Origin of the sequence: Paraburkholderia caffeinilytica (assembly GCF_003368325.1) — a bacterium.
Classification (GTDB): domain Bacteria; phylum Pseudomonadota; class Gammaproteobacteria; order Burkholderiales; family Burkholderiaceae; genus Paraburkholderia; species Paraburkholderia caffeinilytica.
Genome location: NZ_CP031467.1, coordinates 4,479,707 through 4,531,000 on the forward strand (window position 1 = coordinate 4,479,707; position 51,294 = coordinate 4,531,000).

Here is a 51,294-nt window from a genome sequence, read left to right on the forward strand (position 1 = left end):
ACTACGTGCAGTACCGGGCATGCCGCCAGCTCGCCGGTGCCTATGAGGAATCGGCGGCGTCGTACGCGCAGACGGAAAAAACCACGCTTGCGGCGGCCGCGGCGGGCATGACGCCGTCCTCCGACGGCTACCTCGCCCAGGCGAACACGGCCAGCGCCCACGCATCGGCGATCCAGCAGCACGTCGTCTGCGAAGAACTCATCAAGTCGCTCGTGGAACTCACGGGCGCGAGCGAGCCGGCACTGCGCGCGATCGTCGATCGGCCGCAAGCGCCCGGCTTGCCCCAGCCGGCAGCATTCAGCGTGCAGTCCGCGCCTGCCGACCTCGTTCGTCAGCGCCCCGATCTGGCTTCGTCCGAACGCGCGCTGGCCGCAGCCTATGCCTCCATCGGAAAGGCCCGTGCCGAGCGTTTTCCGAGCCTGTCGCTGTCCGGCTCGATCGGGCTCTCGGCCACCAACGTGACGTCGCCGATGTCGACGTGGTCGTTCGGGCCGAGCCTGTCGATCCCGCTGTTCGACGCGGGCAAGCGCAAGGCCGCCGTCGATTCGGCGCAGGCCAGCTACGACGAGCAGCTGGCCGCTTATCGCAGCTCGGTGCGCACCGCCGTCAAGGAAGTCGAGGTGGCGCTTGCCGACCTCGACGGCGCCGCACGGCGCAGCGACGACGCGCGGCGCGCCGTCGAGCAATACCGCCGCTACGAAAGCGCCATGGAAACCAACTGGCGTGCCGGCTTCGACACGCTGCTGACGCGCGAGCAGGCGCGCCGCTCGCTGACGAGCGCCGAGATCACCGACATCGAACTGCAGCGTGACCGTGTGCGCAGCTGGATCTCGCTCTACAAGGCCCTGGGCGGCGGCTGGCAGGGCAACGACGCCGTGATGCCGGTTGCCCGCGCCACAACCACCCTGCCCGCCATCTCCACCACGCGCGCCGCCGCTATCTCGCAAGGAACCGTACAGTGAAGCTGAGTCGCTCCAAGGCCGCATTGGCAGCCTTCACCATCATCGCCACCGCAGCCGCCGCCTGGCGGTTCACGCCCGATTTCCGGGCCCATGCCGAGACTCAGGCGGCGCCCGCCGCACTGACCGTCAGCGTGGTCGAGCCGCAGTACCGGAAATGGCCCGATACCCTCCAGGCCAACGGCAGCACGGCTGCCTGGCAGGAAGCCGTCATCGGCGCCGAGACCGGCAGCCTGCGCATCACCGGGCTCTTCGCCGACGTCGGCAGCGAGGTCAAGCGCGGCCAGTTACTCGCGCAGCTCGCCGATGCCACGGCAGCCGCAGACCTGCGCAAGCAGGAAGCCGCCGTCGCTCAGGCGAGCGCCAACCTCGAACAGGCCGAGGCCGACTTGAAACGGTCGAAGCAGGCGGCCGACAGCGGCGCCTTGTCCGCGCAAAAGCTCGACGAATACCGCATCACGGCGACCGTCGATCGCGCCGCGCTGGCTTCCGCCCAGGCCGAGCTGGAGAACAGGCGCATCGCCCTGTCGCAGACGCGCATCGTCGCGGTCGACGACGGCATCGTGTCGTCGCGCTCAGCATTGCTCGGCAACGTGGTGAGTACGGGAACCGAATTGTTCCGGCTGATCCGCCAGGGGCGAATCGAGTGGCAGGCCGAGGTCGACGCGCAGCAATTGGCGCGTATCCACGCACAGCAGTCCGCGCGTGTCACGCTGCCGAACGGCAAGGTGGTCGACGGCACCGTGCGCCTGGTGTCGCCGACACTGTCGACCAACACCGGCCGCGCCATCGTCTACGTCGCGCTGAACGGGCACGATGCCCAGCCCGGCATGTTCGCGAGCGGCGACATCGAACTGGGCAACGTCGAGGTGCTGACACTGCCCGAAGCGGCGCTCGTGCCCCGCGACGGCCGCACCGACGTCTACGTGCTCAATCGCGACGGCGCGACGGTCGAACGGCGCGTCGTGGTCGCCGGACGCCATCGCGACGGACGCTGCGAAATCCTCTCCGGGCTCACGGCCGACATGCGCGTCGTGGCGGGTGGCGGCGGCTTCCTGTCGGACGGCTCGCGCGTGAAGGTGGTGGAACAGAAGGCACTCGCCTCCCTCGCCGCAGCAAACGGCGCGGCGCAAGGAGGCAGACTATGAACGTCTCCTCGTGGTCGATCCGCAATCCCGTTCCCGCGGTGCTGTGCTTCATCCTGCTGACCGTCTTCGGCCTGCTCGGTTTTCACAGGCTTCAAGTGCAGGATTTCCCGGAAATGGACCTGCCGGCCATTACCATTTCCGCTTCGCTGGAAGGCGCGGCGCCGTCGCAGCTGGAAAACGAGGTGGCCCGCAAGATCGAGGACAAGCTGACTTCGCTGTCGCTGCTCGATCACATCTCCACGACGATCACCGACGGCGCGGTCAGCATCAGTGTCATCTTCAAGCTGGAGAAAGACCCGCAGGCCGCATTGAGCGAAGTGCGCAACGCGGTGGACAGCGCGCGCGCCGAACTGCCCGCGGAGATGGCGGCCCCGACCGTGTCTAAAGTCGACTCGGCCGGCTCCCCGCTCGTTACCTACACGGCCGCTTCCGCGTCGATGGACGAGCAGGACCTGTCCTGGTTCGTCGACAACGACCTTTCCAAGGCGCTGCTCTCGGTCAAGGGCGTCTCCAAGGTCGAGCGGATCGGCGGCATCGACCGCGAAGTGCTGATCGACCTTAACCCGGCAACGTTGGCCGGGCTCGGCCTGACGGCGGAAACGGTCTCGAACCAGCTCAAGGCCATGCAGCGCGACCGCTCCGGCGGACAGGGCGACATCGGCGGCCAGCGGCAGTCGGCGCGCACGCTGATTGGCGTGGGCGCCGTGCAGGACGTGGCGACCTTGACGATCGCCACCGGAGACGGCCGGCACGTGCGCCTCGACCAGATCGCCCGCGTCCATGACGGCGCCGCGGACCGTACGAGCTATGCCTATCTGAACGGCAAGCCCGTCGTCGGCGTGCAGATCACGCGCTCGAAGGGCAATTCGGATGTGACGGTCATGCACGATCTGAACCGCACCGTGGCCGCGTTCGCCGCCGCGCATCCGAAGGTGCAGTTGACCGAAGCGAGCAACACCGTCACGCCCATCGAAGACAACTACGAGGGCTCGATGAGCATGCTGATCGAGGGAGCGCTGCTCGCCATCGCCGTGGTCTGGTGGTTCCTGCGGGACGGCCGGGCCACGCTGGTGTCGGCGGCGGCGCTGCCGCTGTCGATCACCCCGACGTTCGGCTTCATGTACCTCGCCGGGTACACGCTGAACACCGTGACGCTGCTGGCCCTGTCGCTCGTGATCGGCATTCTCGTCGACGATGCGATCGTCGAGATCGAGAACATCGAGCGCCATCTGCGCATGGGCAAGTCCCCATTTCAAGCCGCCATGGAAGCAGCCGACGAGATCGGCCTTGCGGTGATCGCCACCACCTTCACGCTGGTGGCGGTGTTTCTGCCGACAGCGTTCATGGCGGGCATTCCAGGGCTCATCTTCCGGCAGTTCGGGGTGACCGCGTCGGTGGCCGTGCTGATCTCGCTGCTGGTCGCGCGTCTGCTCACGCCGATGATGGCCGCCTACCTGATGAAGGCGGCCAGCCACGTCGACCAGGACGGCCCGCTGATGAAGCGCTATCTGGGCTGGGTGCACGCCTGCCTCGGCAAGCGTGGCCGCACCATGGCGGCAGTCGGCCTGTTCCTGCTGGTCTCTTTTGCGGCGATCGGCGCGCTGAAGACGGGCTTCCTGCCGTCGCAGGACAAGTCGCAGACGCAGGTCAAGCTCGAACTGGCGCCGGGCAGCACGCTCGAAGCGAGCCGCGCCACGGCCCTTCACGCAAACACGCTGATCAGCCGGTTGCCCGAGGTAAGCGGCGTGTTCGCCTCGGTCGGAAGTGCGAATGACAGCAGCGGCGGTCCGGTCGGCGGCGGCAGTAGCACGTCAGATGTGCGCACTTCGTCGCTGATCGTCGACCTGGTCCCGCGCAGCAAGCGCGGCCTGAAGCAATCGGCGGTGGAAGACGAGATTCGCGCGCAGTTGCGCGACCTGCCGGGCGTGCGCGTATCGGTGAACAACGGCGGCAACGGTGAGAAGCTGCAAATCACGCTGGCCGGCAGCGATACGGCTTCACTCGAAGCTTCGGCCACCGAACTGGAAAAGCAGCTGCGCACGCTGCACGGCATCGGCAACGTGACGTCGAGCGCGGCGCTGCAACGCCCCGAAGTGCAGTTCCGGATCGACCCGGCGCGCGCCGCCGACCTCGGCGTGACGGCCCAGGCCGCGGCCGACGCCGTGCGCATCGGCACCTACGGTGACTACTCGACGTCGCTGCCCAAGCTCAATCTTCCGGATCGGCAGGTCGCCCTGCGCGTCCGTCTCAATCCGGCGTTGCGGCAGGACCTCGACGTCATCGGCCAGTTGCGTGTGGCAGGCACGCACGGCAGCGTGACGCTGGCCTCGCTGGGCACCCTTTCGATCGGCAGCGGCCCGTCGCAGATCGACCGGATGGACCGCGACCGCAACATCACGTTGTCGGTCGAGCTCAACGGACGCACGCTCGGCGAAGTCAACCAGGAAGCGCACCAGCTGCCGGCGCTGCGGAATCTGCCCGCCAGCGTGCGCGAGGTGCAGCAAGGCGAGGTGCAGCACATGGACGAGCTGTTCAACAGCTTCGGCCTCGCGATGGCGATCGGCATCTTCTGCGTGTACGCGGTGCTCGTGCTCCTGTTCCATGATTTCCTGCAGCCGGCCACGATCCTCTGTGCGCTGCCGCTGTCGATTGGCGGGGCTCTGTTTTCGCTGCTGGTCGCCCGCATGAGCTTTTCGATGCCCGCGCTGATCGGCCTGCTGATGCTGATGGGCATCGTGACCAAGAATTCGATCCTGCTCGTCGAGTATGCAGTCGTTGCCCGGCACGAACGCGGCTTGAGCCGGATGGAAGCGTTGATGGACGCCTGCCACAAGCGGGCTCGCCCGATCCTGATGACAACCATCGCCATGGGTGCCGGCATGCTGCCCAACGCCCTCGGCCTCGGCGCGGACCCGAGCTTCCGCCAGCCGATGGCGATCGTCGTGATCGGCGGCCTGCTCGCCTCCACGTTGCTGAGCCTGATCGTGATTCCGGTGATCTTCACCTACGTGGACGACCTGGAACAGTGGCTGCGCCGCCGGTTCAGGCACGCCGCAGGGGTACGGGAAACCGCCTTGGCGAAGGATACGGCCGCGTCATGAGAACCTTCCCGCACCTCGTCGTGTGCCGCGAATGCGACACGGTCTACCGGCGCCCTCGCCTTGCACCCGGCGATACGGCGCGCTGCGAAACCTGCGAAGCCACGCTGCATGGCGCGAGCCATCCGGACGTCGACGGCTGGCTGGCACTGACCGCCGCCGCGGGCATCGTCTTCGCGATCGCCAACGTCTGTCCGCTGATCCGTATCGATCTGCACGGCCTGCACAGCGAAGCGACGCTCTGGCAGTCCGTCATGGCGCTCGCGCACGGTGCGGCCTCTCCCATCGCCGTACCGGCCGCGCTCGCCGTCGTCGTTGTGCCTTTCCTGCAGATCGTGCTGCTCGCGTGGGTGCTCGCTTACTCGCGGGCAGGCCGTCAGGCGCCCGGGTTCGCCCCGGTGATGCGCCTGCTCGCCGCATTGCAGCCGTGGAGCATGGTCGAGGTGGCGTTGCTCGGCGTCCTCGTGTCGATCGTCAAGCTCTCGAGCTTTCTGAAGGTCGCTCCGGGCGTCGGCATCTGGGCGATGGCGGCTTCGATGGTGTTGATCACGCTGATCGCCCGCCGCGACGTCCAGTCGCTGTGGAACCTCACCGGGCACGGTGCACAAGCATGAATCCACGCCCCCGCAGCGCTGAACTCTGCGTGCTCGGCTGCCACGCATGCGGCCTCGTCAGCGAAGCGCCGGTAGACGGTCACGACGATGCGCGGTGCCCGCGCTGCGGCACGAGGCTGCAGCGCCGCCGGCCCGCCAGCATCGAGCGCGCCTTCGCGTTCCTGCTGGCGGGCATCATCTTCTACATCCCCGCCAACATGATGCCGGTGATGCACACCGTCATGCTGAACCGCGGCAGCGACAACACCATCCTGCAAGGCGTCGTCGCCTTTTGGAAGCACGGCTCGTATGGGATCGCCCTCGTGATCTTCATCGCCAGCGTGGCCGTGCCCTGCGCGAAGTTCCTGATTCTCGGCCTGCTGCTGATCACTGCCCGCCGGGGCAGCGGCTGGGCGCGTCGCGAACGCGCCAGGCTCCACCGCCTCGTCGAACTGGTCGGCTACTGGTCGATGCTCGACGTGCTCGTCGTGGCGATCGTCGCCGCGCTCGTCAAGTTCCAGGCGCTGGCCGTCGTCGAGCCGCGCCCCGGCATTTTCTTTTTCGGCGGCATGGTGATCCTGACCATGCTTTCGGCCATGCAATTCGATCCTCGCCTGACCTGGGACGGTAAAGACTGATGAGCGACACCCCCGAACAACAGCTTGAACCGGGCTTGCCGCCGGTGATCCGGCGCCGGCCGCGCCTCTCCGCGGTCTGGCTCGTGCCGGCGATTGCCGCGCTGATCGGGCTGTCGCTGCTGCTCCACGCGTGGTTGTCGGCGGGGCCGACGATCTCGATCGCGTTCCAGACCGCGACCGGCCTCGAAGCCGGCAAGACGCCCGTGAAGTACAAGGACGTCACCATCGGCACGGTGACCGCCGTCGCCTTGAGCGAGGACGGCTCGCACGTGGTCGCGCAAGTCGCGCTGAGCGAGAGCGCCGGGAGCGTCGCGCGTGACGATACGCGCTTCTGGGTCGTGCGTCCGCGCGTCGGTCTGGGCGGCGTATCGGGCATCGACACGCTGCTTTCGGGCGCCTACATCGGCGTGGACAAGGGCAGCTCGTCGCGTGCGGGCCGCGTCTTCACAGGGCTCGAAGCGCCGCCGACGGTCATCAACGGCATGCCCGGCAAGAGCTTCCTGATCCATGCCGACGATCTCGGCTCGCTCGACATCGGCTCGCCGGTCTACTACCGCCGCATCCAGGTCGGCCGCGTCGCGTCGTACCGGCTCGACGCCGACGGTCGCGGCATCGACCTCCAGATATTCGTCGATGCGCCCTACGACCGCTACGTCACGACCGGCACGCGTTTCTGGAACGCGAGCGGCGTCGACGTTTCTCTCGGCGCCGACGGGCTAAAGCTCAACACGCAATCGCTGGCCACGGTTATCGCGGGTGGCGTCGCGTTTGGCACGCTGCCCGGCGGCAACCTGCAAGCTGCTCCAAGCCAGACCCGCTACGAGCTGACAAGGGACGAGCAGACCGCGATGGCTCCGCCGGACGGCCCAAGCCAGCACATGCAGTTGCGCTTTACACAGTCCATGCGCGGTCTCGCGGTGGGCGCGCCGGTGGAGTTCTCCGGACTGAACATCGGCAAGGTGACGTCGCTGCATCTCGATTACGACGCGGACAACCATCGTTTCCCGTCGATCGTTGACATCGTCGTGTATCCGGGCCGACTCGGGAGCGTGCTGCAACGGCTGCCGAGGTACAGCGGCGATGCCGACGAGCAAGGCGCCCAGCTCCTTGCCGGCCTGGTCCAGCACGGCCTGCGCGCCCAGGCGCGCCTCGGGAACCTGCTCACTGGCCAGCTCTATATCTCGCTCGACTTCGTGCCCAATGCGCCGGCGGTTGCCTTCGACGTGCATGCGCATCCGCTGACGCTTCCCACCGTCAACGGCGGCTTCGACCAGATGCAGGAGCAGATCGCCAGCATCGTCGCCAAGGTCGACAAGATGCCGCTCGATTCGATCGGTCAACATCTCGACACATCGCTGGCGGGTCTGGACGCGATGCTGCGGCAGGTCAACGGACAGGTTCTTCCGGCCGCCTCGCAGACCTTGCAGCAGACGAACCAGATGCTCGCAACCGTGCAGGGTGCATTCGCAGCCGACGCGCCGTTGCAGCAAAACCTTCAGCAATCCCTGCAGGAAGTGCAGCGCACCGCCGGTTCACTGCGCACCCTCATCGACCTGCTCGGCCGTCATCCCGAAGCGCTGCTGCGTGGCTTGTCGAGCGATGCGAATCCCGTCTCGAACGCCAATACGGCAACAACTGGAAACTGATATGCATGCCCTCTTCCGCATGGGTTCGCTTGCATTTTTTCTTGGCTTGGCTGCGTGCGCTTCCACGCCGGTCCACTACTACACCATGCTTGCCCCATCGGCATACGCGACGTCGCCGCAATCCCCCGCGGACTTTCTGATCGACGTCCTGCCGGTTGGCGTTCCGTCCTACCTGGATCAGGCTCAATTGGTCGTGCGGCAAGGCACGACCGGCGTGACCGTGCTGGACGGCGAACGCTGGGCAAGTCCATTTGGTGACGAATTGCGAAATGCCCTGTCTGCCGAACTGACCCAGCGACTTGGAACACAGGACATAGGCGGTCTGCCCCGGCCTTCAGACAAGCCTCTTCTGAGGATCAAACTCCAGGTTCGCCGGTTCGACGCATGGCCCGGAGAGCGAGTTCAACTGGAAGCCGCCTGGAGTCTAAGCTTCGCGGGAGACCCCGCGGATAGCCGGTTGTCGTGCTACGGCCATTTCGATGAGCCGGCCAATGGCGGTTATGCCGGGATGGTGAAAGCGCAACAGCATGCGATTGCAGAGCTGGCCGCCAGGATCGATATCGATGCGCGCCGCTGGGCGCGTTCACACGACATGGCCTGCTATCCCGGAAGTGACGCTGGACATGAGGCGCAACGTTGAGCACCAGGGCGACTTCCGGATTTCGGAGGTCCTGGAGACATCGGATCGTCCAGTGCACTCGCTCTGGAGGTGAAGCGGAGCCACCATCGATCGAGAACTTATCTACTCAGGGTTCCTGTACGACAGGCGTGTTATTGGGCGCCATGCCGGTCGCGGCAGTGCACGACCGGTCGTTGTCGTAATGATGGGCGGGTCTGCCGTGCCGAGGTCCGGTTCAAGGTCGAATGCCTTGTCTTATCGCGCGCCACATTTTCAATTCCGCAGTCACCATTGAAACAATCAGAGGAAGCTTTCATGCCCAAATCGCTGTTGTCTATCCTGAAGCTCGCTGCCGTGGCCACGGTCGCAGCCCCACTGCTGACCGCTTGCGTGCTACCGCCACCGGCACCTCTTCCACCACCGGTGCCTCTTCCACCACCGGCACTTCTTCCGCCACCGCCGCCACCGCTCGCTCAGGCCGCCCCTGCCAGCCGGACCGCTCGTCCTGGCGCCGAGCTCAAGCCAGCATCAACTTACGTTTGATGCGAGACGGGATGCTTTGACCACTGACGGGTCATGCCGTATGGAAATCATCCTGTCCGGCAGCCCGAAGCGTCGCGGACCCACTGCGGCCGACGATCACGTGTTACCTGGGCGCAGCGCCATAGTCTGGTCGTATAGTCGGTATCCGACACCGATATCGAGCGCTGCGCGAAGTAACGCTGGTCGCTTGCTGCTGCAGGCCTCTCAAGCCAATTCCTGCCGAATTGCGCGTGAGAGCCTTTCTTCAGCGAAGTCTTTGAGGGAAAGGTGAAGCAGCACAGCTGCTACCTGGGTTATGGAGGGCCGGAAGTACAGATCGCCACACGCCAAGGTGAGTTGCTTCAGAATAATCCAGTCGGTGTCTATCTTCGGGATTTTCACCTGCGAATGGACTCCCTCGAGCGCAGGCCGACCGCCGGAAGATCGCAGCAATTCCGAGAGGAGGCGACGGAGCTGGAAAAGATCCACCTCCCTACTGTAAGCGGCTGATGCAAGATCGAGAAGACGCGCCTGCTGATCGAGGGATACCTCCGCGACTTCGCTCGTCGCTGTGATCTCAACGAGCTTATCCAAAGCAATTGAGTCGCCCCCTTCTTTCTGCTGCATTTGACTCTCCCTAGTCGATCCATTCGTATCCCTTATGCCTCTCGCTACAAGCGCAAGCGTCGACCACACGCAGGACCGTATCGTTGCGAGGATGGAGCGGATGCCCAGGCCTCTTCGGTCACCACCTCGACGCGCCGCGTCAGGACAGGCAGACTATTCTTCGACAGCCTCGAACGTCCGCTCGCCCAACTTCTGTGCAACAGCCTCAATCCCCAGGAAAGGTATGCGGTAGTGGTACTCCAGCGGCACCTGCTTTCCATCGATCAATGCGTCGGCCTGGATCTGATCTTTCCGAATGAACGCGACCGGTGGCACGAGCAGGGAAACGACGAAAATGGCGGAGCGCGCTGCAAGGCCACGTTCTGTGTAGTCCTTGATCGTCAGCGTCACCTTCGTGCCACCTGCGATCGGCACGCCTGCTTTTGCCGCTGCCGCAGCGTAGCCCTCATGGATCATCCCCGGAACGCTCGGGCGCACCCGGCAATCTCCGCAGTCGATCACGATCGAGATGTCCGGCACGCTCTTCGGTCGAGCCCCTGAGGCCCTTGAGGCCGTTGAGTCGCCGGTCGCACATCCAGTGAGGAGCAAACCGGCTGAGATCGATCCCAGTGCCGCAAGTCGAGTGAAGTTATTCATGATGTCGCTACTCGTAAGAGTCGTTGTAAGAGAGCATTGGGGCTAAGGCATTCCGTAACGTCGCCCATGTCCTGATCCGTGAAATCCGGCCGCATGGCCTGGTCGGAGCCGGCTACATCCGGCTCCGACGATTACGCGCGATTCCGTACTGTGGCCCCGCGTTGATTGCCACGCCACTCACGCGAGAGACGATCTGTGACATCAAGCCCGTATGCATCACACACCGTCACATTTCCCGCGGCATTCGACGTGCGTTAAGCCATACACTCGCTCAATCCTCAACCACGGAGCGATGTCATGGCGTTGCCTGCAGCGCGATCAGTCATCTGGTTAGCAATAGCGGTACATGCGAGCGCGTTCGCGCAGGTTCCTGTGAAACCCGGAAAGTGGGAGCTGACCAGCACCTTCAAGGGCCTGCCTTTCGGCGACTCCGCGAAGCCTGCCCGAACGGTGTGTATTTCGGCGGCCGAACTTGGCGCCGTTCCCGAAAAAACCCTGATAAGCGCAGCGCCTGAACCCGCTGGCGGCGGATCTGGAGCTCCCCCAAAGTGCGAGTACTCCAACATTCGTCGAGAAGGCGCGCAGTCGTCATGGACACTGGCCTGTGAAGGTCCCAAAATGTCCGGCGCCGGCAATGCAACGGCTACGTCAGAGGCGGTAGAACTGTCGGAGACGCTAAGACTGGAAACACCCTTTGGTTCGCGCTACGTTCAGCACATTGTGCTTGCACGTCGCCAGAGAGATTGCCCCTGAACACAGGTTCATCGCAGATGGCTCACGTGCACGTTTGCTCGCTTCAGCGCTCCCTACCCACGACGGACCGGCACCTCTCCCCATTCTTCACATCACATTCGGCGACGCCCCTTGACCTGCCACAGGTTGGCGTTGCCCGGCAGCGACTCGTGACTGCATGCGGCGTATAGGCCGGTCACCGCATCCCCTCTTCTGCGCCACCTGAGACAAGTGTGTTCTCGGACTCCCTTAATTGAGGCACACGATTCTGGTTCGCCACGTCTGCGATTCATCTATCTGGAACATGGGCTGCGCCACAGTGAGCGGAGATTGAATCTGGGGATGATGATTGACTTGATCGGACACAGTCGCCTTCCAAGCGAGTCATGTGTGACATTCGGGCCGGAAAGTGTCCGTAAACACGTATCGGAAATGTCCCACTTTTCAACTCATCGAATAGGCGAACACTGGAAGAAAATATGACCCAGTCGTTCTTCATTCGTAGAACACATCACCCTACTGAAGGTCTAGAGCGATGCTGCTGGAATGCAAACCCATGCAGGATTCTGGATAGTGAATGCAGCAGGTGGTAGTCGAACCGAAGCCGGCACCTTCATGAACATGTTTCTGAATTGACTGGTAAAGACAATGCGACGAGCAACTTATTTAATTGCAGCAATCCTAATGTTCTTCATGTCCGGTTGCGCCAGTTCACCTTTTCTTTCTGGTCTGGTTGTCGGCGCAACAATTGGTGTTGGCGGATTCGTCTGCATGTCAGTTTGCCATTGATTTTCGCTAGTGCAACTGGCGTTCCGCTGATCTCCAGGCATCGCCTCATTTAAGGCGGCAAAGGGCCGGACGCGCCTTCTGCTGCGTGCAACCAATAAGTGCCGCTAGCACGCAGACGTGCCCCCGCTCTGTTAGCAATATGAGCTTATTGCTCGTAAGGAGCAGTATTGTGTTGACTGTTTTTCTCGTAGTCGCACCCGTTGCGATTCTCTGCCTGTTCGGGATTGCCGCGAAGATAGATCCGAGAACTGGACGCTGGCGAACGCATCGCCGGTCCACGTGGAATCAAACGACGTCCGATCCCGATTGCGTAAGCGATGAAGTCCACGCTGTGCACTACGCGGCGGACCCTCAGTGCCTCTATCCGCTCACAGTGACGCCTACAGCGACTGCTAACGACCAGCCGGTTCGATCGGACGTCAAGGTTCTAGCCCGCGACGCGCCCTGTGACGCATCGCATTTTAGGACTCTGGAATCTTGAACCGTATTCGACCTGGCGGTTCGCGAGGCGACGGCCGGCATTCGCCGGCGAACGTGCACACAGCGTGGCATCAACCCATGCCGGACGGGCAGCGAACGCATTGACACCCTGAACGTTGAATATATCGCGCACTACGCTCAGTCTAAAGCCGTACAGCACCGCCATATTGAAGTTGAGGACCAGACGATTGATCGAGCGTACCAGCTAGAAATTGTGCCGTCTGCTCATGCCGGGATTTTAGTTATGGCTGGCACGAAAACATAGCCATGTCCGCGTACGGTCTGAATAAACACGGGCACGGTTGGGTCCGGTTCCAATAGCCGGCGCAGGCGGACCATCGCAGCATCCACGGCCCGCAAGGAAACGGCATCCTCGCGTAAGTGCGATACGGCCACCAGACGCTCCCGTGACAAAGGAATCCCGGCATTCGTTGTCAGCTCGGCAAGCATTGTGTATTCGATTGTATTGAGCACGCGCACCTTATTGCCGCGGGACAGACTTCGGGCTGCCACATCGAAAACGTATTCCCCAATCCGTATGAACGCACTTGAATCAAGTGGCGTTCCTGGTGTGATAGCTGTTCGCCGCAAAACGGCCCGCACGCGGGCAAGCAGTTCCCGGTGTCCGTATGGTTTGCTCAAACAGTCATCCGCGCCCATCTCCAGCCCGACCACGCGTTCGATCTCTTCACTGTTCCCTGCCAGCAGGATAATGGGAACGCGATCCCCTTCAGCCCGCAACTTGCGACAGGCGGCAAGTCCTGACATTATCGCGCCCCCCACGTCGAGCACGATCAGGTCAGGACGCACCCGATGAACACGACGAAGCATCTCTGCTGCGTCGACCATGGGCGTGACAATGAGATTTTCCCTTTCCAGGTAGCCGCAAAGCATGTCTCTCAGCGCCACATCGCTCTCCACAACGAAGAGGTGATAGGGACGCGCGTCACCCGTAAATTTAATGTCTTTCATTGGGTCATCGATACGATCGAGGTGAACAGTTCCTTTGTCACCGGGCATCGTAGATGCGCTCGCCATCCATTGCTGTCAGGCGACGTTAAGCTGGGTAAAAATCCATTAGGAGGTCGCGCCGACCATTGGTGTTAGCACCGATGTAAAAATGCCCCTGTCGCCAAGGTAAACCTGACCCACCTGGGGGACGACGGCGGCATTTGCCGCCGATGCCGACTCAGGAGCAAGCAGTGGAACAAGGTATCGGCTAGGCGTGCGACGGCGTTCGAAGTGGTGGCCGTTTGCGCACTCGAAGACATACAACTCACTGCAGCACGCGCTGACCGTAGATCCATTCGATACTTCCGTAGGGGGCAAGCTGGTTAAGCTCGACGAGCGCAGAGCTGGCTCCCACCGCACTTCCCTTGACGAACTTCCGGTACGCGCCCTGATAGAACAGCACCTCACCTCGCGCCTCCTGCTGGTCGACACCAGACATGCGGGCAAGGATTGCGGTCATTTCCAGCGACGTCCCGTCCCCTCGCCACATACGCAGCAAGGCGCCGTAGTGCCCGCTGTCATGCTCGGCGTAATACGCTGCATCGCGCTCAAGCGTGGCATTGGCCAGCGACGGATTCTGCGCTCTCGCCATGATGTACCGGTACACCACCGCCCGGTACGCGAGGAAGCTCGGGCCTTCAAGGGGGGACTGCGCATCCGCAAGCGTATCGATGGCGTCTCGCCATTGCTCCAGTTGCATGTGCGCGAATGTGGCCGTGACGAACCCCTCTGTGTAGGTGCCCAATACCACGGCTCGCTGCGCATCTGGTTGGCTCGCAGCCCGTTTTCGCGTGTTGTCGATCTCGGGCGCGAGGAGTGTCAATGCGGCCTGCGGATCGTTCAGCGCGAACAGAATGCCTGCCTTCGTCGCGATCAGATCCCGGTTGTTCTCTCCCTTCGCCGAGGCCATCGCGCGATCGATAACATCGAGCGCTTCCTTCGACCGACCGAGGGAATCCAGCGCGGCGGCCTCCCTTTTCATCGCCGACGCCCTGTCCGGGTCGGATGTTGCCGCCGCCTCCTGTTGCCGCGCATCCTGGAGTTGCCGTTCATGATCGGCTTCCAGAAAATTCTTCTTCACATTTTCGAGCGCGAGATAGTCGCGTCCCTTCGGACATGCAACAGGGCGCCCCACGGGAGCAGGGTGATCCGGGTCCGTAATATCCATCACGCTCTGCGAGCAACTGCTCGTACCCTGGAAAGCGAAGTCAACGTGATATTTTCGTCCTTGTTCTGGTGTGAACGATGTGACAATCGGTCCGCATGAACCGGAATAGCGGTTCGGCACTTCAGGCCCGGAAAGGCCTTTCACCTGGACGGGTACGCCGGGCTGTACATATTGCTCCCGCGAGGTTTCGTTACGAAGCACCGCCTTGTTAAGCTTCTCCGTCAAGTTCGCAATCCCTGGCAGCAGGACCTCCCTGCCGCTGTGGAAAACGCGGCCGACCGGCTCGAAGCCGCTGCAAGCCTGCGTCGACGTGCTTGTCCAGTACCCGACGGCCATCGGCATTCCGCTGGAGGTGAACGTCAGTTTCGCTGCATTGGGGTCGGCGGCTTTTCCCGCCTGAAGTTGCCGTGTCTCTTGCTGCCGTACGGCGGTCTGGTCTGCCGGAGGGCGCCGATGGGCGCAGCCGGTCAATGCGAGCATTGACGCGAGAGTGGTAGCGATGGTTAGTGTGGTTAGTGTTTTTTTTGACATTTGGTCTTGTTACGTTACGTTGCTTGCTGTGCCAGACCACCACCAACTCATCGCAGGAGTTGGTCATGGCCGACGTTAATCTCAAATCATGTACTGCTTACCCCGAGCGCTACGTCATCATCCGGCAGTCGTTGCTGTCCCTCTGGCGTTTCTCCCTTTTGCAACTCCGCCAGCTTCAGCTTTTCATTCTGGTGCAACTGCCGGTCGTAGAGAACACTGCCTGTGAGCGCAATTGGCGACCCTACATATCGATTATTTGCATGTCTTGCTTGTGGTGGCGTTGTACCTCATGGATATGAGAACAGTTGGCGTGTTCTTGTAGTCCCCAACGTTTTCTTGAATCTCCGCAAGCACGCCCTTTTTACAGAAAGAAGCGGGGTTAGTCGGAATCTGCTCCCAGCCGAGATCAACTAGGGTTTTGATGTCCCTATTCCGAAGCTGCTGCGACCACGAATCCGTGCGAATCAGGAGCGATAACAGCGCTCCGCCGAACTTCGCGTTCTCATTTCGATAGACGACAACCCCCCCGTTTCCGAGCATCGTCGCCATGTCGGTTTTCATCATGCTCATCCTTACACTTGCGTCAGTCGTTGATGGATTTTTTATCAAGACGTAAATGAGGATGAACAACCACAACACCACCGCCAGTGCTACTACGTAGTGCTTGGCGGGGCGGCCCAAAATTTGATTGTCTGGCATGATCCAATTATTGTGATGCGGGAAGTTTGAACACAGGCAAAGAACATGTTGGCGTTAGCTTTCTGCGCCGCCGTCGCCTGGAACATGTACCCGGGGCCGCAACTCGGACAATTCGGGTCAGCAGGCAGCAATGCATGTGCTTGACTCAGGAACTCGCTCGCAGCCTCGTTCCACTACCCCGACACGCCATTCTGCACCTGACGGAAGGCCTGCTGAGCGAGTTCCTCCTGCGCTACCGCGACTTGGGCATCACTCGGCGGATTGCCGCCATTCATCAATCGAGCAAACGTCTTGGCGTTGTCCTTGATCCACTGCTGCTCGGTCGGGTGCAACTGGCGGTTGTAAAGGTCTATGGTTTTATTGGATTGAATATATGCCAAATAAATAATCCGAATATTAATGCAACTATCGCTGTCGTAACAATCCAATAAGCCCGCTTTGCAGCAGGGCTCATCTTTTTCCAAGTTTCATCATCCGGCCCGCCTGGAGCAACCATTACTGCCCTCCGTTTCCTTTAAGAACCTGAACTGAGTGGCTAACTGGCACTACTCCAGCGGATAGCTTACCGGGGGTTGCCACTCCCAATTCAAGCGCCGTACTCCCCCCGTACGAGTGAGTAATAGCAATAAATGCGTTCATGTCTAATGGCGTAGGTATTGAGACGTAAAATTGATTCGAATTTCCGTTTAAAAATGAACTTGTTGAGGCTGCATCATTTGCACCAAATATCCAGCCGATCGTGCCGCTCGCCCCAAGTTTAAAGGTAATTGAGCGAGGATCCCCTTGGCTAACGCTGCCCGCCAAGTAAGTACTGTAATTGTAAAGGTTCACCGCAGCTGAGCCTGACACCGACAGCGCCCCCCCACTAACGGTGGCAAAATCTGGCGCAAGGCCACGATAGCTTGTGCCTAACCCCGCAGAATAGTCTCCCGTATTCCAGCCAGATGAGAAAGGACCGTACGGATCGACGCTCGGAGCCGCCGCCTGCGTCGTAGACGGCGGATTCCAGCTATAGGGCGAATTCGCTCCGCCTGTATTCTGCACGATCAGATTTTGCAGCGCCTGCGATGGCGTGGCCAGCATCGACGGGTCTTGCACCAGATAATTGCCCGAGCTGTCCGTCACAAGCTTCATGCCAGTGGTGTCGTAGACTGCGCTGGCTGGCGTGTTCGCATTCAGCGGCACCACCACACCCGTCGCCACGATTTCGCCATACTGGCTGTTGTTGGCTGCCCGCATCGCGTTTTCGACCTGAGCGGCGGTGATCGGCGAGCCATCCGGGTTCGCGATACCCTGTGCGGCCGCACTCGCAGCTATCTGCTGGGCAGCGGTCTTTTCCTGCGGGTGCAACTGCCGGTTGTACAGATCCGCACCAAAGGCCCCGTTCGCCCCGCTCATCGCTCCCGCAGACCCACCCAGCGCGCCACCTGCCACGCCCCCCGCCAGCCCGGACGCCACATTCGACAGCAGCTTCCCGCCAGCCGTATCGCCCAGTGCATTGCCAACCGCATTCCCCACGACATCGCCCGCCACCGTGCCGCCCACCGCGCCAGCCACACTGCCGCCGCCCAGCGCCGCACCCAGCCCCGCAACGACCGCATGCGATGCGATCCGCGCCGCTCCGTCGTTCCCCCACAGCGCCGCCTGCTGGTTTGCCGCGTCCAGATTTGCCTGGGCCTGCGCTTCATCCTGCGGATCATTCGCCGCATCCCGGGCAGCCCTCGCCTTTGCGGCGTTCAGGTTCGCCTGGTCCTCCAGCTTCGTCGCGATGTCCCCCACCACCTGCATCCCCACCTGCGCAGTGGCTTGCTGGATCGCCATGTCGTTGCCGACCTTCTGCGCATCGAACTTTGCTGTTTTGCGGATTAACTAATGACTTCCTTCACGTAGGTCACAAATTTGTTTCGCCCTGCTTCCTCTAAATGCAGCCGACCGCAAGCAGGGCAGCGATATGCGGTAATTCCGTTTTCCATAATCGTGTCGTAAAAAACCTCGTCACTGAGTACCTTTCCTTCGTTTAGCGCACCACCTATTTCGTCAATCGTCCTTTCTGGAACAAGCGCCCACTCGCTGTCAGTCGTGCCGCCAGACAAATTGATAACATGACCACACCTACAAGCAAATTTTGGCATTTTACCTTCCGATAACTGGACGATTGAAGCGAACAATCGCTCCATCTGAATTCTGGAAAAAGAGCGTCTGAAGATTCTGAGCGTTGGGTTTCCCCCATGTTCGAGCCGCAATCGATGCCATGTCTGCGCTGGACAAATCGGCCTGCACGAGCACACCATCGCCCTGACTGGCCTTCTTCTCGATGTTCTTGACGATGTTCGACGGATCCAGATTCTCAGGCGTATAAACATCAATCTGCCCAACGCCTTTTATTGATAGATCTGCCGTTCGGACATCACTAATCCCCTGCGAATTCGCCGTCGGTTGATGACTCACATCGTATCCGAGATTCGCCAACCCTTGTCCCGCACGAATCTCGTTTGAATCAGGCGTCGCGCCAGGTTCGACGGTGACATTACCCTTTGCGCCGTCGCTTCCACCACTCCCGCTCGACAGGATCGGAGTCCCCGGCACGACCACCGGCGGCGTCGCCCCTACTGGCGCTGGACCCATCGGCGTCATACCCATTACCGGCATGGATGGCGTCACCACCGCTGGCGTCGGCGGCGTCCCACCGCCCCCGCCGTTCGTCCGATTCAGGTCGTCCGGATTGACGTACGATCCCTGCGGGCCGTTCTGCGCAATCTTGTTCAGAAAAGCGTTACCGAAATTCGCCGCGCCACGGCCTACGCTCGCCAGATACTGCGCAACCCAGTCTTTCGCCTGGCTGGCAATGTCGGCCGCCGCATCGGCATTACTGTACTGCGGGAACAATCCGGTCGCCTGCAACTCGCCAAGTTCAGTCACATAACCCGCACCACGCTGCTGCGAGGCCAGTGCCGCTGCCTTCCTGGGATTGTTATCCGAGAGGTCTGCTGCGCACCCGACCAGCGCACAAGCCGCATCAGCTAGCCTCTGCTGTTCGTCCGGTGTCTCATCCTTTTGCAGTTCGGCCAGTTTGTCCTTCTGGGACTTGTGCATCTCCTTGTTGTACAGGTCCGCACCCAGGGCTCCGTTCGCCCCGCTCATCGCTCCCGCCGACCCGCCTAGCGCGCCACCTGCCACGCCCCCCGCCAGCCCGGACGCCACATTCGACAGCAGCTTCCCGCCAGCCGTATCACCCAGCGCATTGCCAACCGCATTCCCGACCAGGTCGCCCGCGACCGTGCCGCCCACGGCGCCCGCGACGCTGCCTCCGCCCAGCGCCGCACCCAGCCCCGCCACGACCGCATGGGACGCAATCCGCGCCGCCCCGTCGTTGCCCCACAGCGCTGCCTGCCGGTTCGCCGCGTCCAGATCCGCCTGGGCCTGCGCTTCATCCTGCGGATCATTCGCCGCATCCCGGGCAGCCCTCGCCCTGTCGGCGTTCAGGTTCGCCTGGTCCTCCAGCTTCGTCGCGATATCCCCCACCACCTGCATCCCGACCTGTTCCGCCCCCTGCTGCACGGCCATGTCGTCCTGCACCTTCTGCGCATCGAACCCGTTCGTCACCGCACCGTTTGCATTTGCCACGTCACGGCTCAGGCCCGCCGTACTGTCGTGACCGGTGCCCGCATCACCTCGCACCGTGATTGTCGCCGGACTCACCGCCGCATACGTCATCCCCGAGGCACTGCTACTCACGCCCGCCACACCAAGACCCGATGGGCCGAACTGATTCTGGTACGGGCTATCCTTCGACGGACTGAAGCTCACCCCCGCGGCCGAGCTCTCACCCGCCGATCCGCTCAGGCTCGCACCCAGAGTCAAACCCGAGGACTCGGCCGTGTTCTGCAGATTGGTATAGCCGAACGTCTGCGTCGACAGCGTGTTTTTATCCTGCGCCGCCGTACTCGCGATCACGCCACCGTCCAGTTGCGTGTGATTGCCCACCTGGATGTTGAATCCGCCGTCGCCCGCGCGGATTCCGCTTTGCACGTTCACCGACTGGAAGCGATTCCTGATGGTCTGATCGCTGGCGCTAGCGCTGCCGCTGACCGTCGAGCCATAGCAGATCGGCGGCACGCAGATGCTCATATTGAAGCCGCCGCTCACCTGCTTGCTGTCGTAGCTGTCCGTGTCCTGCACGCTCTGGATGTTCAGATCGCGGCCCACGTTCGCATCGACCGTATTACCGGCCACCTCCGCGCCGCGCAGGTTCGTATCGCGCCCGCTGGTGATCGACAGGTTGTTCGCGGCGGTAATCTGTGTGTCGCGGTTGGTGACACTGTCGCCATTCGCGTGGCCCTTCGCAGCGCTCGCGGCCAGCTCGATCGTGAAGCCGTTCTGCTGGCCTCCCAGGCCGAAACCTACACCGATGCTCCCGCTGCTGCTGCTGTTGCTGCTCGTCTGGTGCGCCAGGTCCTGCGCGCTTTGCAGGTTGATGTCGCGTGCCGCGTTGAGCACCACGTCGTTACCAGAAATCAGCGTGCCGCGGGAATTGATGTCGCCGTCGGTAGCAAGGCCGTTCGCGTCTTTCGCGCCGCTGCCGGTCGCCACCAGCGTCACGGTGCCGCCTGCGCCCAGCGTGCTTCCACCGTTGACCGTCGAGCTCTGCTGCGACTCGCTGTGGCTGCTGCCGCCGCCCACACTGACCGTTACCTTGACGAGGGCCTGACTGCTCGACCCGGCATCGGCAAGTTGTTCGGCCGTCCTGGCCACGTCGTAGACGGCCAGCGCAGCCTTGGCGCCATCGAGCGCCGCCAGCCGCGGATCGCTCGCGCGATGCGAGCCGGCCGCCTGGTTGATCGCCGCAGCGGCATTGCCTGCCGCGCCGCCCAGCGCCAGCGTCACGCCGTACTGGCTGGCGCTCTGGCTCATACTGCTCTGCTGTGCGTCCGTGCCCGGATCAAGATTCAGGTTCTGCCCGATCAGCGTCAGGTCCTTGCCTGCGGACAGGTCCGCGCCCTGTACAGTGATGTCCTGTTTCGCATCCAGCGTCACGTTGCCTTTGCCGCTCACGATCTGACTGCGGATCGTACTCTGCGTCTGTCCCGCCGTGTCCTGCACCGAATGGCTGTTCGCCACGCCCACGGTAAAGCCCGTGCCGCTGCCGTTGCTGCCCAGGCTGCCAAACTGATGGCCGCTGGACTCCTGGTGGCTCGTGTTCGTATCCGTGCCGGCCAGCACATTGATCGCACCGGCGCTCGCCACCAGATCGACGCCCTGCGTCCCGCTGATGCCTGAACCGATCACATCGATGTCGCCCGTGTGGCTCTTCACGATCACGCTGTTGCCGGTAACGACCGTCGCCGTCTGCTGCGTCGACGACGAGTTGCCGTCCTGACTGCTTCTACCGGCGTTATACGGCGACGAACTCACACCACCTGTGTTCGGACCGCCCTGAATCCAGCGCGACAGGTCGCCCAGACTCGGGCTCGCCAGTTGAAAGCTCGAACTCGAACTGCTCGACTGCGTGCTCTGCTGCATCTGGTCGGTCGAGGCCTGGAACGTGACATTGCGATTCGCGTCGAAGCTCGCCGTGCCTTTCGCAAAGATGGTCGAACCGGTCACGCTGATGTCGCCGTCGAGCGGCTGGCCGTTCGCGTCGGTCAGCGCACCGCCGGTCGCGACCAGGCTCACGTTGTTACCACCACGCAACGTACTGCCCGCATTGGACAGGCTCGACTGGGTGGTCGTGCTTGAACTGCTGCTGTGCCCGTACGACAGCGACACTGAAGGCGTATCGAGCGTACTCGCAGTAATCTCATTCGCAATGCCGGTGCCCCGCTGGTAAGCATTGCCCGACGAGCCCGCCGCCTTGAGGTTGCGCGCGGTATCGAGCGGAGTACCGGTCACGCCCACCGTGACGCCGCTCAAATGCGCCGACTGCTGATCCCGCGATTGCGCCGTATCCTGACTCGTGTCGATCGTGATGTTCTGCGCCTTGATACCGATGTTGCCGGTCTTGCCCGTCACATCATCCGCCGCCTGGTTGGCGATGATGTCGCTGCCGCCAATATGAACGTCCTTGCCCGCCGTGATCGACACGTTGCCCTGTACAGCGCCGACCGTACTGCGCGACTGGCTCTGCGTGACGGAACTCGCGTCGTACTGATCCTTCTGCTCGCTCGAGCCGACGCTGAAGCCGATTCCGCCGCTTCCCGACAATCCCGAATGCTTGACATCGTGGAGTTCGGAATCCTGATAAGTATCGGTCGCAGCAAGGATATTCACGCTGCCCTTTGCAGCGAGCGCAACAGCGTTCGTTCCGACGATGCTGCTGCCGGTCACGTTGATGTCCTTGCCGCTGATGACCGACACGCCATCGGCCGAGATTGTGCTGCCATCGGCCTGCGTCGTTGTCTGATCGACCCGATCGACCGCGCTGGTATGGCTCGCGACGCCGCTGTGGCTGCCGGTCCCGTAAGTGTTCGAGACATGCGTCTCCGTCGTGGTGCCGACATTCACGTTCCCTGACGCCATCAGCACCGCGTTGCCCTTGTCGAGCGAGACCGTGCTGCCCACCACGTTGATGTCCTTACCGGACACGATACTCAGGCTGTCGCCGCTCCTGAGCGTTGTGCCCGTCACTACGTCGTCGGATGTGTGCAGCGTCTCCGCGTAGCTGCCGTGATGGTCGCTGCCGGAACTGTTGCTGTCCACCGTCGACGTCGCGGTCGCCGCTTGCCATCACCGTCAATGCGGTCAGCACCTGACGATAGGTCCCGCCCGGTCCCCATTCATTCACGCCTTACTGAAGTCATGGCGATTTAATTCACCCATAACAAAACTCACGACGAACGCCCCCCATTGAGCAGCGGATTCGGTTCTGCGAACTCTACTCGTTCAGGTATATGTTTAGAAAAAAATCCTTCGAATACAATTTGAATTCGCTCGCGAAATTCGTAGATTTCGTCGCGTGTGAGATTCTCGATTTCAAATAAATCGTTTTCATCGAAATGCGAGCATACCGCCACCATAATGCAACTGAAGATGCGAAAAACCGGCCCACACAGCTCGTCGCAATTTTCCGTTTTATCCATGAGGGCATAGAGCGCCCATTCGAGGAGCCAATACTGATCTCGCTCCCATATTTGACGTTCATGCAATATCGCTGTAAAAGACGTCTCGTCGTATTCGGAAGACCATGTGCAATTTCTGGCGATAATCGCGCGCGAATCCATAATTTTTTCAACTCCATTAATTTCATTTAACGTTAATTTTCCGACCGGATCCCGAGCTTGTTTTATCGACATTCAAAGACCCATCCAAATTAACAACCCCCGTGAAATTTCCCTTGCTATCAAATACTTCCAAGTGATCTTTGTGAAGCCCATCCAAATAAAAAAAATCGCCCTTATTGATATTATCACCAATGTTATCGGTCGCCTTATAAACACTCTGCCCCTGAAACTGAGAGCTAGTTTTCTGGGAGGAATTCTGCACGTCAGAGCCGAACCCCGGACTGTTAAGGAACGCTTTCATGTTACCAACCGCGCCCTGATTCGGCGTGTATCCGGCCATGGTAACCACGTCAGTGACCAGTTTCCTGAGCCAGTCCGGCGTCGCCTCCGTAATTAACTGACTGACGATCTCCGGCCCCGGCAGTGGTGTCACGAGGGGTCCCGCCTTGATCGTCGAATCAAGCTCCGTCGCCGGATCTGCAATGACGCCATCGCCCTTGCTGGCCGTCTCGCCTCTGTACCCCGGCAACTTGAGGAGTCCCGCCAACCACGGCGGCGGAGGCGATGATGATGGATTTAACAGCGAAACCTGATTGTTCTCCACCTCGATCTTGCCAGCACCAGCCGCCGTCGCGGCATTCAAGCCTGACGCTCCCGCAATACCGGCGATCAGGCTCGTCACCAGATTGTCGCGTGCTTCGCGTTCCGATGCCGTCAGATTGCCTGCAGGCTCAAGCAAGCTCCCGATCACCGAGCTGCTCGCCGCACCCATCGCGCCGGCGCCGCAGCTCTGGCTGCTGGCTGCCGCGCCTGCGCAACCGACAATCGCATGGAGCGCAGCGCGCGCCGTATCGCTTCCCAGGCTGTCTGCAATCTGTTTCACCCGGTTTGCCCCAAGCTCCTGCAGATACGCCACCGTCGCGCTCTGCGCGAACTGGCCCATTCCGCCCGTTACGTTGCCACCAGCAGCTACCGTGAGAGCCGTCAGTATCTGGCGATACGATCCGCTTGGGCCCCATTCGGCCGAAAGCTGATCAGCCTGCTGCTGTGCCGCTGCGCGCTGGTCCGGCGTCAGGTTCGGATCATTGGCAGCTTTCTTCGCGGCATCCACTTCCTTCGCACGGTTGCTGACAAACGTACCTACCTGATTGATGAATTGACTGGTGATATCGAAACCAGCCTGGATCTTGTCCTTGTCGAAGATCGGCGCAATCGTATTGGTCGTACCCGTCGTATCGCGGCTGATGCTCGCAACGGCTTCCGCCACCGTCTGCCCGGTCAGCTGCTGCTGTTTCACGCCATCGGTAATGGTGATGGACCCGCCGCTGATTGCGCTGTTCGTCGTCGAGCCGGCATCACCCGACGCACCCAGCACCACCGGCGGCGTTGCCGACAAACCACCTGCGCTGGGCAATGTACTCCCTGGCACCGGATTGCCATTGTTCGCTACACCTTTCTGGTCCTTGCCGACCGTGCCGCCGTAGCCGCCGGAAACCCCAAGCGACGATGCATCATAGGCCGCATGATTTTCGATATCGGTATGCGTGAGCGTCGCGGTCGTCAGACTGTTGACGCCGTCCTGTACCGCCTTGTCGCTGCTCGCGATCACCGCGCCCTTGAGGTCCGTGTTTCCCTGCACGTTGATCTGGAAGCCACCGTCGCCCGCCTTGATGCCCGACTGCTCGCCAACGCTCGCGTAGTCGCTGTTCATCTTCTGCTGGTTGAAGTTCGCCGACACACTGGACGTTCCGTAGCAGATCGGCGGCACGCATACGCTGATCGACACGCCGCCGCTGGTCTGCTTCGAATCGTAATGGCTGACGTCCTGCAGGCTCTCAATGTTGAGATTGCCGCCGACGTTCGCAATGACTTGCTGACCGTCCGCCACAGCCCCTTTGAGGTTTGTATCTCCCCCCGATTGCAGCGTGAGCGTATTACCCGCATCAACATGTGTATTGGTCCACGTCGTGTCACTGCCGTTACCGTTACCCTTGGTGCCCGACACTCCCAACTGGAACGAAATGCCATTCTGTGACCCGACGCCAAACGTCACGCCGATGCTCGCGCTCGATCCACTGTTCGTACTCGTCTGGCTATCCGAATTCTGTGCCGCCTGAAGGTTGATGTTGCCCTCGGCGTTCAGCGTGGCGTTGTTACCGGCAGAGATGTCGCTGCCGATGACGTTGATGTTGCTGTCTGCTCCCGCACCGGCGGCAGCGATAATCACGTTGTGCCCGGCGGAGACCGTGCTGCCGGCCGCAGTGCTCGATGATGCAGTCGAATTGCTGTTACTGTGGCTTGTGCCAAGTGACACATTGATACCCACGCCGCCAACGGCCGTCGGATCGCTTGCCACCGCATCAATAGCATTCTTTGCCGCGAGCCCGGTGGTGGCCGCAGCGAGCGCCTCGAGCCGCGCGTCCCCCTTGGTCCGTTTCGCATCCTGCCGCATCTGGTTCGCAGTCTGCACTGCGGCAAGGACCGGATTGCTGATGCCGCCGGTGATCGCTGTCTGGCCGAACGATTGCTGCTCGCTCTGCGTCGAGGTATTCTGCGCCGCGTCGATCGTCACCGTCTTGCCCGCAAGCCCAAGGTCGTTCGCGGCGTGTAGTGTGCTGCCCGTCACATGCAGGTTGTCGCCGGCTGTCACAGTGAGATTACCGTTCACCGAACCTATCATGCTGCCGTTGTTCGTCAACTGGGTGGTCTGCTGCGCGTCGGTCGTTTTGCGCGCTCCAAAGCTGTAGCCTTGCAAGCCACCATCAAGCTGGTTCAGGACAGTCATTCCCGACAGGAAGCCATATTCGCTCTTCCGGTAGTCGGTCTGCGTTGACTGGGTATCCTGCGAGGTCGTGATGTTGACGTCGTGCGTCGCTTTGAGCGTAACGTCATTCGTGCCGACGATATTGCTGCCCGTGACGTTAATGTCCTTTGCGCTGACGATGTTCACGCCATCAGCTGAAATCGTGCTGCCCTGATTCAGCGTCATTGTCTGATCGATGCTGCTCGCGACTTTCGAGCCGCTCACAATTTCGCTGTGGCTGTGCGTTTCGTGCGAATTCAGCTCATGCGTTTCGCTCGCGGCGACGATATTCACGTTGCCCGCCGCCAGCAGATTCGCGTTCCCCTTGTCGAGGCTGATCGTGCTACCACTGATCGTGATGTCCTTGCCCGACACGATATTCACGGTGCCTCCACCTTCGAGCGACGTACCAGTCAGCGCCTGATCCGACGTATGCAGCGCCTCAGCATAGCTACGACCATTACCGCCGCCCGAACTGTTGCTGTTCACAGTCGATGTCGCGCCCGCCGTGCCGAGCGATACATTGCCCTTCGCGGCGATCGTGCCGCCCTGGCCGAGGTCGATCTGCGCGCCGCGCGCCGTCAGGTCGCCGCCCACACCGATATTGGAAACACCCCCCACCTTGACCGTGCTGCCGACAGTCTGGTTGATATCCGTATCCGATACGCCGTTCGCGCGCTCGACTACCTTGTGCTCGCCGGTCTGTTGCGCGCCGAGCGTCCAGTCGCCGCCGATCTGCATTCCCAGACTTCCGCCGACCGACAAGGCGCCCGCATTCTGCTGGAAGTTGCCGCCCGTCACGATCGTCGCATCGCCCGTTACATCGACCTTCGCCACTGGCCCCAGCGTCGTCGTAACCCGCGTCGCCCCCGTGTCGCTAACCTGGTTGAGCGTGTTCGCCGCAGTGTTCAGAACCAGGTTCCCACCCGCCTGCAACCCCAGGCTGCCCGCGTTCAACGTCGCCGACGTCAGGTTCACATCGCCCGTCGTCACCAGCGACATCTGCCCGCCGCTTTGCAGCGTGCCGAATGAACTGTCGATGCTCTGCGCACTGACCGAAAAGTTGTCCGTCGCGCTGATCGTGCCGCTGTTGGTCACCGTCTGCGCGTTCTGCAGATCGATGTTCGTCGCGGCGATAACCGGACCATTAGCCATGTTCTCCTGGCTCGCCTTCGCCAGATAGACCACCGGCACGAGCACCGACTGCCCGTCGACGATCTGCGACTGCATGATCACGACGTTGCCCGTCAACTGCGCCACCTGCGCGGGCGACAGGCCCGTACCAGGCGCCAGATCGAGCGACTTCGCGAGTGCGGCGCCCGACGTCATCAGGGTCTTGAATTCGTCCTGCGTGTTCGCGTAGTTCGTCAGCACCGACTTCCCGGTCATCGACAGGATCTGGTCCTGCACGAGCTTCTGCTCGTAGAACCCGTCGCCCAGCCGCATCTGGATCTTGCCGGGGTTCATGCCCATCTGCTGGAAGTAGTAGTCGCTCGACAGCCACTGCTGCTGGCTCGTGAAGGCCGGGTTCGTCTCGACCAGGTACGGCGCGTTCGGCGCGGTATCCGTGTGGAAGAGCCCGCCTTGCGGCACCGTGATGTTGTTGAGCACCTTGACCGCCGTCGCGGCCGCGATGGTCGGATTGTTGAAGTTCGCGAGGCCGCTGTTGAGAAGGCGGCCGCCCTGGAATGCCACCATCCCGGGATGCACACTGCTCCCTGCGCTGACCAATCCGCTCACCACACCCGCGCCAATGGCCCCCGCGCCGTACGAACCAATCGTCCCGCTCACCGCGCCTGCGCCAATCGCCCCCACGCCCTGCGTGCCGATCGTCCCGCTCACGGCACCGGCTCCCGAGCCCGACACCGTCTGTCCGGGCAGGAGCCCGAGCGGCGTCACCCCTGCGTTGCCCGCCGTGTTGTTGATCGTGACACCCGTACCGCTGAGCGTGCCGCCTGCCGTGAAGGAAGATTCATACGCCGGCAGCGCGTAGGTGTGAATGTCGGCCGGCGCCGCCTGGGTGTAGCCGCCGGGATTGGAGCCGACGAAAGGGGCATCGCCGAACGGCAGCATCCAGTCCCCGATACTGTGATCGTAGTTCGTGTAATGGTACTGTCCGGAATACGTGACCTGCACTTGCGGTGCGGTCTGGCCTTGCCAGCTGTTCTGGTCGATGGTGGCAGGCGACGCGATGTTGCCCGTGGCGGCCACCTGACTCCAGTAGTTCTGGAACGTCCCGACCGACGACGCGTTCAGGTTGCCGCCGGCGAGAATCTGCGCTTCCGGACTGACGGACGCGACCGTATTGGCAATCGCGACGCCCGTGTAGATCGTGTACTGATACCCGCTATTCCACTGGCCACCGTGCGGCGGCACGGTGTACACCCCGCCAGGGAAACTCGCGAGTTGCGTGCGGAGCGCGTCATTGCTCAGGTCAACCCAGCCCACGTAGGGATGATCGGAATTGCAGGCTTCCATGTGAAGGGCAATGCAACCCGACATGCTGATGCCGAGACTATCAAGCAGCGCCGGATCGACCGACGACGTGAAGCCGCCCGTGGTCATCACGCGGCGGGTGTTCGTCACCTGATTGGCGTCGATCTCCATGTCGCCGCCCGACTGGATCAGCGCAGACTGGTTGTGGATCAGATTCGCATTGGTGTAATTGCCGCCTGCGTCCTTGCCGCCGGCCAGCACCACCTTGCCGAGACCGTAGATCGCGGTCATCGCCTGCGAATTGGTCGCGCTCGTGTCGTCCCGGTTTTCGATGTCCGGCGCAAGCAGCTCGAGCGTGCCCGCGCTGTCCGTCGCACCGATCAGCGCGGTGGTGCCCAGATTCGACAGGGTTTGCGTGGCATTCAGCGACACGCTGCCGCCCACGATCGCGCCCGTGTTGGTCAGCGTGTTCGAATGGGTGGTCAGCAGGCCGCCGGCCGCGAGCGTCCCCGAGTTCTCGATGTCGCCCGCATTGATGTTGAGCCCGTTCGTGGCCGACAGTGCGCCGCTATTGCTGAACGTGCCCGGCAGCGTGAAGGTCAGGTTGTGGCCGGCATTGAAGCGATAGTTCGGTGAGGTGGTGAAGTTCCCTTGCAGATTCAACGAAAGGTCGTTGACCGCACTGTACGTGCCGCCGCCTGCGAGCGCATTGGTCGTGACCGACAGGTTCCGGGATGCATTGATCTGGCCGCTCGTGGCGGTCAGCATGCTCGTCGCAATCCCGACGTCGCCCGTCATATTGGCAACGTTGCCGATTTGCCCGCCGGTGTTGTCCAGATTGCCGGTGTTGATCTGCAGGTTCGCGCCGCTCAACTGCCCGCCCTGCGTGTTGGAAATCGACGTTGCGTTCAGCGTCACGTCGCCGTTGCCGCCGATCGAGCCCATGCCGGATGCGCCGCCGGCATTGCTATTGGTGATCTGGCTGCCGCCGTTGATCGTCGTCGCGCCGTTTCCGGTATTGGTGATCGCCCCGCCCGCGTTGTCGATCGACGACGCGGCGAGACTCAGCGTGCTGCCGGTCGCCGCGCCGCCCGCACCGATCACGCCTCCGGCATTGATCAGCGCCCCGCCGCTAGACGCGGTCAGTCCGGTGCCCGACGACAGCCGTCCGTTGGTATTGTTCAGCGTCCCCTGAACGGTCGCGGTCATGACGCCCTGCGAAGCCAGCTTGCCCCCGGTATTGTCGAGACTGCCGACCGACACCGAGGCCCGTCCATTGGTCACGATCTTGCCGCCGACGTTCGTCAGCGACCCGGCGCCATTGCCGGGGTTGATCGTTAGCGTGCCCGTGCCGGCGTGCGTGATCGTGCCGCTGTTGTTGTTCACGGACGCGGAAGCAAGCGTCAGGTCCGTGCTATTGGTCTGGATCACCCCACCGTTGGCGTTGTCGAGCGTGCCGCTCACGCCGAGGCCCATCGTGCCGGTCCCGAGCTGCGTGATCGATCCACCTTCGTTCGTCAGGTTCGTCGCGGTGACACCGAGTTGGTTCGTGTTGAACGTCGATTTCCGTACCGTTGATGAACGCTTCGCTGAAGCGCTTGCCGACGCGGAACTCGACGGTGTTTTTCTGCACCTGATTGCGATAGAACTGGTACTCCGTCTTCACGTCGAAGGTGCTGGACTTGCCGCTCGATACCAGCGTCGAGAACGCGCCCGCGATCTGCTGGTGGTAGTCGTACTGGCTGGCCGTGGTAGTAAATGTCCAGTTGCCCCAGGGGATCGAGTAATACGCGCTGCTGCCGTGCGTGCCGTATTGGCTCGTATGGCCGGTGATGTCGTGGTTGCAGCCGATGTTGAGGAGGTCGGACAGGCCGAACGGATTGTCGAGCGTCAGGCTCACGTTGCCCTGGAACTGGCCGGTCGACTTGAGCCCGCTGTCGTCGGCGCCCGCGGCCAGCGACCACGGCTTTGTGCGCTTGACCGTGATCACGACTCCCGCACAGAAAGCGGCAATTGAATTGACCTGATTTGAACTTGAATATCAGATAAGCGTGAACGGTATGGTCACGTTACCTGTGTTGACACGAAACGATACCGGGTGAACTGGCCGTTTAGAAAACGATCCGCGGATCTTGGACAGCGTCAGAAAGTTCGCAATAGAGCGAAGCATGCAGCAGAGGCGGTTGGGCAAGACGTGCCGCCTGGATCGCTCACCCCCACTCCATTCAAATCGCCCCATTTGGCCGGTGACTACCACTATCCACACAACACACCAGCACCTCCGCATCCTCTTTGCTAAGGCTCAGATAGACATGTCCCACCGAACTGTCGAAATACAGGCTGTCGCCCGGCGTCAATTTGAACGACTTGCCGTTTTCAAAGCACAATTCCAGTTTGCCGCCCAGCACGAAAACGAACTCCTCGCCTGAATGCCGGATGTACTCGGGAAAGTCCGACACGGCCCGCGCGCGAATGTGCGCGCGCATCGGCACCATGCGCTTGCCGGTCAGATTGTTGGCGAGCATGCCGTACTCGTAGTTCGGCGTGTCGTAAATCTCCTGCTTGCCGGATGCCGTAAACGACGGTTTCATCGCACCGGCAGCCGGTTTTCGGCGCCGGCCGAAAATCGCATCGAACTCCAGGTCGAGCGAGTGCGCGAGCGCCGCGAACTTGTCATAGGTCAGCGCGATATCGCCGCGCTCGGCCTTCGAGATCGTCGACACCGCAATCCCGGAGCGCTCCGACAGTTCCGTCAGCGTCAGCCCGCGCGCCTTGCGCGCCTGCCGCAAATGGCCGCCCACCAGTTTGTGGTCGAGCGCGGGCGGCGCCTCGCGCGCCGTTTGTGCCGTTTGTGCCGCTTGTGCGCCGCGCGTGCCGGGCTTGTTCGGGACCTGATCTTTCATCACCGCCTTGGCCATCTCATCGATTTCCCTAAGGAGTCTTTCTCACATACGAGAATTTATTTTTTCTCGTATATGATAACTCACGTCGATTCCACCCTTCCTGTGGGAACCCTATCGTGTCTACTCTTGCTTTCGGTAAGTCGGGTCTGACGAAAACCCACGTCATCACCGCCACGACGATCGGCACGGCGCTCGAATTCTACGACTTCACGATCTACAGCTTTTTCGCCATCCAGATCGGCCAGTTGTTCTTTCCGGGTGCCTCGCCGGTCAACCAGTTCCTGCTGTCGATCGGGGTATTCGGCGTGGGTTTCGTGGTGCGGCCGCTCGGCGGCATCGTAATCGGGGCCTACGCGGACCGCGCCGGGCGCAAGAAAGCGATGGTTCTCACGATCATGCTGATGGCGCTGAGTTGCGCGATGATCGCCTGCGCGCCGACCTATGCGACCGCTGGACTCGCCGCGCCGTTGATCGTGCTGGCCGCACGTCTGATTCAGGGTTTCGCGGCGGGTGGCGAATTCGGCCCCGGCACCACCCTGCTGGTCGAATATGCGACCGACAACACGCGCGCTTTCTTCGCCAGCTGGAACTTCGCGGCCACCGCGGCCGGTCTGGTGCTCGGGGCGCTCGTCGCCACGCTGATCAACGCCACACTGCCCAAACAGGCGGTCCTCGAATGGGGCTGGCGCATCCCCTTTCTGCTCGGCATCGTCGCCGCGCCGGCCGGCATGGTCATCCGCAAGCGGCTCGAAGAAACGCTCGCGGAGCGCAAGCCGGGCGAAGCGCCGCCGCGCGGTGCGTTGAAAGCGGCACTGACCACGCATCTGAAGCTGACCGTACTCGGCACGTTCGCCGAACTGGGCGGTTCCGTGTCCGTCTACATCACCGCGTTTTTCCTGCCGAGCCATGCGGTGCGCGCGCTGCATCTCTCGTCCACGGCCGCTGTCGCGTCGGGCATCGTGAGCTCGCTCGTGCTGTTTGCCGCGGCGCCGCTGGCGGGCATGCTCGCGGACCGCTTCAGCCGCAAGCGCGTGCTGGTCATTTCGCGCGTCGTCATGCTGCTGCTCGTCTATCCCGCGTTCGCCTTTCTCAGCGCGTATCCGTCTATGACCGCGCTGTGCATCGTCTCCGCCGTGCTCGCGGTGTTCGTCGCCGGACAGATCGTGCCTGTGCTCGTGATGATCCCGGAACTCTTTCCGAAGCATGTCCGCGCAACCGGTATTGCGCTGACCTACGTCGTGAGCGCATCCTTCTTCGGCGGCTTCTCGCCGTTTATCGCAAGCTGGCTGGTCGCGCAAACCGGCAACCCGCTCGCGCCGGCCTGGTACGTGGCCGCCGCGTGCGCCATCTCGCTGGTCCCGGTGATCTGGCTGAAAGACCGCACGGGCGAAGCGCTCGCCTGATGAATCGAGGAGGCAACGAGGCACGCATGAGTCACCCAATGAGTCACCCAACAAATCACGCAACAAGTCACAACGAGGAACTGGTTGAACGCAGCGCCGTCGAGCTGCGCCGGATGATCGGCACGAAAGAGATTTCGCCGGTCGAGCTGCTCGACGCCTGCATCGCGCGCATCGAGGCGATCAATCCCGCGGTGAACGCGGTGACCGCGACGGATTTCCCTGCTGCCCGGGAAGCCGCGAAACGCGCCGAAAAACAGGTGCTCGACGGCGAAACGCTCGGGCTGCTGCACGGCTTGCCGCTCGGTGTGAAGGATCTGGAAAATACCGCAGGTCTCCTGACGACCTATGGCTCGCCGATGTCGCGAGGCAACGTGCCCACGCGCGACGTCGTGCTGGTGGAGCGCCTGCGCGCTGCCGGCGCGATCGTCACCGCGAAGACCAACGTGCCGGAACTCGGCGCGGGCGCCAATACGCGCAATCCTGTATGGGGTGCGACCGGCAATCCGTTCAACACCACGTTGAACGCGGGCGGCTCGTCAGGCGGTTCGGCCGCCGCGCTCGCGTGCGACATGCTGCCTGTCTGCACCGGTTCCGACACCGGCGGCTCGCTGCGCATTCCCGCTTCGAAATGCGGCGTGGTGGGCTTTCGTCCGACGCCGGGCCTCGTGCCGAATTCGCGCAAGCTGGTCGGCTGGTCGCCGATTTCGGTGGTCGGGCCGCTGGGCCGCACCGTCGCCGAGGCCTGCCTGCAGCTCGCCGCGACCGCGGGCATCTCGGCGGGCGATCCGCTCAGCTTCGCCGTCGATCCGTTGAGCTTCGCGCGGCCCGGCGACATCGACCTGGGCACGCTGCGAGTCGGCTGGACCGAAGACTTCGGCAGTTGCGACGTCGACGACGAGATCCGCAAGGTGTTCCGCGAGCGCATCGCACTGATCGCGCCGTCGTTCCGTTCGTGCGAACAGGTGAATTTCGATCTCGGCGAGGTGCACCGCTGCTTCGACGTCATTCGCGCCGAGAGCTTCGTCGCCGGTCTGCACGATGCCTATACGCGCGACCCGAACCAGCTCGGTCCGAACACGCGCGCGAACTACGAACTGGGCGCGAGCATGAGTCTCGCCGACAGCGCCTGGGCACAGGCCGAGCAGACCCGCATCTTCAAACGCTTCCAGAGCGCGTTCGACCAATACGACGTGATTCTCTCGCCGACCACACCGGTTTCGCCGTTTCCGTGGCAGCAGCTCTACGCGGCGCAGATCAGCGGGCATGAACAGGACAACTACTATCGCTGGCTCGCGCTGACTTACGTCGTCACGCTGACGACGCATCCGGCTGTGTCGCTGCCGTGCGGCGTCGATCATGCGGGCATGCCGTTCGGCTTGCAGATCGTCGGCCCGTTTCATGGCGACCGCAAGACGCTCGCTGTCGCGCACGCAATGGAACAGGTTTTCGATCAATCGCCGGTATTGCGCCGCCCTCGCCCCGATCTGTCGAAGCTCACCCAGGCGGATCCGTCGCTGAAGTCGATCGTGACGGCGCCGCCTCTTTTCAACGAGTCCGGCCCGAACGGCGCCGGCATTTCAACGGTTTAAGACCATGTCGAACCCAATCGAACGTCTGCAAACGAACGCACGCATGAGCCAGGTGGTCATCGCCAACGGCGTGGTGTATCTGGCCGGTCAGGTGCCCGATACGGCCAACGTCTCCGTGACCGAACAGACCGGCGAAATCCTCGCGCGTATCGACACGCTGCTCGAAGCGGCAGGCGTGGACCGCACGCGCCTGCTGTCGGCGAATATCTGGCTGAGCGACCCGAAGCATTTCGCCGAATTCAACGCCGTGTGGGACGCATGGGTGCCCGCCGGCCATGCGCCGACCCGCGCCTGCGTTCAGGCGTTGCTGATGAAGCCGGGTTGCGATGTCGAAGTCGCCGTGACGGCCCTGTCGGCGTAGTCATCAGTCTGCGAGTTCGTGAGCATGATGAAATTCGATACCGTCGTACTGGGTGCGGGCATTGTCGGCGTATGCGTCGCCGTCCATCTTCAGAAACGCGGCTACCAGGTCGCGCTGGTCGATCGCAAGCTGCCCGGCAACGAAACGTCGTTTGGCAACGCGGGACTCATCCAGCGCGAAGGTGTCTATCCGTATGCGTTTCCCCGCGACCTCGGCACGTTGATGCGCTATGCGCGCAACCGCTCGCCGGACGTTCGGTATCACGCCAATGCCATGCTCAAGTCCGCGCCGTTCCTGTGGCGATACTGGCGCAATTCTCATCCGGTGAAGCATGCGGCGATCGCGAGATCGTATTCGACGCTGATTGAGCATTGCGTGAGCGAGCACCGCGCGCTGGCCGCCAAAGCCGGCGCGAGCGCGTTATTGCGCCCGATCGGCTGGATGAAGGTGTTCCGCACCGAAGCGGTTCGCGACAGTGAAACGCGGCTTGCCGAGCAGTGGCATCGCGAATACGGCGTCGAATATGAATCGCTCGACGCAGCGAGTCTGCAACAGCGGGAGCCCGATCTCGACCGCAGCCTGATTGGCGCGTTGCGCTACACCGCATCCGATTCCGTCAGCAACCCGAACGCGTTGGTCACGGCCTACGCAACATACTTCGAACAGCTTGGCGGGCATTTTTTCATCGGCGATGCGAATTCGCTGCGCGATCATTGGCAGGTGGATACGGCTGCGGGCACGATCACGGCGGCGTCGGCCGTGGTCGCGTTAGGTCCGTGGTCGGATCAGCTGAGCTCGCGGCTGGGCTACCGCCTGCCGCTCGGCATCAAGCGCGGGTATCACATGCACTATGGCGCGCAGCCGGGCGCGCGGCTGAATCATCCGGTCCTCGATGTCGAACGCGGCTACCTGCTGGCGCCGATGGCCAAAGGCATCCGGCTGACGACCGGCGCCGAAATCGCGCTGCATGACGCACCCAAGACGCCCAATCAGCTTGCCGCCGTCGAGCCCGTTGCCCGCACGCTGTTCCCGTTGGCCGAGCGTCTGGACGCCGAACCCTGGATGGGCCGGCGCCCGTGCACGCCCGACATGATGCCGATCATCGGGCCGGCCGCCAATCATCGGGATATGTGGTTCGCCTTTGGTCATGCCCATCACGGGCTGACGCTGGGCCCTGTGACAGGACGGTTGATCGCGGAGATGATAAGCGGCGAGCAGACGCTTGTGGATGTCCGGCCCTTCAGAGTGGACCGGTTTTAGCGGCCGTCGCCCAGCCTCGTTGCATCGCCTCGACCAGTTGCTTCCACAAGAACTCGGCAGCAGGCGACAGGCGCCGGCCAACCCGGTGTATCACCTGATTGCTGAAGTCGCGTGCAATCGGATGATCGATTTCGAGTGCAACGAGTTTGCCTGCGTCGAGATATTGCCGCGCTGCGTCGGTCGACATGAACGCGACGCCAAGCCCCGCCGCTGCAATTGCCTGCGCCGCGCCGAACATATCGCACCGGTAAGCCGGCGTCAGACTGAGCCGCTCCGCGCGAATGATCGAGTCGACGTACTGCTGTACGCCGAAACGCGGCGGCATGAAAATCAGGCGGGCATCGGCAAGCTGCTCGAAGCGGACTCGCTGCAGTCCCGCCAACGGATGACGCGGACTCACGAACGCGCAGAACGGCGCGGCGCGAAACGTGCGCGAGCGGATCGCCGGGTCCATCGCCCCGCCCGCGCACAGACCCAGATCGACCTCGTCGTTGCGAACCATCGCGATGATTTCGGATGTCGCGCCCGTATGCAGATCGACGACGATATCCGGAAACTGAGCACTAAAACGTTCGAGCACGATCGCCAGCAGATTGCCGACGAACCCCTCGCCACACCCGATACCGATCCGTCCACGCCGCAGGCCCCGATAGTCCTCCAGCTGCACCAGCATCTCGGCGTCGCGGCGCCGGCTTTCAAGAAAGTGATCGACGAGACTCAGGCCGATTTCCGTGAGCGCCACGCGCCGGCCCTGCCGCTCGAGCAGCGCCACACCGTGCGTGCGCTCCAGCTGCGTCACCTGCCGGCTGATCACCGACGCATTGATGCCGAGCGCATCCGCCGCCGCCCGCACGCCGCCATGCACGGCGATTTCGTGCAGATAGCGCAGGCTGCGCGGATTCAGGGTGCCTTGCTGAAAGAGATCGGCGTCGTTTGACATGCTTTCCTGACCGTTGACATTCAAGTCAACATTATCGACCTAAAGACGTCATTGATCGCGTGTTTTTGCAGCGAAATACTGACGCTTCGTTTTCCCTAAGCACGTCACTCCAATGGCCGATACCCAGCACTTTTGCACCCTCGACGAAACCCGCGATCTGAACGACGAACTGCGCGGCATTCGTCACCGTTTGCACCAGCACCCTGAGCTGGCTTACCAGGAGTTCCAGACTTCGGATCTGGTCGCCGAAGCACTCGAAAGCTGGGGCTACGAAGTGACGCGGGGTCTGGGTGGAACGGGCATGGTCGCCTCGCTGAAGTCGGGAACGGGGTCGCGGGCCGTTGCCGTACGCGCCGATATGGACGCCCTGCCCATCACCGAGGCCACGGGTCTGCCCTACGCCAGCACTCACCCGGGCAAGATGCATGCATGCGGTCACGACGGTCACACCGCGATGGTCCTCGGCGCAGCGCGGCATCTGGCACGCACGCGCCGCTTTGACGGAACCGTCCATCTCGTCTTCCAGCCTGCCGAGGAAATCGGCACGGATAGCGGCGCGCAGCGCATGATCGCCGACGGTCTGTTCGAACGCTTTCCTTGCGAGGCCATCTTCGGCCTGCACAACCATCCTGGCGCACCGGCGGGTACGTTCATGTTCCGCAGCGGCCCGTTCATGGCCGCATGCGATACCGTCGACATCACGATCCACGGCCGCGGCGGCCACGCTGCGCGCCCCCACCTCGCTACGGATCCACTCGTGATCGGCGCAGGACTCGTGACCGCGCTGCAGACGGTCGTGTCGCGCAACGTCGATCCGATGCAGCCCGCCGTGGTCACGGTCGGCGCGTTCAATGCCGGACACGCGCCCAATGTGATCCCGGAAACGGCACGCCTTCAGCTGAGCGTGCGCTCGTTCGATCCCGCCGTGCGCGCGCTGCTCGAAACACGCATCCGCGCGCTCGCCAACGCGCATGCGGAAGCGCATGGCGCCAGCGTCGAGATCGACTATGTGCCGGGCTACCCGGTGCTCGTCAACAGCGCGCCGGAGACTGAATTCGCGTTGCAGGTCGCTCGCGAACTGGTGGGCGACGAACGCGTGGTCGACGGCTTTGGTCCGATCGCAGGCAGTGAGGACTTCGCCTTTTACCTGCTGGAGAAGCCGGGCTGCTTCCTGCGCGTGGGCAATGGCATGGACACGCCCATGCTGCACAACGCGAAGTACGACTTCAACGACGACAACCTGACCGTCGGCGCCGCATTCTGGACGCGGCTGGTCGAGCGATTTCTTGCGTCGAAAGTCTGAGCGCGCGTCAGAACGCGCAGACAGAACCATCATAACTACGCCTACGGCGAGGACCTAAACGATGTCAACCCAGCCTCTTACGTCGTCCGACACGATTGCGGTGTCGCAGACCCGCATTGTCGTGGCGGCCGTCTTCGGCAATCTGCTCGAGTTCTTCGACTTCACGGTCTACAGCTTTTTCGCGCTGACCATCGCCAAGCTGTTCTTTCCGTCGCAAGATCCGGTCGTGTCGACGCTGCTGGCGTTGTCCGCGTTCGCGATCGGCTTCGTGGCGCGGCCCGTCGGCGGCTTCGTGCTCGGCCATTACGCGGACAAGCACGGGCGCCGGGCCGCACTGACGCTGACGATCTTCCTGATGGCCCTCGGCTCCGCGGCGATTGGTCTCGCGCCGACCTACCAGACAATCGGCATCGCGGCGCCCGTGTTGATCGTGATAGGCCTACGAGCAAGGTAAGCGCAAATTCCTATCATAAGCTCCGTGGTTATGAAAATTGCGCTGATTATTACGATTTGGTGCAGTAACGTCTGATTTTTCTTGCGCTAATCTGAACGGCCCTCTGCGATCCGGATGATCCGCAATGGCTACCCTCGAACGCACCGCGTACCCGCGCTTCCCCGAGGTTCTGGCACCCCGGGAACTGCAAGCCAGCTACACGCCGCTGTCCGACGAACTCGAGTGGGCACGCCGGTCAACGCGCGGCGAGCGGCCTCGATTGGGCCTGCTCGTGCTGCTGAAGGTCTTTCAGCAACTGCACAATTTCCCGCCGCTCGACACGATTCCGGGTGCCATCGTCGATCATGTGCGGGCGGCCGCCAACATTGCGGACACCGTGCCATTTGGCTACGACACCGCGTCGTCCTCGACGCTGTTCCGGCATTACGCCGCGGTACGCGCCTGGCTGAACGTGAAGCCGTATTACGGCACCGACGCGAACGCGATCGCGACACGCGCGGCGCACACGGCGTCGCTGACGATGGACCAGCCGGTCGACATCATCAACGCGACGATCGACGAGTTGATCGCACGCGATGTCGAACTGCCCGCGTTCTCGACGCTGGACCGGCTGACCGAACAGATCCACGCTCGGGCTCAGTCCCGACTGTTCAAGCGCGTCACGCGACGCCTGACCGATGCACAGAAGCTCACGCTCAACCGGATGCTCGCACGCGACCTGTCGAGCCGGCAGACTGCCTACAACCGCATCAAGCGTCATGCGAAACGCCCATCGCGCCAGCATCTGAACCTGCTGATCGACCAGATTGCCTGGCTTGACGAACTCGGCGATTTTTCACTGGCCGTCGCTGGAATTCCCGCCTCAAAGCTGCGCTCGCTCGCGAATCAGGCGATGGCGCTCGATGCGTCGGCGCTCAGGAACGACACACTGCCCGAGAAGCGCTACACACTGATCGTCGCGCTGCTCAACCGCATGCGCGTGCGCGCCCGCGACGATCTTGCCGACATGTTTGTACGGCGCATGGGCGCCATCCACAAGCGCGCGAGCGACGAGCTGGACGTGATCCAGCGCAAGCAGCGTGATCAGGTCGAGGACCTCGTCGTCCTGCTGGATGGCGTGGCCGACATCCTCGCCGACGAATCCGACGAGACGGCCATCGCCAGGGCAGTCAGGAAGCTGCTCGCGCCGAAAGGTGATCTGGAGCCGCTGCGCGAGAGCTGTGCGGCGATCCGTGCATTTAGCGGCCGCAACTATCTGCCGCTGCTCTGGAAGCACTTCAAGGCCCACCGTTCAGTCATGATGCGTGTCGCCCGTACGCTCGAATGGGATTCGACCAGCCCGGTCCGTTCGCTGCTCAATGCACTCGACGTCGTGCTGAAAAACGAGTCGCGGCATCGCGAGTGGATCGAGGCCGACGTCGATCTGGGCTTTGCCGCGCCGCGGTGGCGCAAGCTCGCGCGTCGCTCACACGGCGACGGAGCGCCGACCAATCGCCGGTACCTCGAGCTCTGCGTGTTCTCGTACATGGCCGAGGAGCTACGGGTCGGCGACCTGTGCGTATCCGGCTCTGACGCCTACGCTGACTATCGCGACCACCTGCTGCCGTGGCGGCAATGCGAGCAGCAGTTGCCAGACTATTGCGACAAGCTCGGCATGCCAACGACCGGCAGTGACTTCGTGCACCATCTGCGTCAATGGCTGACGGCCGCCGCCCGCAAGCTTGACGACGAACTGCCGCGCAAGCGCGAGCACGTCGTAATCGACCGTCATGGCGAACCGATCCTGCGCAAAACCGTCGCGAAGGAGATTCCGGCGAGCGCGATCGCACTCCAGGAGCGGCTCAACGCCCGCCTGCCGACGCGGAACATGCTGGACATCCTCGCGAACATCGAACACTGGACGCATTTCACGCGGCACTTCGGGCCGCTGTCCGGGAGCGATCCCCAGATCCGCAAGGCTGCCGAGCGCTACCTGCTGACCGTTTTCGCGATGGGCTGCAATCTCGGCCCGACCCAGGCGGCCCGCCATCTCGACTCGGATGTAACCGCGCACATGCTCTCGTTCGTCAACCGTCGGCATATGAGCCTGGACAAGCTCGAAACCGCACAGCGCGAACTGATCGAACTGTACCTGCGGCTGGATCTGCCGAAACACTGGGGCGATGGCAAGACGGTAGCGGCCGACGGAACACAGTACGACTTCTACGACAACAACCTGTTGGCCGGCTATCACTTCCGCTACCGGAAGATGGGGGCGGTCGCGTACCGGCATGTCGCCGACAACTATATCGCGGTGTTCCAGCACTTCATTCCGCCGGGCGTCTGGGAAGCGATCTATGTGATCGAGGGGCTGCTGAAAGCGGGTCTGTCGGTCAAGGCCGATACCGTCCATGCCGATACGCAGGGGCAGTCGGCTGCCGTTTTCGCGTTCACGTACCTGCTCGGCATCAACCTGATGCCGCGGATCCGAAACTGGAAGGATCTCGTCCTGTACCGGCCGGACGGCAAGGCCAGGTACAGGCACATCGACAAGCTGTTCACGGCGACCATCGACTGGGTGCTGATCGAGCAGCACTGGCAGGAGCTGATGCAGGTCGCGCTGTCGATTCAGGCGGGTACGATCTCGTCGCCGCTGCTGCTGCGCCGGCTTGGCTCCGAAAGCCGCAAGAACCGGCTGTACCTGGCCGCGCGCGAACTCGGCAACGTCGTTCGCACGGTGTTTCTGCTCGAGTGGATAGGCAGCCTCGAATTGCGGCAGGAGGTCACCGCGAACACGAACAAGATCGAGTCGTACAACGGCTTCTCCAAGTGGCTGTCGTTCGGTGGCGACGTGATCGCCGAGAACGAGCCGGAGGAGCAGCAGAAACGGCTACGCTACAATGACCTGGTCGCGTCGGCCGTGATCCTGCAAAACACGGTGGACATGATGCAAGCGCTGCGCGAGATGGCGGCAAACGGCGAGAAAGTGCGCGCCGAAGACATCGAGTTTCTGAGCCCGTACCCGACCCACAACATCCGGCGCTTCGGCCACTATAAACTGCACCTGGATCGTCGGCCGGAGGCCTGGATCAAAGACCCGCTGTTCGGCCATGCAGCCCGTACCTACGCATCCCGCCCATGACTGCACGCCCGGCCATCACTACGACCTGTTTCGGCGATGTCGACACCGCCGCGCTTGAGCGGCTCGAATCGAGCTACGACACAACCCGCTTGCTGACCGCCGTCGATATCGTCGATCGCCTCCGCGCGCAGTTGCACGATCCCGAAGGGCTGCGCGATGATCTGCTGGGAATTCACAGCATGGCGCACGCGGTCTTGAACGGCGCACCGTCTGTGCCATCGCGACACGATGGCTCCTTTCCGGAGCAGGTGCTGGATGCACTGCACCTGATTGACGAATTTATCGTAGAACTGACGCGGGTGAGAACGATTCTTGATCCGCTCGAAGCGTTGTACCCGGACGATGCGTTCGGCGAAGATTGAGTGTGTGTGGGCGAAACGCTTGCAGGGGTAATCGCGGGACTCAAATGACTCTGAGCGCCTCGGGCGATGTAAGAGCCGCGTTTACTGTGGCTCTCGGAATGTGCCCACACTTCCTGGGTCGTTTCAGGCCGATGCAGGTGGCAAAATCAGCCAAGTCTGAAGGGCACCCCGGATGGCGGCCGAAGCTCGGCCGCCTGCCGTGACCGGTGAGCCGAAACGGGAGACGACGGCGCGGCTGCTGTGCCGCCTGCGCCGTCGCCGTACCTGATGCCGACGTGGGTCCTGACGGACCGTGTTGTTAGCTGGTGGTCTTCGTTCCACTCACGTCTGTCTCCCTCCTTTCGAGACGCAGATAGGTGTCTGCCGCTACCAGCCCGAACACGATGTGGGCAATGAGGCTCATCCAGCCTCGGGCGTCTGCGAACCACGGAAACAACCGGGTCATGCCGTAGAAGTTGACCAGGTACACGGCGACACCGAATAAAGCCCCCACCAGCGAGGCCATTCCGATGCTCGAATCAAAGCTGAACGGCGCCATGATCACCGCCAGAATGAGCGCGAAGACGATCGATAGCGCAAAGTGGACGACGAGCGCCACCAGCATGATGCCCGGGTCAAACGTGGCAGGTCGGGCAAGCGCATCACGTCCCAGGGCGATTGCCGCGATCATTTGCGGTGGTCCCCATGGGCTCTGCCCCGTGACCCACATGGCTACGAGCTCGAGCACCAGGAAAACCACGCCAGCGACACAGCCGCCGATCACGGCCGCGCGCCAGTCAGGCGTACGGCGAGTGAAATGGTGCGAATGCATGTGAAGTTCCATAGCGACCTCCTTACAGTAAAACAGCTCACCTGTGCCGCTCGCGCGAGCCATCCTGGACGACATTGGCGCGCCTGCGCCCTGATTGATATATTTCGGGTTCCCGACAGCGTGCCTCGTCGCGCAGCTTCCGCCTTCGACGTTCCGTTCCGCACGAAAACCTACTGCGGCTGCTCGATCATCAGATAGCGAACGACCAGCGCCGGATCGACGATTTCCAGAATGAGCCGGCGCAGAATGCGATTGCGCATGTGGTCCTCATCCAGCAGCCATGGACCGCCGACGTCGCTCAGATGACGGGAAATCGCGTCGCGCATGGCGTCGCCTTCCGAAGGCGCGTCCAGCCGCACCGCCAGCAGCCCGGCGATTACGTCATCAAGCTCAATGCTCAAAGGCGTGGAATCAATCGTCAAATTCAGCTTCATGTTCACCAAAAATGGAAATCGTGTCCGCCGCAACAGCGAACGGCGCGGACCGGCTATTACGAGATGTCCGTGTATCGATTCGTCCAAGCCTGGAATCGAGCCGAAGCATGGCATTGCTGCGGCTTACCGCTTCGTCTTCACCTCCTTGAACTCGGCATCGACCACGTCCTCCTCCCTTGTTCCGCCACCGGCCTCCTGACTGGCCGAGCCTTCTGAGCCACTGGCTGCCTGCGACTGCACGTCGGCATACAGCTTTTCGCCGAGCTTCTGCGAGGCCGTGGCGAGCGCATGCACCCGGGCGTCGATCTCGGCCTTGTCGGATCCCTTGAGCGCTCCCTCGAGCTCCTTGATCGCGGCTTCGATCTTTTCCTTCTCACCCGCCTCCAGCTTGTCGCCGTACTCGGTGAGCGCCTTCTTCGTGCTATGCACCAGGGCATCGCCATGGTTACGCGCGTCAACCAGCTCACGCATCCGGTGATCTTCAGCGGCGTGGGCCTCGGCATCCCTCACCATCTTCTGTATTTCCTCCTCGGACAGACCTGAATTGGCCTTGATGGTGATGCGGCTTTCCTTGCCGGTCGCCTTGTCTTTGGCCGACACGTGCAGGATGCCATTCGCGTCGATGTCGAACGTCACCTCGATCTGCGGCACGCCGCGCGGCGATGGTGGGATGCCTTCGAGGCTGAACTCGCCCAGCAGCTTGTTGCCCGTGACCATCTCGCGCTCGCCCTGATAGACCTTGACCGTCACGGCAGGCTGGTTGTCGTCGGCGGTGGAGAAAATCTCCGAGAATTTGGTCGGGATGGTGGTGTTCTTCTCGATCATCCTGGTCATCACGCCGCCCTGTGTTTCGATGCCGAGCGACAGCGGCGTGACGTCAAGCAGCAGCACGTCCTTGCGCTCACCTGCGAGCACCGCGCCCTGGATGGCCGCGCCCGCCGCCACGGCTTCGTCAGGATTGACGTCCTTGCGCGGCTCGCGGCCGAAAAACGCCCGAACCTTGTCCTGCACCCTGGGCATGCGGGTCATCCCGCCCACCAGAATCACGTCATCGATCTTGTCCACTGCCACGGCGGCGTCCTTGATGGCGATGCGGCATGGCTCCATCGTGCGCTCGATCAGATCTTCGACCAGTGCTTCGAGCTTGGCCCGCGTGAGCTTCAGCGTGAGATGCCTGGGTCCGCTCGCGTCGGCCGTGATATACGGCAGATTGATTTCGGTCTGCTGGGTCGACGACAGTTCGATCTTCGCCTTTTCGGCCGCCTCCTTCAGGCGCTGCAGTGCGAGCACGTCCTTCGACAGGTCGACGCCTTGCTCCTTCTTGAACTCGCCGATGATGTAGTCGATGATGCGCTGGTCGAAGTCCTCGCCGCCAAGGAACGTGTCGCCGTTGGTCGAGAGCACTTCGAACTGTTTCTCGCCCTGCACGTCGGCGATCTCGATGATGGAGATGTCAAAGGTGCCGCCGCCGAGGTCGAACACGGCGATCTTGCGGTCACGGTTTTCCTGCTTGTCCAGGCCGAACGCGAGCGCCGCCGCAGTCGGCTCGTTGATGATCCGCCTTACTTCAAGGCCGGCGATGCGGCCGGCGTCCTTCGTGGCCTGCCGCTGGCTGTCGTTGAAGTAGGCGGGCACCGTGATGACGGCTTCAGTGACAGGTTCGCGGAGGTATTCCTCGGCGGTCTTCTTCATCTTGCGCAGCACCTCCGCCGATACCTGCGGCGGGGCAAGCTTCTTGTCCTGCGCCTCGACCCATGCGTCGCCGTTGTCGGCCTTGAAAATTCTGAAAGGCATCAGGCCGATGTCCTTCTGCACTTCCTTCTCTTCGTAGCGGCGGCCGATCAACCGCTTGACGGCAAACAGCGTGTTTTTTGGATTGGTCACGGCCTGGCGCTTCGCCGGTGCGCCGACGAGCACTTCGTCCTCGTCCATGTAGGCGACGATCGACGGCGTGGTGCGCGCACCTTCCGAATTTTCGATTACCTTGACCTGACTGCCTTCCATCAGCGCCACGCACGAGTTCGTGGTGCCGAGGTCGATGCCGATGATCTTGCCCATGGTTTTCACTCGCTCGATCTGGTTCGGGGAATGCCCCGTGAATCCCGCTCCGTTACGCCGTCATCCCACTGCGCATCCCGGTCAATACTCCATCTCGGGCGGTGACACGGCGGGCCGGGCCTCTTCCTTCGGCAACTCCGCCACCACCGCGTCCGTAGTGAGGATCAGCCCGGCGACCGACGCGGCGTTCTGCAGGGTCGTGCGCGTCACTTTCGTTGGATCGACCACGCCCATCTCCATCAGGTCGCCATAGGTATCGGTAGCCGCGTTCCAGCCGAAGTTGCCGGACTGCTCCAGCACCCGGTTGAGCACGACCGAGGGCTCTTCGCCCGCGTTCAACGCGATCTGCCGCAGCGGTTCCTCCAGAGCGCGCAGCACGATCCTGATGCCGGCATCCTGGTCGGTGTTGGCGCCCCGTAGTTCCTTGAGCGCCGCGCGAGCGCGCAACAGCGCAACGCCGCCGCCCGGCACGATGCCTTCCTCGACGGCCGCACGCGTGGCGTGCAGCGCATCCTCCACGCGCGCCTTCCTCTCCTTCATTTCGACTTCGGTGGCCGCCCCTACCTTGATCACCGCGACGCCCCCGGACAGCTTCGCGATGCGCTCCTGCAACTTCTCCCTGTCAAAGTCGCTAGTCGTCTCTTCGATCTGGCGCCGGATCGTCTGAATGCGTCCATCGATCGTCTTGCGGTCACCCGCGCCGTCGATGATTGTGGTGGCCTCCTTCTCGACCTCCACCCGCTTGGCCCGTCCGAGGTCTTCCAGCGCCACCTTCTCGAGCTGCTTGCCGGTTTCCTCCGAAATCACCAGGCCGCCGGTCAGCGTCGCGATGTCTTCCAGCATCGCCTTGCGTCGATCGCCGAAGCCCGGCGCCTTCACCGCCACCGTCTTGAGGATGCCGCGCAGCGAGTTCACCACGAGCGTGGTCAGGGCCTCACCCTCGACGTCCTCGGCGATGATCAGCAACGGCTTGCCCACCTTGGCGACCGCTTCCAGCACGGGCAGCAAGTCGTGGATGCTCGAGATCTTCCGGTCATGCACGAGAATGTACGGTTCCTCAAGCACGGCGAGTTGCTTCTCGGGATCGGTGATGAAATATGGCGAGAGCCAGCCGCGATCGAACTGCATGCCTTCGACTACCTCCAGTTCGCTCTGCAGCGACTTGCCTTCTTCAAGGGTGATCGCGCCATCCTTGCCGACCTTTTCCATCGCTTCGGCGATGATCCGGCCGATCTCCTCATCGGCATTCGCCGAGATGGCGCCGACCTGGGTGATTTCCTTGCTGGTCGTCACGGCTCTCGAGAGCTTCCTGAGCTCCTCGACGACGACCGCCGCGGCCTGGTCGATGCCGCGCTTCAGGTCCATCGGATTCAGGCCGGCCGCGACGTACTTCATGCCTTCCCGCACGATGACCTGAGCCAGCACGGTGGCGGTGGTCGTGCCATCACCGGCGACATCGGAGGTCTTCGCGGCGACCTGCCTGACCATCTGGGCGCCCATGTTCTCGAACCGGTCGCGCAGTTCGATCTGCTTCGCCACGGTGACGCCGTCCTTGGTGACCGTCGGTGCGCCGAACGATCGCTCGAGCACGACGTTGCGTCCCCTTGGACCGAGCGTGACCTTGACCGCGTCGGCAAGCAGATTGACGCCCGTCAGAATGCGGTGGCGGGCGAGATCGTGAAACTTGACGTCCTTGGCTGCCATTTTCCAGTTCCTCCCGACATGTCAGACAAAATGCAACACCGTGCGATGGCGCCGCCATCGATCTCCTCATGAAGCGGAATCCGCGGTCACCACCGCCAGTAGGTCAGCTTCGCGCATGACCAGCAGCTCTTCGCCTTCGACCTTGATGGCGGTGCCGGCATACTTGCCGAACAGCACGCGGTCGCCCACCTTGACGTCCGGTTCGCAACGGCGGCCATCCTCGAGCCGCGTGCCGGGGCCGACGACAATCACTTCTCCGTGGTCGGGTTTTTCGGCAGCAGTATCGGGGATGACGATGCCTGCTGCGGTCCTGCGCTCCTGTTCCTGCCGCCTGACCACGACCCGATCATGCAAAGGACAGATTTTCATGATTGGCTCCGTGTCGTCACAGATGCTGTCTATGGGGATTCGGTAGTATGCCGAATCGACTGCATGGCGATTCCGCGCGGGGTGCTCAACCGGCCCCCGACCTCACTGCGGAGCGCCTGATCGCCGATCTTCCGCGGGTTGACCAGATCCCCTGGCCGGGGGCAACAGACGCACCTTTTGCACGTCCCGACGCCCGGCGCGCCCGCGGCGCACCGGCCTCGGACGCCGGCGTGCACGCAATGGGGTCGCTGGCCAGAAAGGTTTCCCGCAGCGCCTCGTCGAGCAGCGCATCTGCATCAGCGAGGTCCGAGTGTGGCGTCCTGAGGGTCTTCATCGTTCACCTCCATGCCGAGCCCTACGCGGCGTATCTCCCCGCGTGGCGTCATCGAACTCCCGGGTCAGCCGGGACGCCGGTGGCGGCATGCCGGCCACGACGTAGTCTCCGGCCACGCCTGCGTCCTGGGGCGTGAATCGCAGCTCGCGGAGTCGGGCCTTGAGAAACGCATCGGCATCCACGAGCCAGCGCTTGAGTTCGTGCTCGCTGGTGCCGAGCACCTGAGCGGCGGAGGCTCGGGGCACGGCTTCCATCCGGCACAGCACCAGCGCCTGGCGCCACGACGTCGGCATGTCTGCAATAAGCGCTGCCACGAGTCGACGTGTTTCCTTTGCGCTCAATTCCTCTTCGGGCGTACCGTCGGCCGCCGGCGTCACGTCTTCGAGTCGCAGCACTTCGTCGGGTTGCCAGTATTCGAACAGGATCTCGTCATCGTCTTCGTGCGGCTCGCGCAACTGAACCGGCGGTCTGCCTTCCAGGGAGATCCAGCGGCCCTCGTCGGTCTGCCGGCGGCTCACGTCCTCGGCGAGCAAGTCGAGCGCGATCTGGTAGAGCCACTGTCTCGGCTCGAGCTTGCGTGGACGCCGCGCGAGTCTTTCGCAGGCGCGGGCCAGCGTCTCGTCGACGACCTCATCCACGGCGGGGTCCCCTGGTGCGAGGTCGCCGCGCGCCTGCAGGTAGGCGAGTTCGCGCTCCACGAAGCGCTTGAGCTCCGGCAGCAATGGGCGCACGAGCTCACTGAACAGCGCTAGCCCGGCTGCGACCGGACCGGCCGCCGCGCCTTTGAGCCGACGCAACCCGGCGCGGCGCTCCTTGCGGCGCCAGTTGTCCTCGTGACGCAGGTGGGCGCTGTGGCGCTCGAGTTGCCGCTCCAGTTCCACGAAGGACAGTTCGAGGGCTTTTTCGAGTTCGGGCGACTCGTCCGAGCAGGCGAGCGTGGCACTCGGCAATCCGAGCCGGAGCCTTGCCCGGTAGAGACTGCGATGGCCGCTTCGTTCGAGGGTCGCACGCAACCGGACGAGTTCGGCGGGGAAGTGCGACAGGTGCGGCTGGAGGTGTCGGCCGAGGAGATTGCCAACCAATCGTTCCAGGTCGGGGCGGGCAAGCTCCGAAATGTTCCGGTAACTGATCGCCGTTTTCATGACAGTCCTGCACGTCTTCCAGTGGCCGCCGCATCGGAGGCGGCCGTCACTCCCTCAGGGGCGGGCGCGCGATCGCCGGCGGGACCACCGGCCCGACGCTTGCGCTGCGAGGCTCACCGTATCCGGTGAGGTTTCGCTTCGCACCCCTGACTCTGCCCGCTCGCTGTGTTTCCCAGACACTCGTCATCCGACGTCACGGGCATACGCCATTTGCCCTTCATCGCTATCCGGGCTGGCAACACAAAATATAAAAACAGTGGCGAAAAAATCAAGGGCCGCGATGCATTGCTGGACGTCGCAGGCGACTGCGAGGACATCCGCCCGAGCGGGCGGATTGAAGGCGCAGAAAATGGACACCGCGCACGGTCGTGCATGCGCCTTCGAAGCTCTCCTGTCGGGTCAGTAGATCGGAAACACGAAGTCCGGCGTCGGTGCAAACTGGATTCCGGTATCCGGACAGGTGATGCGCCCTCTCACCGCGACCCGCTGGTTCAGATACGGCAACAGCAGCAAGTGTTCGGTGGTGCCGGCCTGGCCGAGCAGGATGTCGGTCACGACCTTGTCGCTGCACGGTGAAGCGGCCGGGCGATCCAGCCGGATCGTCGTATAGTCTCCCGGCGCGAACTGCCCGTTGCCCCGCTGGATAGTACCGGCGATCCAGATGTCCTGCTGGACTGGCAATGCCCGCGGCAGTGGCGCAATAGCGACCACTGCTGCAGGGAAGGCGCCCGCGGCCAGGGCGGCCGCGGCGAGTAACCCGCGTGATCGTATTTTCATGGTGATGCTCCCATTCCGCGACAGACGCCGCCGCGTCCGCACTCGCCGGCAGGAGACGAGAGCCGGCGCCTGCAGGACGGCGGGACGCAGGCTCGATCATTGGATCGGCGGTGCTGCACCAATCTTCTCTGACAACATCCGCTCGTAGACACCAAAGTGCAGATCGACCTCCTTCTGCGTAACATGTGTGACCGTGATGTTGATCTGGTCAGGTAACAGGCCCAGCACGACCGCCACCGCGGCTTCAAGTTGCGGTGCACAAACCTTGTCTTCCACCATCGTCGTGCCGACCAGCACGTCGTAGGTCTTTTCCTGCCGACAGACAACCTCGACGAGTCGCGCCCGTGCGCTCATGTTGTTGTCGATCGCGAGCCTGACGACCTCCACCACGGTGCGCATCGTCTCGGTCGGAAAGCCCTTCGTCGAGCGCAGCCGGATACGATGCCTGCCCAGCGTAAGCCAGTCCGTGTCGAATTCCATGACGTCCTCCATATGCAGTTCCAAGCCGCTGCGATGATAGGTTCCAGCGCCGAAATTTCAAGTGCAAAAATCTGCCGACGCCCCTTGAAATTTTCTGCAGAGTTCCTATCTTAAGTTTCGCTCAGGCAGCCGCGCGGATCGCTTCATTCCGTGCGCTGCGTGTTTCGATTTGTTTGTCAGCAGTCTGGCAGGCGAACTGGAGCGCGTAGGCCCGTTCGCATCCCGGCTGCACTCAAGGAGGATACGATCATGAGCGATCTTTACTTCGGAACCGACCTCTTCGGCGAGTTTGACCGCCTGCAGCAGCAGATGGCGCAACTCTTCGGCGGTTTCCCGTCCAGCATCCGCGCCGGCCGTTTCGGCGCGTTTCCTCAGATCAACATCGGTGCGACCGACGAGTCGATCGAGATTGTCGCCTTCGCCCCAGGCATCAACGCCACCGAACTCGACGTATCGGTCGACAAGGGCCTGCTGACCATCAGCGGCGAACGCAAATCGACACAACCTGACACTGGTAGCGAGACGCGCACCTATGCGCAGGAGCGCTTTGCCGGCATCTTCCGGCGCGTCATCGAGCTGCCGGAGACCGCCGATCCCGATAAGGTTCAGGCGCGCTACGAAAATGGCTGCCTGTCGATCAGCATCGGCAGGCGCGAATCGTCCAAGCCGCGCGCTATCACTGTCCAGTAATCCGAGGAGGCGATCATGACTGACACGACCCAACTGGCTGAACGCGACCAATCCGCAGTGGCGCGTCGCGACACTGAACAGCCCGCGCGCCGGATCACGCTCACCCCGGCCGTCGACATATACGAGGACCCCCAGGGCGTCACGCTGTGGGCTGATCTGCCCGGCGTGACGAAGGACAAGCTGGACGTCAAAGTTCACGACAGCAGCCTCTCGATCGAGGCCGAGGCGGTGGTGCCGACGCGGGCAAACCTGCGGCTGCAGCATGCCGAGGTCCGCGAACCGCACTTCGCCCGGACGTTCACGCTGTCACCGGACTTCGATACGTCAAAGATCGAGGCGAACCTCCAGGACGGGGTGCTGAAGCTGACGATCCCACGCCGCGACGAGGCGCGTCCACGGCGCATCGAAGTCAAGACCAGCTGACCCGCCAGCAATGGCAGGTCAGAA

Annotated in this window: 40 protein-coding genes (1 of these 40 running past the window's edge); 18 read left to right on the forward strand and 22 right to left on the reverse strand. The window is 62.5% G+C overall.

All coding sequences use genetic code 11. The features are described from left to right. The 7 genes in view from DSC91_RS36290 to DSC91_RS36320 are tightly spaced (at most 29 nt apart) and all read left to right on the forward strand, a layout consistent with a single transcriptional unit that may run on beyond the window. Positions 1–962, forward strand: the 3' portion of a protein-coding gene (locus DSC91_RS36290; RefSeq protein ID WP_115783649.1) for an efflux transporter outer membrane subunit. 535 nt of this gene lie to the left of the window's left edge; 962 of the gene's 1,497 nt are visible here — the last part of the coding sequence; its start codon lies beyond the left edge, outside the window; the stop codon is at positions 960–962. Continuing rightward, on the forward strand, positions 959–2,107 hold the full coding sequence (locus tag DSC91_RS36295) for an efflux RND transporter periplasmic adaptor subunit (RefSeq protein WP_115783258.1): 1,149 nt from the start codon (positions 959–961) through the stop codon (positions 2,105–2,107). The genes DSC91_RS36290 and DSC91_RS36295 overlap by 4 nt, the downstream gene beginning before the upstream one ends. Continuing rightward, positions 2,104–5,208, forward strand: coding sequence for an efflux RND transporter permease subunit (locus DSC91_RS36300; protein WP_115783259.1), 3,105 nt, complete (start codon positions 2,104–2,106; stop codon positions 5,206–5,208). Before DSC91_RS36295 ends, DSC91_RS36300 begins: the two co-directional genes overlap by 4 nt. Further along, entirely contained in the window at positions 5,205–5,819 is a 615-nt protein-coding gene (locus DSC91_RS36305) for a paraquat-inducible protein A (protein ID WP_115783260.1), read from the forward strand. Before DSC91_RS36300 ends, DSC91_RS36305 begins: the two co-directional genes overlap by 4 nt. Positions 5,820–5,848: 29 nt before the next feature. Continuing rightward, positions 5,849–6,436 (forward strand): paraquat-inducible protein A, encoded by a 588-nt coding sequence (locus DSC91_RS36310; protein WP_229758411.1) that lies wholly within the window; start codon positions 5,849–5,851, stop codon positions 6,434–6,436. After that, a complete protein-coding gene (locus DSC91_RS36315; protein WP_115783262.1) occupies positions 6,436–8,082 on the forward strand; it encodes a PqiB family protein in 1,647 nt (548 codons plus the stop codon). Before DSC91_RS36310 ends, DSC91_RS36315 begins: the two co-directional genes overlap by 1 nt. A gap of 1 nt (position 8,083) precedes the next feature. Next, positions 8,084–8,722, forward strand: a complete 639-nt coding sequence (locus DSC91_RS36320) for a PqiC family protein (protein WP_115783263.1) — start codon at positions 8,084–8,086, stop codon at positions 8,720–8,722. Between the two features lie 726 nt (positions 8,723–9,448). On the opposite strand, the gene DSC91_RS36330 is transcribed toward DSC91_RS36320, so the two are convergent. After that, entirely contained in the window at positions 9,449–9,850 is a 402-nt protein-coding gene (locus tag DSC91_RS36330) for a hypothetical protein (RefSeq protein WP_115783264.1), read from the reverse strand. 153 nt (positions 9,851–10,003) lie between these two features. Then, on the reverse strand, positions 10,004–10,486 hold the full coding sequence (locus DSC91_RS36335; protein ID WP_229758410.1) for a hypothetical protein: 483 nt from the start codon (positions 10,484–10,486) through the stop codon (positions 10,004–10,006). 297 nt (positions 10,487–10,783) lie between these two features. Here DSC91_RS36335 and DSC91_RS38730 point away from each other — a divergent pair, with 297 nt between their 5' ends. Then, positions 10,784–11,239: a DUF3617 domain-containing protein gene (locus DSC91_RS38730; protein ID WP_115783266.1), complete on the forward strand. Its 456-nt coding sequence runs from the start codon at positions 10,784–10,786 to the stop codon at positions 11,237–11,239. A 1,473-nt stretch (positions 11,240–12,712) separates the two neighbouring features. On the opposite strand, the gene DSC91_RS36350 is transcribed toward DSC91_RS38730, so the two are convergent. The 11 genes from DSC91_RS36350 to DSC91_RS36395 form a co-directional block, all read right to left on the reverse strand. Continuing rightward, on the reverse strand, positions 12,713–13,459 hold the full coding sequence (locus DSC91_RS36350; RefSeq protein WP_115783268.1) for a response regulator: 747 nt from the start codon (positions 13,457–13,459) through the stop codon (positions 12,713–12,715). A gap of 304 nt (positions 13,460–13,763) precedes the next feature. Next, positions 13,764–15,197 carry a hypothetical protein gene (locus tag DSC91_RS36355; RefSeq protein WP_162831524.1) on the reverse strand — a complete coding sequence of 478 codons (1,434 nt, stop codon included), beginning with the start codon at positions 15,195–15,197 and terminating at the stop codon, positions 13,764–13,766. A 252-nt stretch (positions 15,198–15,449) separates the two neighbouring features. Then, a complete protein-coding gene (locus tag DSC91_RS36360; RefSeq protein ID WP_115783270.1) occupies positions 15,450–15,896 on the reverse strand; it encodes a hypothetical protein in 447 nt (148 codons plus the stop codon). Positions 15,897–16,069: 173 nt separating this feature from the next. Further along, the gene (locus tag DSC91_RS36365) at positions 16,070–16,360 is read right to left on the reverse strand and encodes a hypothetical protein (protein WP_162831525.1); all 291 of its coding nucleotides are present in this window, start codon (positions 16,358–16,360) and stop codon (positions 16,070–16,072) included. Positions 16,361–16,391: 31 nt separating this feature from the next. Beyond that, the gene (locus DSC91_RS36370; protein WP_115783272.1) at positions 16,392–17,717 is read right to left on the reverse strand and encodes a polymorphic toxin type 22 domain-containing protein; all 1,326 of its coding nucleotides are present in this window, start codon (positions 17,715–17,717) and stop codon (positions 16,392–16,394) included. A 44-nt stretch (positions 17,718–17,761) separates the two neighbouring features. Next, the gene (locus tag DSC91_RS36375; RefSeq protein ID WP_115783273.1) at positions 17,762–18,028 is read right to left on the reverse strand and encodes a hypothetical protein; all 267 of its coding nucleotides are present in this window, start codon (positions 18,026–18,028) and stop codon (positions 17,762–17,764) included. A 1-nt stretch (position 18,029) separates the two neighbouring features. Next, positions 18,030–22,592, reverse strand: coding sequence for a hemagglutinin repeat-containing protein (locus tag DSC91_RS36380; RefSeq protein ID WP_115783274.1), 4,563 nt, complete (start codon positions 22,590–22,592; stop codon positions 18,030–18,032). Between the two features lie 128 nt (positions 22,593–22,720). Next, on the reverse strand, positions 22,721–23,185 hold the full coding sequence (locus tag DSC91_RS36385) for an Imm41 family immunity protein (RefSeq protein WP_115783275.1): 465 nt from the start codon (positions 23,183–23,185) through the stop codon (positions 22,721–22,723). Beyond that, positions 23,136–29,828: a hemagglutinin repeat-containing protein gene (locus DSC91_RS36390; protein ID WP_162831526.1), complete on the reverse strand. Its 6,693-nt coding sequence runs from the start codon at positions 29,826–29,828 to the stop codon at positions 23,136–23,138. The genes DSC91_RS36385 and DSC91_RS36390 overlap by 50 nt, the downstream gene beginning before the upstream one ends. Beyond that, a complete protein-coding gene (locus DSC91_RS37770) occupies positions 29,767–30,342 on the reverse strand; it encodes a ShlB/FhaC/HecB family hemolysin secretion/activation protein (protein WP_229758409.1) in 576 nt (191 codons plus the stop codon). The genes DSC91_RS36390 and DSC91_RS37770 overlap by 62 nt, the downstream gene beginning before the upstream one ends. A gap of 235 nt (positions 30,343–30,577) precedes the next feature. Further along, positions 30,578–31,255: a helix-turn-helix domain-containing protein gene (locus tag DSC91_RS36395; protein WP_115783650.1), complete on the reverse strand. Its 678-nt coding sequence runs from the start codon at positions 31,253–31,255 to the stop codon at positions 30,578–30,580. A gap of 116 nt (positions 31,256–31,371) precedes the next feature. Between DSC91_RS36395 and DSC91_RS36400 the strand changes: the two genes are divergently transcribed. Genes DSC91_RS36400 through DSC91_RS36415 form a run of 4 tightly spaced genes read left to right on the forward strand, consistent with a single transcriptional unit; the run spans position 31,372 to position 35,868 of the window. After that, on the forward strand, positions 31,372–32,658 hold the full coding sequence (locus DSC91_RS36400; protein ID WP_115783276.1) for an MFS transporter: 1,287 nt from the start codon (positions 31,372–31,374) through the stop codon (positions 32,656–32,658). A gap of 38 nt (positions 32,659–32,696) precedes the next feature. After that, positions 32,697–34,247 (forward strand): amidase, encoded by a 1,551-nt coding sequence (locus tag DSC91_RS36405; RefSeq protein ID WP_115783277.1) that lies wholly within the window; start codon positions 32,697–32,699, stop codon positions 34,245–34,247. A gap of 4 nt (positions 34,248–34,251) precedes the next feature. Next, positions 34,252–34,608, forward strand: a complete 357-nt coding sequence (locus DSC91_RS36410) for a RidA family protein (protein ID WP_115783278.1) — start codon at positions 34,252–34,254, stop codon at positions 34,606–34,608. Between the two features lie 27 nt (positions 34,609–34,635). After that, a complete protein-coding gene (locus tag DSC91_RS36415) occupies positions 34,636–35,868 on the forward strand; it encodes an NAD(P)/FAD-dependent oxidoreductase (protein ID WP_115783651.1) in 1,233 nt (410 codons plus the stop codon). Here DSC91_RS36415 and DSC91_RS36420 read toward each other — a convergent pair. Continuing rightward, a complete protein-coding gene (locus tag DSC91_RS36420) occupies positions 35,849–36,808 on the reverse strand; it encodes a LysR family transcriptional regulator (protein ID WP_115783279.1) in 960 nt (319 codons plus the stop codon). The genes DSC91_RS36415 and DSC91_RS36420 overlap by 20 nt on opposite strands. A 112-nt stretch (positions 36,809–36,920) precedes the next feature. Here DSC91_RS36420 and DSC91_RS36425 point away from each other — a divergent pair, with 112 nt between their 5' ends. The 4 genes from DSC91_RS36425 (at position 36,921) to tnpC (ending at position 42,048) form a co-directional block, all read left to right on the forward strand. Continuing rightward, positions 36,921–38,111 carry a M20 aminoacylase family protein gene (locus DSC91_RS36425; RefSeq protein WP_115783280.1) on the forward strand — a complete coding sequence of 397 codons (1,191 nt, stop codon included), beginning with the start codon at positions 36,921–36,923 and terminating at the stop codon, positions 38,109–38,111. A gap of 61 nt (positions 38,112–38,172) precedes the next feature. Then, the gene (locus DSC91_RS36430; RefSeq protein WP_373291975.1) at positions 38,173–38,565 is read left to right on the forward strand and encodes an MFS transporter; all 393 of its coding nucleotides are present in this window, start codon (positions 38,173–38,175) and stop codon (positions 38,563–38,565) included. A gap of 124 nt (positions 38,566–38,689) precedes the next feature. Continuing rightward, entirely contained in the window at positions 38,690–41,686 is a 2,997-nt protein-coding gene (locus tag DSC91_RS36435) for a Tn3 family transposase (protein WP_115776245.1), read from the forward strand. Continuing rightward, positions 41,683–42,048, forward strand: coding sequence for a Tn3 family transposase post-transcriptional regulator TnpC (gene tnpC / locus DSC91_RS36440; RefSeq protein WP_115776247.1), 366 nt, complete (start codon positions 41,683–41,685; stop codon positions 42,046–42,048). Before DSC91_RS36435 ends, tnpC begins: the two co-directional genes overlap by 4 nt. A 298-nt stretch (positions 42,049–42,346) precedes the next feature. Here the strand turns inward: tnpC and DSC91_RS36445 are convergent, their stop codons facing one another. The 8 genes from DSC91_RS36445 to DSC91_RS36485 all read right to left on the reverse strand — a co-directional run bounded on the left by DSC91_RS36445 (position 42,347) and on the right by DSC91_RS36485 (position 50,157). After that, positions 42,347–42,871: a hypothetical protein gene (locus DSC91_RS36445; protein WP_115779614.1), complete on the reverse strand. Its 525-nt coding sequence runs from the start codon at positions 42,869–42,871 to the stop codon at positions 42,347–42,349. A 158-nt stretch (positions 42,872–43,029) separates the two neighbouring features. Next, positions 43,030–43,293: a hypothetical protein gene (locus tag DSC91_RS36450; RefSeq protein ID WP_115779615.1), complete on the reverse strand. Its 264-nt coding sequence runs from the start codon at positions 43,291–43,293 to the stop codon at positions 43,030–43,032. A 123-nt stretch (positions 43,294–43,416) separates the two neighbouring features. Continuing rightward, positions 43,417–45,351 (reverse strand): molecular chaperone DnaK, encoded by a 1,935-nt coding sequence (gene dnaK / locus DSC91_RS36455; RefSeq protein ID WP_115776248.1) that lies wholly within the window; start codon positions 45,349–45,351, stop codon positions 43,417–43,419. An 81-nt stretch (positions 45,352–45,432) separates the two neighbouring features. Beyond that, on the reverse strand, positions 45,433–47,055 hold the full coding sequence (gene groL, locus DSC91_RS36460) for a chaperonin GroEL (RefSeq protein WP_115776250.1): 1,623 nt from the start codon (positions 47,053–47,055) through the stop codon (positions 45,433–45,435). Between the two features lie 66 nt (positions 47,056–47,121). Beyond that, the gene (locus DSC91_RS36465) at positions 47,122–47,424 is read right to left on the reverse strand and encodes a co-chaperone GroES (RefSeq protein WP_115776252.1); all 303 of its coding nucleotides are present in this window, start codon (positions 47,422–47,424) and stop codon (positions 47,122–47,124) included. A gap of 330 nt (positions 47,425–47,754) precedes the next feature. Next, positions 47,755–48,900 carry an RNA polymerase subunit sigma-28 gene (locus DSC91_RS36475; RefSeq protein ID WP_115776255.1) on the reverse strand — a complete coding sequence of 382 codons (1,146 nt, stop codon included), beginning with the start codon at positions 48,898–48,900 and terminating at the stop codon, positions 47,755–47,757. Between the two features lie 399 nt (positions 48,901–49,299). Further along, complete coding sequence (locus tag DSC91_RS36480; protein ID WP_115776257.1) at positions 49,300–49,677, reverse strand: hypothetical protein; 378 nt, start codon at positions 49,675–49,677, stop codon at positions 49,300–49,302. A 96-nt stretch (positions 49,678–49,773) separates the two neighbouring features. Next, on the reverse strand, positions 49,774–50,157 hold the full coding sequence (locus DSC91_RS36485) for a hypothetical protein (protein ID WP_115776259.1): 384 nt from the start codon (positions 50,155–50,157) through the stop codon (positions 49,774–49,776). Between the two features lie 249 nt (positions 50,158–50,406). Here DSC91_RS36485 and DSC91_RS36490 point away from each other — a divergent pair, with 249 nt between their 5' ends. Together DSC91_RS36490 and DSC91_RS36495 are read left to right on the forward strand one after the other, a co-directional pair. Beyond that, a complete protein-coding gene (locus DSC91_RS36490) occupies positions 50,407–50,847 on the forward strand; it encodes an Hsp20/alpha crystallin family protein (RefSeq protein ID WP_115776261.1) in 441 nt (146 codons plus the stop codon). 15 nt (positions 50,848–50,862) lie between these two features. Then, on the forward strand, positions 50,863–51,270 hold the full coding sequence (locus tag DSC91_RS36495; RefSeq protein WP_115776263.1) for an Hsp20/alpha crystallin family protein: 408 nt from the start codon (positions 50,863–50,865) through the stop codon (positions 51,268–51,270). The last annotated feature ends 24 nt before the right edge of the window (positions 51,271–51,294 follow it).

Excerpts from the sequence above, each read along its gene's own strand:
- DSC91_RS36425 (WP_115783280.1), top strand. The coding sequence starts at position 36,921 with ATGGCCGATACCCAGCACTTTTGCACCCTCGACGAAACCCGCGATCTG.
- DSC91_RS36420 (WP_115783279.1), bottom strand. The coding sequence starts at position 36,808 with ATGTCAAACGACGCCGATCTCTTTCAGCAAGGCACCCTGAATCCGCGC.
- DSC91_RS36410 (WP_115783278.1), top strand. The coding sequence starts at position 34,252 with ATGTCGAACCCAATCGAACGTCTGCAAACGAACGCACGCATGAGCCAG.
- DSC91_RS36300 (WP_115783259.1), top strand. The coding sequence starts at position 2,104 with ATGAACGTCTCCTCGTGGTCGATCCGCAATCCCGTTCCCGCGGTGCTG.
- DSC91_RS36465 (WP_115776252.1), bottom strand. The coding sequence starts at position 47,424 with ATGAAAATCTGTCCTTTGCATGATCGGGTCGTGGTCAGGCGGCAGGAA.
- DSC91_RS36485 (WP_115776259.1), bottom strand. The coding sequence starts at position 50,157 with ATGGAATTCGACACGGACTGGCTTACGCTGGGCAGGCATCGTATCCGG.
- DSC91_RS36445 (WP_115779614.1), bottom strand. The coding sequence starts at position 42,871 with ATGGAACTTCACATGCATTCGCACCATTTCACTCGCCGTACGCCTGAC.
- DSC91_RS36495 (WP_115776263.1), top strand. The coding sequence starts at position 50,863 with ATGACTGACACGACCCAACTGGCTGAACGCGACCAATCCGCAGTGGCG.
- DSC91_RS36450 (WP_115779615.1), bottom strand. The coding sequence starts at position 43,293 with ATGAAGCTGAATTTGACGATTGATTCCACGCCTTTGAGCATTGAGCTT.
- DSC91_RS36360 (WP_115783270.1), bottom strand. The coding sequence starts at position 15,896 with ATGCCAGACAATCAAATTTTGGGCCGCCCCGCCAAGCACTACGTAGTA.
- DSC91_RS36315 (WP_115783262.1), top strand. The coding sequence starts at position 6,436 with ATGAGCGACACCCCCGAACAACAGCTTGAACCGGGCTTGCCGCCGGTG.
- DSC91_RS36375 (WP_115783273.1), bottom strand. The coding sequence starts at position 18,028 with ATGCCAAAATTTGCTTGTAGGTGTGGTCATGTTATCAATTTGTCTGGC.
- DSC91_RS38730 (WP_115783266.1), top strand. The coding sequence starts at position 10,784 with ATGGCGTTGCCTGCAGCGCGATCAGTCATCTGGTTAGCAATAGCGGTA.
- DSC91_RS36405 (WP_115783277.1), top strand. The coding sequence starts at position 32,697 with ATGAGTCACCCAACAAATCACGCAACAAGTCACAACGAGGAACTGGTT.
- DSC91_RS36335 (WP_229758410.1), bottom strand. The coding sequence starts at position 10,486 with ATGAATAACTTCACTCGACTTGCGGCACTGGGATCGATCTCAGCCGGT.
- DSC91_RS36320 (WP_115783263.1), top strand. The coding sequence starts at position 8,084 with ATGCATGCCCTCTTCCGCATGGGTTCGCTTGCATTTTTTCTTGGCTTG.
- DSC91_RS36350 (WP_115783268.1), bottom strand. The coding sequence starts at position 13,459 with ATGAAAGACATTAAATTTACGGGTGACGCGCGTCCCTATCACCTCTTC.
- tnpC (WP_115776247.1), top strand. The coding sequence starts at position 41,683 with ATGACTGCACGCCCGGCCATCACTACGACCTGTTTCGGCGATGTCGAC.
- DSC91_RS36390 (WP_162831526.1), bottom strand. The coding sequence starts at position 29,828 with ATGGGCCTCGGCGTGAGCGGCACGCTCGACAACGCCAACGGTGGGGTG.
- groL (WP_115776250.1), bottom strand. The coding sequence starts at position 47,055 with ATGGCAGCCAAGGACGTCAAGTTTCACGATCTCGCCCGCCACCGCATT.
- DSC91_RS36415 (WP_115783651.1), top strand. The coding sequence starts at position 34,636 with ATGAAATTCGATACCGTCGTACTGGGTGCGGGCATTGTCGGCGTATGC.
- DSC91_RS36330 (WP_115783264.1), bottom strand. The coding sequence starts at position 9,850 with ATGCAGCAGAAAGAAGGGGGCGACTCAATTGCTTTGGATAAGCTCGTT.
- DSC91_RS36430 (WP_373291975.1), top strand. The coding sequence starts at position 38,173 with ATGTCAACCCAGCCTCTTACGTCGTCCGACACGATTGCGGTGTCGCAG.
- DSC91_RS36490 (WP_115776261.1), top strand. The coding sequence starts at position 50,407 with ATGAGCGATCTTTACTTCGGAACCGACCTCTTCGGCGAGTTTGACCGC.
- DSC91_RS36305 (WP_115783260.1), top strand. The coding sequence starts at position 5,205 with ATGAGAACCTTCCCGCACCTCGTCGTGTGCCGCGAATGCGACACGGTC.
- DSC91_RS36435 (WP_115776245.1), top strand. The coding sequence starts at position 38,690 with ATGGCTACCCTCGAACGCACCGCGTACCCGCGCTTCCCCGAGGTTCTG.
- DSC91_RS36370 (WP_115783272.1), bottom strand. The coding sequence starts at position 17,717 with ATGGCGATCCAGCAAGCCACTGCGCAGGTGGGGATGCAGGTGGTGGGG.
- DSC91_RS36355 (WP_162831524.1), bottom strand. The coding sequence starts at position 15,197 with ATGTCAAAAAAAACACTAACCACACTAACCATCGCTACCACTCTCGCG.
- DSC91_RS36385 (WP_115783275.1), bottom strand. The coding sequence starts at position 23,185 with ATGTCGATAAAACAAGCTCGGGATCCGGTCGGAAAATTAACGTTAAAT.
- DSC91_RS36480 (WP_115776257.1), bottom strand. The coding sequence starts at position 49,677 with ATGAAAATACGATCACGCGGGTTACTCGCCGCGGCCGCCCTGGCCGCG.
- DSC91_RS36475 (WP_115776255.1), bottom strand. The coding sequence starts at position 48,900 with ATGAAAACGGCGATCAGTTACCGGAACATTTCGGAGCTTGCCCGCCCC.
- dnaK (WP_115776248.1), bottom strand. The coding sequence starts at position 45,351 with ATGGGCAAGATCATCGGCATCGACCTCGGCACCACGAACTCGTGCGTG.
- DSC91_RS36395 (WP_115783650.1), bottom strand. The coding sequence starts at position 31,255 with ATGAAAGATCAGGTCCCGAACAAGCCCGGCACGCGCGGCGCACAAGCG.